The 57,671-nt window shown below is 43.4% G+C and carries 35 protein-coding genes (1 of these 35 running past the window's edge); 10 read left to right on the plus strand and 25 right to left on the minus strand.

Going from position 1 to position 57,671, the window contains the following annotated elements; translation table 11 throughout:
• Window positions 1-7 precede the first annotated feature (7 nt).
• From HMPREF9010_RS00765 to HMPREF9010_RS00740, 6 genes are all read right to left on the minus strand, one after another.
• Window positions 8-844: a FecR family protein gene (locus HMPREF9010_RS00765; RefSeq protein ID WP_008651840.1), complete on the minus strand. Its 837-nt coding sequence runs from the start codon at window positions 842-844 to the stop codon at window positions 8-10.
• An 8-nt stretch (window positions 845-852) separates the two neighbouring features.
• Window positions 853-1,443: an RNA polymerase sigma factor gene (locus HMPREF9010_RS00760; protein ID WP_008651842.1), complete on the minus strand. Its 591-nt coding sequence runs from the start codon at window positions 1,441-1,443 to the stop codon at window positions 853-855.
• Between the two features lie 77 nt (window positions 1,444-1,520).
• Window positions 1,521-3,095, minus strand: coding sequence for a peptide chain release factor 3 (locus HMPREF9010_RS00755; protein ID WP_008651843.1), 1,575 nt, complete (start codon window positions 3,093-3,095; stop codon window positions 1,521-1,523).
• A 70-nt stretch (window positions 3,096-3,165) separates the two neighbouring features.
• Window positions 3,166-4,026 (minus strand): dTDP-4-dehydrorhamnose reductase, encoded by an 861-nt coding sequence (gene rfbD / locus HMPREF9010_RS00750; RefSeq protein ID WP_008651844.1) that lies wholly within the window; start codon window positions 4,024-4,026, stop codon window positions 3,166-3,168.
• Window positions 4,027-4,572 carry a DUF4924 family protein gene (locus HMPREF9010_RS00745; RefSeq protein WP_008651846.1) on the minus strand — a complete coding sequence of 182 codons (546 nt, stop codon included), beginning with the start codon at window positions 4,570-4,572 and terminating at the stop codon, window positions 4,027-4,029.
• An 11-nt stretch (window positions 4,573-4,583) separates the two neighbouring features.
• Window positions 4,584-5,237 carry a LysE family translocator gene (locus tag HMPREF9010_RS00740; protein ID WP_004314184.1) on the minus strand — a complete coding sequence of 218 codons (654 nt, stop codon included), beginning with the start codon at window positions 5,235-5,237 and terminating at the stop codon, window positions 4,584-4,586.
• Between the two features lie 257 nt (window positions 5,238-5,494).
• On the opposite strand from HMPREF9010_RS00740, the gene purL reads away from it, so the two are divergent.
• From purL to HMPREF9010_RS00715, 4 genes are all read left to right on the plus strand, one after another.
• A complete protein-coding gene (gene purL, locus HMPREF9010_RS00730; RefSeq protein ID WP_008651848.1) occupies window positions 5,495-9,199 on the plus strand; it encodes a phosphoribosylformylglycinamidine synthase in 3,705 nt (1,234 codons plus the stop codon).
• A 268-nt stretch (window positions 9,200-9,467) separates the two neighbouring features.
• Window positions 9,468-13,478, plus strand: coding sequence for a two-component regulator propeller domain-containing protein (locus tag HMPREF9010_RS00725; RefSeq protein WP_008651854.1), 4,011 nt, complete (start codon window positions 9,468-9,470; stop codon window positions 13,476-13,478).
• Window positions 13,475-14,017: a chromate transporter gene (locus tag HMPREF9010_RS00720; RefSeq protein WP_004300957.1), complete on the plus strand. Its 543-nt coding sequence runs from the start codon at window positions 13,475-13,477 to the stop codon at window positions 14,015-14,017. Before HMPREF9010_RS00725 ends, HMPREF9010_RS00720 begins: the two co-directional genes overlap by 4 nt.
• A gap of 132 nt (window positions 14,018-14,149) precedes the next feature.
• Window positions 14,150-14,698, plus strand: a complete 549-nt coding sequence (locus tag HMPREF9010_RS00715) for a chromate transporter (RefSeq protein WP_004300958.1) — start codon at window positions 14,150-14,152, stop codon at window positions 14,696-14,698.
• Window positions 14,699-14,810: 112 nt separating this feature from the next.
• Here HMPREF9010_RS00715 and HMPREF9010_RS00710 read toward each other — a convergent pair whose 3' ends face one another.
• A complete protein-coding gene (locus HMPREF9010_RS00710) occupies window positions 14,811-16,397 on the minus strand; it encodes a glycoside hydrolase family 10 protein (RefSeq protein ID WP_004314180.1) in 1,587 nt (528 codons plus the stop codon).
• 16 nt (window positions 16,398-16,413) lie between these two features.
• Between HMPREF9010_RS00710 and uvrA the strand changes: the two genes are divergently transcribed.
• The gene (uvrA, locus tag HMPREF9010_RS00705) at window positions 16,414-19,185 is read left to right on the plus strand and encodes an excinuclease ABC subunit UvrA (protein WP_008651857.1); all 2,772 of its coding nucleotides are present in this window, start codon (window positions 16,414-16,416) and stop codon (window positions 19,183-19,185) included.
• A 199-nt stretch (window positions 19,186-19,384) separates the two neighbouring features.
• Here the strand turns inward: uvrA and HMPREF9010_RS00700 are convergent, their stop codons facing one another.
• The 3 genes from HMPREF9010_RS00700 to HMPREF9010_RS00690 are packed head-to-tail and all read right to left on the minus strand — an operon-like array spanning window position 19,385 to window position 21,532.
• Window positions 19,385-19,870, minus strand: coding sequence for an outer membrane beta-barrel protein (locus HMPREF9010_RS00700; protein ID WP_004327036.1), 486 nt, complete (start codon window positions 19,868-19,870; stop codon window positions 19,385-19,387).
• A gap of 4 nt (window positions 19,871-19,874) precedes the next feature.
• The gene (locus HMPREF9010_RS00695; RefSeq protein WP_004327038.1) at window positions 19,875-20,105 is read right to left on the minus strand and encodes a hypothetical protein; all 231 of its coding nucleotides are present in this window, start codon (window positions 20,103-20,105) and stop codon (window positions 19,875-19,877) included.
• Window positions 20,102-21,532, minus strand: a complete 1,431-nt coding sequence (locus HMPREF9010_RS00690) for a carbon starvation protein A (protein ID WP_008651860.1) — start codon at window positions 21,530-21,532, stop codon at window positions 20,102-20,104. The genes HMPREF9010_RS00695 and HMPREF9010_RS00690 overlap by 4 nt, the downstream gene beginning before the upstream one ends.
• Before the next feature lie 107 nt (window positions 21,533-21,639).
• On the opposite strand from HMPREF9010_RS00690, the gene HMPREF9010_RS00685 reads away from it, so the two are divergent.
• Window positions 21,640-23,091, plus strand: a complete 1,452-nt coding sequence (locus HMPREF9010_RS00685; RefSeq protein ID WP_004304437.1) for a glycoside hydrolase family 10 protein — start codon at window positions 21,640-21,642, stop codon at window positions 23,089-23,091.
• 232 nt (window positions 23,092-23,323) lie between these two features.
• Here HMPREF9010_RS00685 and HMPREF9010_RS00680 read toward each other — a convergent pair whose 3' ends face one another.
• On the minus strand, window positions 23,324-24,523 hold the full coding sequence (locus HMPREF9010_RS00680; RefSeq protein ID WP_008651862.1) for a hypothetical protein: 1,200 nt from the start codon (window positions 24,521-24,523) through the stop codon (window positions 23,324-23,326).
• Window positions 24,524-24,685: 162 nt separating this feature from the next.
• Between HMPREF9010_RS00680 and HMPREF9010_RS00675 the strand changes: the two genes are divergently transcribed.
• Both HMPREF9010_RS00675 and nifJ read left to right on the plus strand, forming a co-directional pair.
• Window positions 24,686-25,864, plus strand: a complete 1,179-nt coding sequence (locus tag HMPREF9010_RS00675) for an ATP-binding protein (RefSeq protein WP_008651863.1) — start codon at window positions 24,686-24,688, stop codon at window positions 25,862-25,864.
• A gap of 32 nt (window positions 25,865-25,896) precedes the next feature.
• Complete coding sequence (gene nifJ, locus HMPREF9010_RS00670) at window positions 25,897-29,445, plus strand: pyruvate:ferredoxin (flavodoxin) oxidoreductase (protein ID WP_008651866.1); 3,549 nt, start codon at window positions 25,897-25,899, stop codon at window positions 29,443-29,445.
• Window positions 29,446-29,610: 165 nt separating this feature from the next.
• Here nifJ and HMPREF9010_RS00665 read toward each other — a convergent pair whose 3' ends face one another.
• From HMPREF9010_RS00665 to HMPREF9010_RS00650, 4 genes are all read right to left on the minus strand, one after another.
• Window positions 29,611-30,474 carry a glycine betaine ABC transporter substrate-binding protein gene (locus tag HMPREF9010_RS00665; protein WP_008651869.1) on the minus strand — a complete coding sequence of 288 codons (864 nt, stop codon included), beginning with the start codon at window positions 30,472-30,474 and terminating at the stop codon, window positions 29,611-29,613.
• Between the two features lie 48 nt (window positions 30,475-30,522).
• Window positions 30,523-31,350 (minus strand): ABC transporter permease, encoded by an 828-nt coding sequence (locus HMPREF9010_RS00660; RefSeq protein WP_008651872.1) that lies wholly within the window; start codon window positions 31,348-31,350, stop codon window positions 30,523-30,525.
• Entirely contained in the window at window positions 31,347-32,573 is a 1,227-nt protein-coding gene (locus HMPREF9010_RS00655; RefSeq protein WP_008651874.1) for a glycine betaine/L-proline ABC transporter ATP-binding protein, read from the minus strand. The genes HMPREF9010_RS00660 and HMPREF9010_RS00655 overlap by 4 nt, the downstream gene beginning before the upstream one ends.
• A 297-nt stretch (window positions 32,574-32,870) precedes the next feature.
• Window positions 32,871-33,209 carry an MGMT family protein gene (locus HMPREF9010_RS00650; protein WP_008651876.1) on the minus strand — a complete coding sequence of 113 codons (339 nt, stop codon included), beginning with the start codon at window positions 33,207-33,209 and terminating at the stop codon, window positions 32,871-32,873.
• A gap of 170 nt (window positions 33,210-33,379) precedes the next feature.
• Between HMPREF9010_RS00650 and HMPREF9010_RS00645 the strand changes: the two genes are divergently transcribed.
• Entirely contained in the window at window positions 33,380-34,672 is a 1,293-nt protein-coding gene (locus HMPREF9010_RS00645; RefSeq protein ID WP_008651877.1) for an LruC domain-containing protein, read from the plus strand.
• A 78-nt stretch (window positions 34,673-34,750) separates the two neighbouring features.
• Here the strand turns inward: HMPREF9010_RS00645 and HMPREF9010_RS00640 are convergent, their stop codons facing one another.
• From HMPREF9010_RS00640 to HMPREF9010_RS00600, 9 genes are all read right to left on the minus strand, one after another.
• Window positions 34,751-37,621: a substrate-binding domain-containing protein gene (locus HMPREF9010_RS00640; RefSeq protein WP_008651878.1), complete on the minus strand. Its 2,871-nt coding sequence runs from the start codon at window positions 37,619-37,621 to the stop codon at window positions 34,751-34,753.
• Between the two features lie 4 nt (window positions 37,622-37,625).
• Window positions 37,626-43,208 carry a carboxypeptidase-like regulatory domain-containing protein gene (locus HMPREF9010_RS00635; protein ID WP_008651879.1) on the minus strand — a complete coding sequence of 1,861 codons (5,583 nt, stop codon included), beginning with the start codon at window positions 43,206-43,208 and terminating at the stop codon, window positions 37,626-37,628.
• Between the two features lie 390 nt (window positions 43,209-43,598).
• A complete protein-coding gene (locus HMPREF9010_RS00630; RefSeq protein ID WP_004307082.1) occupies window positions 43,599-44,486 on the minus strand; it encodes a carbohydrate kinase family protein in 888 nt (295 codons plus the stop codon).
• 35 nt (window positions 44,487-44,521) lie between these two features.
• Window positions 44,522-45,691, minus strand: a complete 1,170-nt coding sequence (locus tag HMPREF9010_RS00625) for an MFS transporter (RefSeq protein ID WP_008651882.1) — start codon at window positions 45,689-45,691, stop codon at window positions 44,522-44,524.
• Between the two features lie 296 nt (window positions 45,692-45,987).
• The gene (locus HMPREF9010_RS00620; protein ID WP_008651883.1) at window positions 45,988-47,823 is read right to left on the minus strand and encodes a DUF4980 domain-containing protein; all 1,836 of its coding nucleotides are present in this window, start codon (window positions 47,821-47,823) and stop codon (window positions 45,988-45,990) included.
• 100 nt (window positions 47,824-47,923) lie between these two features.
• Window positions 47,924-49,492, minus strand: coding sequence for a glycoside hydrolase domain-containing protein (locus HMPREF9010_RS00615; protein ID WP_008651885.1), 1,569 nt, complete (start codon window positions 49,490-49,492; stop codon window positions 47,924-47,926).
• A 17-nt stretch (window positions 49,493-49,509) separates the two neighbouring features.
• Window positions 49,510-50,895 carry a DUF4960 domain-containing protein gene (locus HMPREF9010_RS00610; RefSeq protein WP_008651887.1) on the minus strand — a complete coding sequence of 462 codons (1,386 nt, stop codon included), beginning with the start codon at window positions 50,893-50,895 and terminating at the stop codon, window positions 49,510-49,512.
• A 26-nt stretch (window positions 50,896-50,921) separates the two neighbouring features.
• A complete protein-coding gene (locus HMPREF9010_RS00605; protein WP_008651889.1) occupies window positions 50,922-52,634 on the minus strand; it encodes a RagB/SusD family nutrient uptake outer membrane protein in 1,713 nt (570 codons plus the stop codon).
• Between the two features lie 27 nt (window positions 52,635-52,661).
• The gene (locus tag HMPREF9010_RS00600; RefSeq protein ID WP_032853002.1) at window positions 52,662-55,775 is read right to left on the minus strand and encodes a SusC/RagA family TonB-linked outer membrane protein; all 3,114 of its coding nucleotides are present in this window, start codon (window positions 55,773-55,775) and stop codon (window positions 52,662-52,664) included.
• A 318-nt stretch (window positions 55,776-56,093) separates the two neighbouring features.
• Here HMPREF9010_RS00600 and HMPREF9010_RS00595 point away from each other — a divergent pair, with 318 nt between their 5' ends.
• Complete coding sequence (locus HMPREF9010_RS00595; RefSeq protein WP_008651893.1) at window positions 56,094-56,966, plus strand: aldose 1-epimerase family protein; 873 nt, start codon at window positions 56,094-56,096, stop codon at window positions 56,964-56,966.
• Between the two features lie 72 nt (window positions 56,967-57,038).
• On the opposite strand, the gene HMPREF9010_RS00590 is transcribed toward HMPREF9010_RS00595, so the two are convergent.
• Window positions 57,039-57,671, minus strand: the final stretch of a protein-coding gene (locus tag HMPREF9010_RS00590; RefSeq protein ID WP_008651896.1) for a DUF4980 domain-containing protein. 1,248 nt of this gene lie beyond the right edge of the window; 633 of the gene's 1,881 nt are visible here — the last part of the coding sequence; its start codon lies off the right edge, out of view; the stop codon is at window positions 57,039-57,041.

A 57,671-nucleotide genomic window follows, 5' to 3' on the forward strand; every position in this document is an offset into this window, starting at 1 on the left:
TTTTTATTTAAATAATTTCTTTCCCTCGAATTTGATAACTGATTCCACACGACCCGAAGACTTTTTCCAGTGTGGCGTTCAGGTCTTTTGTTAAGACCGTCCCGTTATAGGTCAGCCCCTCGCATTTCTCATGCCCGACGACTGTTACCTCAAATATATGCTCAATATCTGCCACTACATTTATCAGCGGATCGTCTTCATACCCTAGCACTTCAGGGAATTCCGATTCTTCCGCCTTTTTTTCTACTGGCACAATCTTGGTTTCATCGCAACGCACACTTTCACCGGCAAGCAATGTACGCTTACCTACGGCAGTCTCGACTTTCACGCTTCCTTCCTCACAGTTTACGAACATCTTCTTTCCCTGCTGATCGACCAAGAATTTAGTACCGAGTACCGTCACGTCGCCGGCTTCAGTGCTAACGGTGAATGTCTTGCCTTTGGTTACATTGAAAGAGGCTTTGCCCAACAATTGCAACTTACGCTCCCAAAGCCATGTTATATGATTGTAAGTCAGACGTGAGTTTTCCATCACCTGCACACTACTGCCATCGGGCAATTCATAATTCATTGCAGTGTTATCCGTCACTACCTTTTCCTCTGCCAGAAAGTAACTGCCTACTCCCAAAAGAAGAACGACCGCAGCTGCCACTCCCCAAGAGAAGGAGAAGCTTCTTCTTCCGACACTTTGTTTTCTTTTCCGGCTTAAGATAATCTTATGGCTTTCTTCGCGCTGCAACTTTAATTTATCACCTATTTCTTTCTTACGGGAAAATATTTCGCCCACTAGAGGAAGCTTACCTTCCTCCAGGTATTGTTCTAAAGATTCTGTCCACTTTTCCATATCTCACCTCAATTAAAAATCCACAAATTAGCTGCCACCAGTAGCAAGAAAGATTTGCTCATACGCTCCCGTAGACTGGATATAGCCATATGAGTCGTATTATAAACTGTACGCGAAGTGAGCCCCATCACCTGGGCTATTTCTTCCGGACTCATCTTCTTATAGTACTTAAGATACAATACCTCCCGCTGTTGCTTTGTCAAATTGTTCAGCTCTTTCTGCAAAACTTCCAGCTGTTCTTTTTCCAACTCTGAATGGATAATAGCAGTTTCAATATCGATCTCCAGATCAAACTGATATTCGTTTGTGCCTACTTCATCCAGTGATTTGAATGATCCACTATTCTCTTTTTTCAGCTCGTTCACTATCATGTGTCTCAACGAAACACATAAGTAAGCGGGTATGGATTGAGGGGCCGCGCAAGTTTCTCTTTTCTCAAAGATGTAAACAAACAACGACTGTATCGCCTCGGTTACCAAAGTCTCATCACCGGCTATCTTCATGCCATATCCATACAGTAAATCTGCATATTGCTCATAAAGCTGCCGGAATGCCTCTTCATCCCCTTGCTGAATTTTATCCCAGGATAGTGTCTTCATTTCTCTTCACTCATTTATATGAGATATGTTTTTCCTTTTTTTACCTGATTTTTTAGTTAAAATCGTACGAATATGTTCTAAAACTCACTTGTAAAGTGGAATTTGATGTGTTTAAAGTCTATTTGAGCCATCTGAAGTACATAACTGGAGTCCGCCAAAAACACATCGCGTCCTTCTCTATCCTTTGCCATGTACTGGTATTTACGTTTCTTGAAGGCTTCCAGCTCCGCCGGATCATCGCTTTCTACCCAGCAGGCCTTATAAAGGCTTACCGGTTCCCAGCGACAGGATGCATTGTATTCATTCAACAAACGATACTGAATGACCTCAAATTGCAACTGTCCTACCGTACCAATAATCTTACGGCCATTGAATTGATTGACAAACAGCTGTGCCACACCTTCATCCATCAACTGGTCAATACCTTTTGCCAATTGTTTCTGTTTCATCGGATCGGCATTCTCGATATACTTGAACATCTCCGGCGAGAAGCTCGGCAATCCGCGGAAATGAAGCAGTTCACCCTCTGTCAATGTATCGCCAATCTTAAAGGTACCATTATCCGGCAGACCGATAATATCTCCTGCATAGGCTTCGTCAATCGTCGTTTTGCGCTGTGCCATAAACTGGGTAGGCGATGAAAAACGCACTGTTTTTCCATGACGGACGTGTGTATATGGAGCATTGCGGACAAACTTACCGGAGCAAATCTTACAGAATGCCACACAAGAACGATGGTTGGGATCAATGTTGGCGGTTATCTTAAAGATGAATCCGGAAAATTTCGGTTCGTCAGGTTTCACTTCACGCTCTTCTGCCTGTACAGGACGAGGGCTGGGAGCTATCTCTACGAAACAGTTCAGCAACTCTTGCACACCGAAGTTGTTCAGCGCTGATCCAAAGAATACAGGCGCACAGTCTCCTGCCAAATAGGATTCAGAATCAAATTCCGGATAAACACCCTCAATCAGTTCCAAATCGCCACGCAGTTTGTCTGCCAACGACTTGCCAATCTGCTGATCCAGTTCTTCCGAATGAATATCGACTGCCACTTTCTCTGTTACCATCTGTTTGGATGGCTGATACAAGTCCAGTTTCTGTTCATAGATATTGTATACCCCTTTAAAACGTGCTCCCTGCTCTATCGGCCAGGACAAGGGACGAACCTGAATCATCAGTTCTTCTTCAAGTTCATCAAGCAAATCGAACGGATCTTTTCCTTCACGGTCCATTTTGTTGACGAAGATTATTACCGGAGTCTTTCTCATACGGCACACCTCCATCAGTTTACGTGTCTGCGTTTCCACACCTTTCGCACCGTCTACAACGATGATAACACTGTCTACAGCTGTCAGTGTGCGGTATGTATCTTCGGCAAAGTCCTGGTGACCGGGAGTATCGAGAATGTTAATCTTATAGTCCCGATAGTCGAATTCCATCACGGAAGTCGTTACCGAAATACCACGTTGTTTCTCGATTTCCATCCAGTCGGACGTAGCCGTCTTTTTAATCTTATTACTCTTTACTGCGCCAGCTACCTGTATCTGACCTCCGAAAAGCAATAACTTTTCCGTCAAAGATGTCTTACCAGCATCCGGATGTGCAATAATGGCGAACGTCCGCCGTCTCAAAATTTCTGTATTATCTGCCATAGTTTTTTAGTTAGAATTATGAATTATAAAATATGAATAAGCTATGCTGGAATAACATAGCCTAGATTCATTATTCATCTTTCATAATTTTATCAATGCATTGTTTGAGGCTCTCCTCCCAATGAGGAATCTCTATATCGAACGTTGTTTTTATTTTTGTTTTATCAAGCACGGAATATGCCGGGCGGTTTGCTTTCGCGGGATATTCGGCTGTATGCAAAGGTTTCACTTTGCAGGTGGTTATTCCTGCCAGACGATGAATAGCTACCGTGAAATCATACCAGGAACAAACTCCCTCATTGCTGAAATGGTAGATACCGCGAACAATACCTTTATTAATAATAGCATAGATGGCCCGTGCCAGGTCATTGGCATACGTCGGAGTCCCGATCTGGTCGAAAACAACTCCCAGGCTGTCACGCTCTTTTCCAAGACGAAGCATCGTCTTTACGAAATTATTGCCAAAAATAGAATAGAGCCATGCGGTACGGATAACGACTGCTTGCTCGCAGTGATTCATTACCTCCTTTTCTCCTTCCAGTTTAGTGGTGCCGTATACAGAATCCGGGCAAGGATTGCAGTCTTCCGTGTATGGAGTATGCGCAGTACCGTCAAATACATAGTCAGTAGATACTTGTATCATGGCAGCACCATTGGCTTGTGCTGCACTTGCCAGTTGTTTCGGTGCTTCACAATTCAATTTGTATGCTAATTCTTGATTATCTTCAGCTTTATCTACAGCTGTATAAGCAGCACAATTAACAACAAGCTCAATCTGCTTCTCTGCCATATAAGTCCACACAGCTTGCTTGTCACAGATATCGAGTTCCTGCACATCTGTGAAATAATACGTATGTTGCGGGTTCTCTTTCGCAAGCACCTGCATCTCATTGCCAAGTTGACCGTTGGCACCCGTTACTAAAATTCTCATTTATTCATCCAGTTTTAATTCACCTTTACGGTCTTTATCATAATAATTTGCCAACATAGAAAGGAAACTAGTGATAGCTTCCACTGCCTTGGCAGTTCCTTCGCTGATAGACTTCTTTTGAAGACGAAGCAGGAGTACTCCATACAACGCTTCAAAACAGGTTTCCAGTTCGGGTTCATCTTTCTTGCCGTTTTTATTCCGTAATTCTACGATAAACGGTAATGCCTTGAAATAAGCAGCACTGTAAAAAGGAAATTTAGGAGAAGAGGACAATGCGTTGTGCAACTCTGTCAGATTGATAATCACGTTTTTATTAATCTGCAGATGCCCCTTTTCCCGTACTCCTTCCTCGCCCATCATCGTAATCAGGTTGGTATACCATTCTCGCATGGCAGGCCGCTGTTCTTCCGGATAGCGGGCAATTACATTTGCCTCCATCTCTTCCGGTTCACAATGATTGGCACGGATCAAGTCTTCCTCTTGCCACATATATATAAGGTATTCGGCAATATTCTTCTCTTTCAGTTGTTGTGCTATCTGATTCATTATGTTATCTCTTAATAAAGTGACTCTCCCAACAAAGTATAAATCAATCCGGCAACAGATACCAGCATTACGATACTTCCTACAACACGATTCAGTATCCAGATACCACGTAAATTGAATTTAGTGCGCACCTTATTCACAAAATAAGTGATACCCAACCACCAAGTCAATGCTCCTATAGCAATTGCAAGATATCCCGTGATCTCTTCAAACACCAGGACTCCCGGCTGCACAAAGGCAAAGCGGGCAAAAAGTCCGATAAACAGGAAGATTATCAAGGGGTTGGATAGAGTGACGAAAAAGGCGGTAATAAAATTATGGAAATAAGAACCTTTGCTGGATGAAGCCGGACGAATGGATTGCACCGGATTGCTACGAAAGGTATATATACCAAAAAGGAGTAGCATGACACTCCCCAATAACTGCAGATAGAAAATATTCTTATTGATATAATCGAACACAAAACTCATCCCATAACCGGTGAGCAAAGCGTATGCTATATCGCTCAACGAGGCTCCCAGCCCCGTTACGAATCCGTACCAACGCCCTTTATTCAGAGTCCTCTGGATGCATAATACGCCCACCGGACCGAGGGGTGCGGACACAACAACGCCAATAATAAAGCCTTTCACTAATATATCGAATATGGTCTCTATCTGAATCATGTCGCAAATATCGCACTTTTTTGTGATATGGGGATAGTATATTAACGTTTTTTCCACACAAGAATCACTATATATAGCGATAATAAGTAAAACGTACATCAAAAATAAACATATTAATAAGGTATAGGAATTTATTCTCTATTTTTTTCCTACCACCAACGAAATTGATTATCTTTGCGCCACAGAAAAAGAGAAGAGTTTCTCCTGCAGGAACTTCAATCGTAAAATCGTAAATCGTAAAATCGTAAATATACAACATGATTCTTTTTTTCAGAACCCCTTCCAAGAGCGTGATTGCCGTAGAGAGCAACCATCAGCTCACCCCTGACGAAAGTAATAAACTCTGCTGGCTTTTTGGCGAAGCCGTGATGGAAAGTGAAGAAAACCTGAAAGGCTGTTTCGTTGGCCCACGCCGCGAAATGATCACTCCCTGGAGTACAAACGCAGTAGAAATCACCCAAAACATGGGGCTCGAAGGCATCAGCCGCATCGAGGAGTACTTCCCTGTTAAGGACGAAAACGCAGACTACGACCCGATGCTCCAACGCATGTACAAAGGACTCGACCAAAACGTATTCACAACAAACCGTCAACCGGAGCCGATCATCTATATCGAAGATCTCGAAGTGTACAACGAAAAAGAAGGTTTGGCTCTTTCTAAAGAAGAAATGGACTACCTGAAGAAAGTAGAAAAGGACCTCGGACGGAAGTTGACAGACTCTGAAGTATTTGGTTTCGCACAAATCAACTCCGAACACTGCCGCCACAAAATTTTCGGCGGAACGTTTATTATCGACGGCGTAGAACAGGAATCTTCTCTGTTCCAAATGATTAAAAAGACGACACAGGAAAATCCGAATAAAATAATCTCTGCTTATAAAGATAACGTAGCCTTCGCTGAAGGTCCGGTTGTGGAACAGTTTGCTCCGGCAGATCATTCAAAACCTGATTTCTTCCAGGTAAAGGACATCAAGAGTGTTATCTCACTGAAAGCGGAAACTCATAACTTCCCTACTACTGTAGAACCATTCAACGGTGCTTCTACCGGTACGGGTGGTGAAATCCGCGACCGTATGGGTGGTGGTAAAGGTTCATGGCCGATTGCAGGTACTGCTGTTTACATGACTTCTTACCCGCGCACAGAAGAAGGACGCGAGTGGGAAGAGATTCTTCCGGTACGTAAATGGTTGTACCAAACTCCGGAACAAATTCTTATCAAAGCATCCAATGGTGCTTCCGACTTCGGTAACAAGTTCGGTCAGCCGCTGATCTGCGGTTCAGTACTGACTTTCGAACATACAGAAAACAAAGAAGTTTATGGTTACGACAAAGTCATCATGCTCGCCGGTGGTGTTGGTTACGGTACACAACGTGACTGCCTCAAAGGTACACCGGAAGCAGGAAATAAAGTGGTAGTAATCGGTGGTGACAACTATCGTATCGGACTGGGTGGCGGTTCCGTATCTTCTGTTGACACCGGCCGTTACAGCAGCGGTATCGAGTTGAACGCTGTGCAACGTGCCAACGCAGAAATGCAGAAACGTGCCAACAACGTAGTACGCGCTCTTTGCGAAGAAGAGGTGAATCCGGTGGTTTCTATTCATGACCATGGTTCTGCCGGACACGTAAACTGTCTGTCCGAGCTCGTGGAAGAATGTGGTGGTTTGATCGATATGAGCAAATTGCCTATCGGCGATAAGACTTTGTCGGCAAAAGAAATCATCGCCAACGAAAGCCAGGAACGTATGGGGCTATTGATTAAAGAAGAAGCCATCGAACATGTACGTAAGATTGCCGAACGCGAACGCGCTCCAATGTATGTAGTCGGTGAAACAACCGGCGATCATCGTTTCGCCTTCCAACAGGCTGACGGTGTACGTCCGTTTGATCTTGCTGTAGAGCAGATGTTCGGTTCTTCTCCCAAGACATATATGGTAGACAAAACCGTGGAACGTCATTACGAAATGCCGAAATACGAATTGTCTAAATTACATGAATATCTGACAAATGTATTGCAGCTTGAAGCTGTTGCCTGCAAAGACTGGTTGACAAATAAGGTAGACCGCTCGGTAACAGGTAAAGTGGCACGCCAGCAATGTCAGGGCGAACTTCAGTTGCCGTTGAGTGATTGCGGTGTCGTTGCACTTGACTACCGTGGCGAAAAAGGAATCGCTACTTCTATCGGACATGCTCCGCAAGCAGCATTGGCTGATCCGGCTGCCGGTTCTATCCTTTCCGTATCTGAAGCACTGACCAATCTTGTTTGGGCTCCGATGGCGGAAGGTATGGACAGCATTTCTCTGTCTGCCAACTGGATGTGGCCTTGCCGTTCTCAAGAAGGTGAAGATGCCCGTCTGTACACGGCTGTAAAAGCATTGAGCGACTTCTGCTGCGCATTGCAAATCAATGTTCCTACCGGAAAAGACTCTTTGTCTATGACACAGAAGTATCCGAACGGTGAGAAAGTGATTTCTCCGGGAACTGTGATTGTTTCTGCCGGCGGTGAAGTTTCCGACGTGAAGAAAGTAGTATCTCCAGTATTGGTTAACAATGAAAAGACTACGCTTTATCATATTGACTTCAGCTTCGACGAACTGAAATTAGGTGGTTCGGCTTTCGCACAATCTCTGGGTAAAGTGGGCGACGAAGTACCTTGCGTACAGGATGCCGAATATTTCCGTGACGCTTTCCTTGCCGTACAAGAACTTGTAAACAAAGGATTGATCCTTGCAGGACACGATATATCTGCCGGTGGTTTAATCACTACATTGCTCGAAATGTGCTTCTCTAATGTAGAAGGCGGTTTGGAAATCAGCCTCGACAAGATGAAGGAAGAAGATATCGTCAAGATTCTGTTCGCGGAAAACCCGGGTATTGTTATCCAGATCAGCGACAAGCATAAGGATGAAGTGAAGAAGATTCTGGAAGATGCAGGCGTAGGCTATATAAAGCTGGGTAAACCGACTGACGAACGCCACATTTTGGTATCTAAAGATGGTGCTACTTACCAGTTTGGTATCGATTATATGCGTGACGTATGGTATTCTTCTTCTTACCTGCTCGACCGCAAACAATCTATGAACGGTTGCGCAAAAGCACGTTTTGAAAACTATAAGATGCAACCTGTTGAATTCGCTTTCATGCCGGAATTCAAAGGTAAGCTTTCTCAATACGGTATCACTCCGGATCGTCGTACCCCAAGCGGTATCCGTGCGGCTATCATCCGTGAGAAGGGTACAAACGGTGAGCGCGAAATGGCTTACTCACTCTATTTGGCAGGTTTCGACGTAAAAGACGTTACAATGACCGACCTCATCAGCGGACGCGAAACACTGGAAGACGTAAACATGATCGTTTACTGCGGTGGTTTCTCTAACTCCGATGTACTGGGTTCTGCTAAAGGATGGGCAGGCGCATTCCTGTTCAACCCGAAAGCTAAAGAAGCATTGGATAAATTTTATGCACGCGAAGATACATTGTCATTGGGTGTCTGCAACGGTTGCCAGCTGATGATGGAACTCAATCTTATCAACCCGGAACTGAAGAAGAAAGGAAAAATGCTACATAACAATTCACACAAATTCGAATCACGCTTCCTTGGTCTTACTATCCCGACTAACCGCAGTGTGATGTTCGGCTCTTTAAGTGGAAGCAAACTGGGTATCTGGGTAGCTCACGGAGAAGGAAAATTCTCTTTGCCATATGACGAAGATAAATATAATGTAGTAGCGAAGTATAGCTATGATGAATATCCGGGCAATCCGAACGGTTCCGATTATTCTATCGCAGCACTGGCCAGCGCAGACGGACGCCACTTGGCTATCATGCCTCACTTGGAACGTTCCATCTTCCCATGGCAGAACGGTTGCTATCCGGCCGACCGCAAGAACAGCGATCAGGTTACTCCATGGATAGAAGCGTTTGTCAATGCCCGCAAGTGGGTGGAAGCGAAAATGAAATAAATCATTTCCATATTTTACAGAGGCTGGTACTTTAAATAGTGCCAGCCTCTTATTTTACGGAACTTTCCATTCTACCGGAAGACTTCTGATAGATACCAAAATACCGAAAACAAACAGTATATACAAATAGTTATAAAATAGTCTATTTTCTTCATTTTTGGAGCGCTGTTATCTTTCATCAAAATTTTGTAATATCAAAAAATCTTCTTAATTTTGTCAAACTTTCCCCCTCATAAAAGATTCAATAACCCTTAAAAGTCCTATTTGTATGAAAAAATGGCTTTTTCTAATCTTATTGTTTCCTCTAATTTGTGTCGCGCAGACGTATCGATATCTCGGAGTGGAGGATGGGTTAAGTAACCGGCGGGTTTACTGCATTCAAAAAGATAAAACCGGATACATGTGGTTCCTCACGCACGAAGGTATTGATCGATACAATGGAAAAGAGTTTAAACGATATAAGTTAATGGATGGTGACGCAGAAGTGAACTCTCTGTTAAATCTAAACTGGCTTTATATTGATCAGGAAGGAGTCTTATGGGAAATCGGGAAAAAAGGAAAAGTATTCCGGTATGACCAGATTCACGACTGCTTCAGTCTTGTATATAAATTACCGATGGAAAGTTTCAGCGAACAGCCGGACCCGGTCACTTATGCCTGGCTCGACCAGAACAAACACATCTGGCTATGCAATAAAGATACTATCTTTCTCTATAATACGGACACCAAACAAGTCACCCATATAAAGAATGATATAAGTGAAGAAATCACTGATATTGAACAAATAGACGAATCGCATTTCTTCATCGGTACGGAAATGGGGATTCATTATGCCCAATTAGAAAACAACGCATTGAAACTTATCAATTGCGATAAGTTGGAGAGCGTGAAAGCCCAAGTAAGCGATTTACACTTCGACAAAAAGATTCGGAAACTATTCATCGGCACTTTCTTGCGGGGAATTATGGTTTATGATATGAATACCAAATCCGTCATACGACCGGATTATAACCTGAAAGATATCAGTATCACACGGTTCAAGCCGCTAAATGACAAAGAGTTATTAATAGCTACCGATGGCGGAGGAGTACACAAAATAAATATGGATACTTATCAAATAGTACCCGAAATTGTGGCTGATTATAACAGTAATTGTGGCATGAACGGTAACAGTATCAATGACATTTTTGTGGATGATGAAGAACGGATATGGCTGGCTAATTATCCCATCGGAATCACGATACAAAACAACCGTTATACGAGCTACAAATGGATTAAGCACTCCATCGGTAACAAACAGTCTTTAATCAACGATCAAGTAAATGCCATTATTGAAGACAGAGAGGGAGATTTATGGTTTGCAACGAACAATGGCATCAGTTTTTTTAATTCAAAGACCGGACAATGGCGATCGGTGCTTAGTGCTTTTGAAGAGTCGCAAGGTAATAAAAGCCATATCTTTCTTACTATATGCGAAGTGGCTCCCGGAATTATCTGGGCAGGCGGGTACTCTTCCGGTGCTTACCAGATAGATAAGAAAACGTTCAGTGTCAGCTATTTCATGCCGCCTTTGTACACTCATACAAACAAGCGACCGGATAAATATATACGTGATATTCGTACAGATATGCAGGGTTATATCTGGTCGGGAGGATTCTACAACCTCAAGCGTATTAATCTGAAGACGCAGGAAGTACGGTTTTATGATGGATTAAATTCCATTACCGCCATCGTTGAGAAAGATGAAAAAAGTATGTGGATCGGTAGTGCCACCGGCCTATGTCTTTTAGATAAAGAATCCGGAAAATTCGAGCGCATAAAACTTCCGGTAGAGTCGAACTATATCTATTCCCTGTACCAAGCAAAAAACGGTTCATTGTATATAGGTACCAGCGGGTCGGGACTATTGATTTACGATATTAATAAAAAACTGTTCACTCATTACCACACGGAAAACTGTGCTTTGATATCCAATAATATCTATACCATATTATCGGATGCGGACAAAGATATAATCATGAGTACAGAAAGCGGATTGACAAGTTTTTATCCCAATGAGAAAAAATTCTATAACTGGACCAAAGATATGGGATTGATGACCACCCATTTCAATGCGCTATCAGGTACGTTACGGAAAAACAATAAATTCATTTTAGGCAGTTCTGACGGAGCAGTGGAATTTGACAAGGATATGAAATTGCCCAGAAGTTATTCTTCTAAAATGATTTTCAGCGATTTCAAGCTTTTTTATCAAACAATCTATCCGGGTGATGAGGATTCTCCGTTGAAAGCAAGCATCAATGATACAAAGGTACTAAAGTTAAAATACAATCAAAACAGATTCTCTTTGCAGGTTTCTTCCATCAACTATGACTATCCTTCCAATATTCTTTACTCTTGGAGGCTAGAAGGTTTCTATGATAAATGGAGCAAACCCGGAACAGAGAACACGATTCGTTACACCAATCTTGCCCCGGGCAAATATACGCTAAGGGTACGTGCCATCTCCAATGAAGACAAACGCATCATGCTTGAAGAAAGAAGTATGGATATTATCATAGCCCAACCTTTCTGGCTGACATTCTGGGCCATGCTGGTTTATACAGCTATCCTTTGTCTCATTGCCATCATTCTATTACGTATCTTGATTTTAAGAAAGCAGCGTAAAGTCTCCGATGAGAAAATACACTTCTTTATCAATACGGCACATGATATCCGTACCCCATTGACGCTTATCAAAGCACCTTTGGAAGAACTACGCGAGAAAGAGGAGTTGAGTAAAGAAGGTATTTCGAACATGAATACGGCATTACGAAACGTAAATGCCCTATTACGTCTTACCACCAATCTTATCAACTTTGAAAGAGCGGACGTATATTCTTCCGAATTATATATTTCAGAGCATGAGCTAAACACGTTTATGAATGAAATATTCAACGCGTTCCAGCAGTACGCCAACATCAAACATATCAACTTCACTTATGAAAGTAATTTCAGGTATATGAACGTATGGTTTGATAAAGAAAAGATGGAATCTATCTTTAAGAACATCATTTCGAACGCACTGAAATATACTCCGGAAAATGGAAATGTACAGGTTTTCGTTTCAGAAACATCTGACTCATGGAGCGTGGAAGTCAGAGACACAGGAATCGGCATCCCGGCCAATGAACAAAAGAAATTGTTCAAACTTCATTTCCGTGGCAGCAATGCTATTAATTCCAAAGTAACAGGAAGTGGTATCGGACTGATGCTTGTATGGAAGCTAGTCCGCCTGCATAAAGGAAAGATTAATCTGTCAAGCATCGAAAACCAGGGATCGGTTATCAAAATAACATTCCCTAAAGACAGCAAGCGCTTCCGGAAAGCACATCTGGCAACTCCGAGCAAACAGCGTATAGAAAATACGATTGATAACGTTCCGCCTCCATCACCTGAAATCTACGAAAATGCACAAAAGAAAGAGAACATTAATCATCGTCGCATCTTGATTGTGGAAGATAATGATGAGTTGCGCAACTATCTGTCGCAAACGTTATCCGAGGAGTATTTCGTACAGGTTTGCTCCAATGGAAAAAAAGCATTGACGATTATTCCCGAGTACAAACCAGAGCTGGTTATTTCAGACATTATGATGCCTGAAATGCGGGGGGATGAATTATGCCAAGCTATCAAGAATAATATCGAAACCTCCCACATTCCTGTTATCCTGCTGACTGCTTTGAATAATGAGAAAGATATTCTCTCGGGACTTCAGATTGGTGCGGATGAATACGTTGTGAAGCCATTCAATATTGGTATATTGAAAGCTAATGTTGCCAATCTGCTGGCTAACCGTGCACTATTGCGCAGCAAATTCGCAAATTTAGATCTGAATGATGAGGAAAATGATGAAGACTGCATCAACTGTTCGCAAGACATTGACTGGAAATTCATAGCAAACGTCAAAAAGAACGTGGAAGATAACATTGACAATCCTGCTCTCACGGTAGATGTATTATGCAGCCTGATGGGAATGAGTCGCACAAGTTTTTACAATAAATTAAGGGCATTAACCGATCAGGCACCGGGAGATTATATCCGGCTGATTCGTCTGAAACGTGCCGTACAATTACTAAAAGAAGACACACATAGCATAACAGAAATTGCAGAAATGACGGGATTCAGTGACGCCAAGTACTTCCGCGAAGTATTTAAGAAGCATTATAATGTAAGTCCCCGTCAATATGGCAAAGAGAAAAAAGCAGTTAGTAAGGAAGGAGGAGAAAAGAAAGAATGAACATTTATCTCGAAGCATTTGGAATCTTTTTTAAAATAGGCGCCTTTACTATTGGAGGAGGATATGCAATGGTGCCACTGATTGAAAATGAAATTGTCACCAAACGGAAATGGATTGCGCAGGAAGATTTTATCGATCTGCTGGCTATCTCCCAATCCGCACCGGGAATTTTGGCAGTCAATATTTCTATCTTTATAGGATATAAGCTGCGTGGAATCCGGGGAAGTATTATCACAGCATTGGGAACAATTTTGCCGTCTTTCATTATTATATTGGCTATCGCCCTGTTCTTTCATAGTTTCAAAGACAATCCGATAGTGGAACGTATTTTTAAAGGAATTCGCCCGGCAGTGGTGGCACTCATCGCGGCGCCGACCTTTACCATGGGACGATCCGCAAAAATCAACCGCTACAATCTGTGGATTCCTGTTGTCTCGGCAATATTAATCTGGCTGTTGGGCTTCTCCCCTATCTGGATTATTATTGCGGCCGGTGTAGGAGGTTTCCTGTGGGGGAAATTTAGAAAAGTTGAGAGTTGAGAATGGAGAATGGAGAATGGAGAGTTGAGAAGGCGCGGATTAACGCTGTTGTTTTACAGATTCATAATTCTAAAAGCCGGGAAATCCGTGTAATCCATGCCTAAAATTATTATATAATAAATTATTAATCACATGATTTACCTACAGTTATTCTATACATTTTTCAAGATCGGGCTCTTTGGCTTCGGTGGCGGTTATGCCATGCTTTCCATGATTCAAGGCGAAGTGGTAACCCGCTATGGATGGGTGAGTTCGCAGGAGTTCACGGATATTGTCGCAATCAGCCAAATGACTCCAGGACCTATTGGTATCAACGCAGCTACTTATGTAGGGTTTACTTCTACGGGTAGCGTATGGGGTTCCATCATTGCTACCTTTGCCGTAGTCCTTCCCTCTTTCATCTTGATGTTGACCATCAGTAAATTCTTCCTAAAATACCAGAAACATCCGATAGTAGAATCTATTTTTAATGGATTACGCCCGGCAGTAGTCGGATTACTCGCCTCCGCTGCGTTGGTATTAATGAACGCAGAAAACTTCGGTTCGCCTACGGAAGATACTTATTCATTCGTTATCAGTATCATTATCTTTCTGATTGCATTCATCGGAACAAGAAAATATAAAGCCAATCCGATATTAATGATTATCGCCTGTGGTATTGCAGGTTTGCTGCTCTATTAATAACGAGCGGCTGAACAGTAAACAAAAAAAACAGTAAACAAAAAAACGGTGAATAAACTGCGTTATCATTCAGCAGAGTGTTCACCGTTTTATCGTTGTTTATTCTATACCTTTACAGTTTTAACTTCTTACTTACGGATTTCGATTCATTATGTAAACGATCTAAAGCAGTCACTACATAACGGTATTTTGTCTTTCCTGTTTCATAAGGAAGTTTGTAGAACGGATTGCGGGTGATAGCTACAATATGTGAAGGATCGTCCAAATTCACCTTCTCTTTGCTGCCAAAGCGATAGACTACATATCTAACAGCCTTATCCATCTCCGTATCGGCTTTCGGAGCAGTCCAGAAAAGAATATAGCCGTCTTCCGTCCATACCTTTTTCATTTTACGCACCTTGTCCGGAGCTTTATCATCCATAAAATCAAAGACTGGGACCAAAGCCGGATACTTATGATATTCACTGATTAAAGCATCGCGATATCTACCCTGATTCTCAACAACAGCTGCCGCATACCATTGACAACTGCCTCCAATTGTTTGGTAAGCACGTTGCAAAGCCATCTTACGGGGAAGCTGATTGATAGAAGGATTCTGCGGATCGGCAAACTGAACAGTCTTTGGCACCGACTGGCCAATGAACAACGGCCGGTTTTCCGAATGAGTAGCCCACCATTTCACCAATGTCTCATAGTCAGCCGCTTTATGGCCGATTTCCCAGTAAATCTGCGGAATATTATAATCAATCCATCCTTCACGTGCCCAAAGCAGTACATCGGCATAAAGATCATCATAGTTTTGCAAGCCATTGGTATTACTTCCCAACGGGTCACTCTTCTGGTTACGATAGATACCAAACGGACTGACACCAAACTTCACCCAAGGCTTGATGCCACGAATCGTTTCGTGAAGCTTCTTTATCAACACATTCACATTACTACGACGCCAATCTGCCTTATTGGTGAAACCTCCACCATAACGGGCGAAACTTGCATCATCCGGAAAATCCAATCCATTAACCGGATAAGGATAGAAATAATCATCCATGTGAATAGCATCTACATCATAACGAGACACAATATCGGTCACAATTTTACAGATATGCTCCCGGCTTTCGGGAAGTGCCGGATCGAAATATAGCTGATCGCCATAAGTAACAAACCATTCCGGATGCTGGTGATAAATATGCTCCGGCGCCAACTTATTTTTTAATGAGGTCTTCACACGGTAAGGATTGATCCAGGCATGAAACTCCATATTCCGTTTCTGACATTCTTCAATCATAAACTGCATCGGATCCCACATAGGAGAAGGCATCTGACCTTGCGTTCCTGTCAGAAAACGACTCCACGGTTCATGCTGGGAAGCATATAATGCATCCGCTTCAGGGCGTACCTGAAAGATGATTGCGTTAATACCAGCTTCCTGAAGAGAGTTCAACTGACTAATCAATATTTGTTTCAGCCTCTCTGTGGGAATGCCACGAAACTGACCGTTAACAGCTTGTATCCACGCTCCACGGAATTCACGTTTAGGATATTTATTGCCTGATGGCACCTGTGCCCTCACTCCTACCACCAGAAGAAGAGCTAAAAGTAAAAGATAGTTTTTCAGCTTCATAATATTCTTAAATCGTAATAATGTGACGCAAAGATAATACAAACTCCCGATAAATTCGCTAACTTTGCCGACTACCATAAAAAAGGAGTATTTTATGTCAGAAAACAACTATATTTCGATCAAAGGCGCACGCGTCAACAACCTAAAAAACATCGATGTAGATATTCCCCGCAACAAGCTTGTTGTCATCACCGGATTATCGGGTTCGGGAAAATCATCTCTTGCTTTTGATACGCTCTACGCAGAAGGACAACGCCGCTACGTGGAAAGTTTAAGCAGCTATGCGCGCCAGTTCCTGGGGCGAATGAGCAAACCGGAATGTGACTTTATCAAAGGGATTCCTCCCGCCATTGCTATCGAACAAAAAGTGAACAGCCGCAATCCCCGTTCTACTGTGGGCACCTCGACTGAAATTTACGAATATCTACGCCTGTTATATTCACGGGTAGGGAAAACGTATAGCCCCATCAGCGGACAAGAAGTAAAGAAGCACTCTACAGAAGACATTGTCAACTGCATGCTCTCATACCCGGAAGGTACAAGATATACGGTACTGACACCCATCCGCCTGCGTGAAGACCGCACCTTGCAACAGCAACTGGAGATAGACCTGAAACAAGGGTTCAACCGTATCGAAGTGAACGGTGAGATGAAGCGTATTGATGAATATACGCCTGTGGCAGGTGATGAAGTATATCTACTGGTGGACCGTATGGCTGTTGCCAACAGCAAAGACGCCATCAGCCGACTGACTGATTCTGCCGAAACAGCCATGTATGAAGGCGACGGAACCTGTATGCTGCGTTTTTTTCTATCGGATGGAACTACGAAACTTCATACTTTCAGCACTAAATTCGAAGCGGACGGCATCATCTTTGAAGAACCGAACGACCAGATGTTTTCATTCAACTCGCCTATCGGCGCTTGTCCGGCGTGCGAAGGATTCGGCAAAGTAATCGGCATCGACGAGCACTTAGTCGTTCCGGATCGTTCATTATCGGTGTATGAAGGAGCTATCGTATGCTGGCGTGGCGAAAAGATGGGTGAATGGAAAGAAGAATTAATTCATAATGCGGAGAAATTCGACTTCCCCATTTTCACTCCTTATTATGAGTTGACAGACGCGCAACGCAGGTTACTTTGGGAGGGCAACCAATATTTCCACGGCATCAATGATTTTTTCAAGATGCTGGAAGAGAATCAATATAAGATACAATACCGGGTGATGCTGGCGCGTTACCGGGGAAAGACGCTTTGCCCGAAATGCCACGGCACCCGCCTGAAACCGGAAGCCGGATATGTACGAGTGGGTGGAAAAAACATTTCCGAACTGGTAGATTTGCCTATCACAGAGCTGAAGGAATTCTTCGATCATTTGGAACTGGACGAACACGACAACAACGTATCCCGACGTATCCTGGTTGAAATAAATAGCCGGATTCGTTTTCTAATTGATGTAGGTTTGGGCTATCTGACTTTGAACCGGCTTAGTAATTCCTTATCGGGTGGAGAGAGCCAGCGTATCAATCTGGCAACCTCGCTGGGAAGTAGCCTTGTAGGTAGTCTTTATATTCTCGATGAACCAAGTATCGGACTGCATAGCCGTGACACAGACCGTCTGCTCCATGTGTTGCGTCAACTGCAACAATTAGGAAATACGGTAGTGGTGGTAGAGCACGATGAAGAAATTATCCGTGCAGCCGATTACATTATCGACATAGGTCCCAATGCCGGACGCCTAGGTGGAGAAGTTGTCTACCAGGGAGATATGAAGGATTTAAAGAAGGGAAGCAACAGTTATACGGTACGTTATCTTTTAGGAGAAGATGAAATACCCGTTCCGAAGCATCGCCGGCCATGGAATAACTATATAGAATTGAAAGGCGCACGTGAGAATAATCTGAAAGGAGTAAACGTACGTATCCCTCTCAATGTAATGACAGTTGTTACGGGTGTTTCCGGTTCCGGGAAAAGTACATTGGTGAGAGATATTTTCTTCCGGGCATTGAAACGTGAATTAGACGAATGTAGTGACCGACCGGGAGAATTCTCTTCAATCGGAGGAAGTTTGCGTGACCTGCGGAATGTAGAATTTGTAGACCAGAACCCGATTGGCAAATCATCGCGCTCAAATCCGGTGACTTACATCAAGGCTTACGACGAAATCCGCAAACTATGGTCCGAACAGCCTTTGGCGAAACAAATGGGATATACCCCCGGATTCTTCAGTTTCAACAGTGAAGGCGGACGTTGCGAAGAATGTAAGGGGGAAGGAACCATCACCGTAGAAATGCAATTTATGGCAGACTTAGTGTTGGAGTGTGAATCTTGTCACGGAAAACGGTTCAAGTCTGATACGCTGGAAGTGAAATTCAACGATAAAAGCATCTACGATGTGTTGGAGATGACCGTCAATCAGGCGGTTGAGTTCTTTAACGAACATGGACAAAAGAAAATTGTGAAGAAGTTACTTCCTTTGCAGGATGTAGGACTGGGATATATTAAATTAGGACAGTCGTCTTCCACTCTTTCCGGTGGTGAAAACCAACGTGTCAAACTAGCATTCTATTTGAGCCAGGAGAAAGCCGACCCGACGATGTTTATCTTTGACGAGCCGACTACCGGACTTCATTTCCATGATATTCGCAAACTTCTGGATGCTTTCGACGCACTGATTCGCCGGGGACACAGTATCGTTATCATTGAACATAATATGGATGTCATCAAATGTGCCGATTATGTAATCGATCTCGGACCGGAAGGTGGAGATAAGGGTGGAAACATTGTAGCAGTGGGCACTCCGGAAGAAGTTGCCGCCTGCGGAGCAAGTTATACAGGACAATTCTTAAAAGAAAAACTCCGCTAATAAATGATAATTTTAGGGTTCACCACAGAGGCCACGGAGAACACAGAGTTCTTCTCTCTTTTTTCCGTAAGTAAAACAGAGCGATAAATACGATGATAAATACGTGAGACTCTGTGTTATTCTATAGTGAATAAAAATAGTAAACCTCTGTGTCCTCCGTGTCCTCTGTGGTGAAATATAAATTCCTATTTACAGCTAATTAAAAGTAGAATCCGAATCCTATCTTCACACCGAAACGTGAATTATCAGAATCATCAAAACGCCATTTATAATAAACTGCCGGTTCGATCGTTACAGTTTTGGAGAGAAAGTACGCATATCCGGCTTCAATGCCCAATCCCCAATCGTTGTTATGGCTACCACCCTTGTAACGGACCCGTTCCCAGTCAAAACCACCCCCAAGATAAATCCCCGTTGTATTGAAATAACAACGCATTCCTGTACCTAGTGTATATGTATCCTTCGGTTGCGACCAGTCTGCTCCAATATTTACCATCAAAGCAAAACCATCTGCCAAAAATGTACCGGCTTGCGCACCAATACCAAACTTGGCATCATCATTTTTACTGTAAGAAAAATCCAGTCCTGTCACAGAAGGGTTGAGAATCATCGTTCCTTTCTCAAATTGTGCCTGCGCAGTAAAAGAGACTGCTAATAAGCAAAGAACCAAAGCTAATTTCTTCATAAACTTATTTTTTTAAGTGAATAGATTGTTCGTCTTTTTTGCGGCGTTCACGCATTTGTTCCTTTTTTCGAAGCACCAGCCAAAGAAGGAGGACGATGACATAAGAAACCACCACCGTAATTATTTTTTCTGTCAGGCTGACTTCCGTATTACGAGGCAACAAATAAGCCGCTGTTACGGATACATAAATAAGGAATGCAAGCGCAACTCCTGTCGATTTTCTTATTTTCTTCATTCTGATAATTTTCTTGTTTTTTGCTTGCTTATCCAGATATAGAACCAAACTGCCGCAACTACTACACACGCTATACCAACGCCATAGGAAACTGCATGCGAAAGCCCCAATCCTTCAGGAGCAATACATATATAAGTAGAACATACACATGTCATAAACAGTGCCGGTATCAAAGTGATGATATAAGTTTTCTTAGATACCGCCAGAAAAACCGTTATAGCCCACAAGGTAAACACAGCCAGCGTCTGATTCGCCCAGGCAAAATAACGCCATATCATATTAAATCCGTTTGCGTCACGCAAGCTATACAAAAGCAGACCGATAGCAAGGACAAACATCGGAATGCAAATATATAAACGACAGCGCATACTTTTTTGTTCCATACCCAGGAAGTCTGCCACAATCAGACGTGCCGAACGAAAAGCCGTATCACCCGAAGTAATCGGAGCGGCAATCACTCCCAAAATGGCAAGTACGCCTCCGACAGCTCCCAGCCACTCCTTCGTTATAGAATCTACAATAACGGAAGCATTGCTTTCTTCCATTCCGTTTTCATGGAAAAAGTAAGTAGCGGCAGCAGCCCAAATAAGAGCAACAATGCCCTCGGTAATCATTGCACCGTAAAACACCGGACGTCCATGCCGTTCCGAGGTCATACAACGTGCCATCAACGGGCTTTGCGTAGCATGAAAACCCGAAATGGCACCACATGCAATACTCACAAACATAATCGGAAAAATAGGAAGCTCACTTGCTTCGGGATTTGTATTTTGCAAACCATCCCAAAGTTCAGGCAAAGCCGGATGGTTAACGTAGAGCATCACCAAAATGCCTACTGCCATAAACAACAAGGCAACCGCAAATATAGGATATATTTTACCTATTATTTTATCAACAGGAAGTAGGGTCGCCAAAATATAATAGAGGAATACAACCACAATCCAAAACGTAGCATCCAAACTTTCCGGAGTGAGTTTTGCCAACAGTCCGGCAGGCCCCGCAACGAAAACCGACCCCACCAGAATCATTAAAATGACAGTGAATCCTCTCATCACCTGCTTGGTAGTCAGTCCCAAATAACGTCCTATTATTTCCGGCAGACTTTCACCTCCATTACGCAAAGAAAGCATTCCGGCAAAATAATCATGCACTGCACCCGCAAAAATACTTCCCAACACAATCCACAAGTATGAAGAGCTACCAAATTTCGCTCCCATGATTGCTCCGAAAATAGGACCTAATCCGGCAATATTAAGAAATTGAATCATGAAAATCTTCCAAGTGGGCAATGGAATATAGTCCACTCCATCAGCCTTTGTAAGAGCCGGTGTTTTACGGTCATCAGGACCAAAGACGCGTTCCATCAGGCGTCCGTACGTAAAATAGCCTACTACCAGTGCCAGCAGGCATAGAGTAAATGTAATCATAGCGTGTCGTTTTTTAGCTTGGCAAATGTAACATAATCTCACGAAACAGCCCAACAATACCGACACTTTTACTAACTTTGCAGGGATTTAAAACAAAAATAAAGAATATGCGTCGATATATTTTCATTCTTTCACTTTTGTTTCCTTTCCTCTCAATGGTTGCGCAACCCAAACATGAAGTTCGTGCCGCATGGGTCACAGCGGTGTACGGACTGGATTGGCCTCGTACACGTGCAACAACTCCCCAAACAATTCGCAAACAGAAAGAAGAGTTAATAGATATTCTTGATAAGTTGAAGGCTGCCAACTTCAACACTGTCCTATTTCAAACCCGTACACGTGGAGATGTATTATATCCTTCAGCAATCGAACCATTCAATTCAATCTTAACTGGAAAGACAGGAGGAAACCCCGGCTATGATCCACTGGCTTTCGCCGTTGAGGAATGTCATAAACGGGGAATGGAATGTCACGCCTGGATGGTAACTATTCCGCTGGGGAATAAGAAACATGTTGCTTCGCTCGGAAGTCAGTCCGTCACCAAGCGGATGAAAGATATCTGTGTCCCTTACAAAAGTGAATATTTCCTCAACCCAGGGCATCCGGCTACGAAAGAGTATTTGATGAAACTGGTACGGGAAGTCGTAAGCGGTTATGATGTGGACGGAGTACATTTTGACTATCTGCGTTATCCGGAGAATGCTCCCCTTTTCCCCGATAAATATGATTTCCGCCGATATAATAAAGGACGTACGCTGGATCAGTGGCGCCGGGATAATATCTCCGAGATTGTACGTTATATATATAAAGGTGTAAAAGCGATGAAGCCTTGGGTAAAGGTAAGTACCTGTCCGGTAGGAAAATACCGGGATACATCACGTTATCCTTCCCGTGGATGGAATGCTTTCTTTACCGTTTATCAGGACCCACAAGGCTGGATGGGAGAAGGGATTATGGACCAGATTTATCCGATGATGTATTTCCAAGGAAACAATTTCTATCCTTTTGCTCTCGACTGGCAGGAACAAAGTAACGGACGACAGGTGGTTCCGGGACTTGGCATTTATTTTCTTCATCCTGATGAGGGTAAATGGACACGTGACGAAATTGATCGTCAGATGAACTTCATCCGCAGTCAGAAAATGGCAGGTGAAGGACATTACCGGGTGAAATATCTTATGGAAAATACACAAGGTATCTACGATGAATTGGCTGAGAATTTCTATGCATATCCAGCTTTACAGCCTCCTATGCCTTGGCTGGACAATGTTCCGCCTACGGCTCCGTCCGAACTAAAGGTTACTGATATCAACAATGGATATACGGAATTAAAGTGGCAGGCTGCTACCGACAATGATTCGCGTAATAATCCGATGTATGTCATTTATGCATCAAATGAATTTCCAGTAGATACTAATCGCCCGGAGAACATTGTTGCACAAGGCGTTCGGGAGACAAGTTATATCTATGCTCCTATCCTACCCTGGAATGCTAAGAAACATTTCGCAGTTACGGCTATTGACCGTTGCGGAAACGAAAGTGCGGCGGTACAGAAGTAAAATAAACATGCCTATACTGGTATGAACTTCCCAGCAAAATAATCTAGTTCTACTTCATTCCAGTTTTCCGGAATGGAATGATTAACAATAACAAGTAAGGCGAACGATAGTCACATGGCATGTGATTACTTGTTTCATGCAATGAAACTTTTTGTTTCTCGGTGTGGAACCAATGGTTTCACTGCATGAAACTATCAGTTTCACACCGAGAAACCATAACTTCGATATAATATCACAAAAACACGCTTTTTGAGATAAACACCCACGCCCGATAACTACTCTTTTTATGAGCCGGCACCAATGACAAATAGCCTGATTTTATTCTTCCTTGTTCTATTTCCAAAGGATAAGCCTCCTCCATTTCTTTGTGTGCTCTCCAGGCTGTTCCTTCCGTAGGGTAATAGCTTATTTGAAAAGCTCCTGTTGAAGTAGGATAGATATAATGGTCATAAATATGACGCGCCACCACTCCCATATTCATCCGCAAGTTGATTTCCACGCAGGGATGAATACGATAAACAGGGGAATCCGGGAAACGGCAGATCATCATATCCACTCCCAAATAACCATTATAAATAGTTCCGAACCGAAGAAGCAACTCTTGTTCAAGACGGTTACGCAGCTTATAAATTTCTTCAACAGGGATATATTCCGAAAGGTTCCGTTCGATGGCAGCATCCGAAATCAGCAAATTACCCTCATATGCCCCACTCCCACCCGTACGGAATTGAGAATATCCGGCAAAGTCAAATCTACCGTTACCCGAAGAACGAAATTCCATAGCGAAATCTTCCATCTTATTATATAAAGGTTCACCAATAACACCTCCTTGCTGATTGCCAATGCGTGAGCACCAACCGGAAATGGAAGGAGTATATACACCTTTGCACCAGTTCAATCCTTTTCCACTACCGGATAAAGGAGCTTTCAGTAAACAAGTATCATGTGATTCTACAAATGACTTCCATTCTTCGGGAAACGTCAGGTAAAAAGACTCTCCACAAAAACAGGCTCCCAGTTGTAGCTGTGGTAATAATCCCACAGCGCAGGAACGATGGGAACAGAAACGCAGTTTATCCAATTGCTCAATAGAAGGAAGCTCGCTTTCTTCCACTCCCAAATCCAACAGTCGTTTTCTTATTGCTATATCCCAGCCCCAAGGACGAATATCCAAATTCCGCTCCGAAGCAAGTTCAGGTTCTGTCATCAAATCAACCGAAAGTCCTAATAATTCCTGTATCTTCTTCACATAGTCGAGATTATAAGCGGAAGGAGCCAATACAACACTTCCCTCTTCCGCATACCACATCGGCAACAAAGCCAATTCGGATGCCATTTGCCGGGCGGAAGCCGGTGCCATATAGTTTGTTTCACCGCTGGCTAACGCCAAATCATGTTCCGGATTGAATATATAAAGAGCCTTTTTTGTCATTTTAAACGAATTCAAAACTTTATTCTGCAAATATATACAGGAAATAGTCAGGAATGGCTACAATAAACAGAAAGTTGGAATTAAAAGCACAATTTTGCCATCTCTACTTTGCAAATCCTAAAAAAAGCAGTATATTTGCCACCCGAAAAACAAAGAACTGAAATGGAATCATTCTATCGCACACACGCCTACCTCGTTGAGCACACCAATGCCCCCGTTCGCCGCGATCTTATGGACGAGATCGACTGGAGCGACCGCCTGATTGGTATCAAAGGGACACGTGGCGTAGGAAAAACCACTTTCCTTCTCCAATACGCCAAAGAAAAATTCGGGAACGACCGCTCCTGCCTGTTCATCAACATGAACAACTTCTACTTCTCTGGCCACAGCATTGTAGATTTTGCTAACGAATTCCAGAAACGTGGTGGAAAAGTATTGTTGATCGACCAAGTGTTCAAACACCCGGAATGGAGCAGAGAGTTGCGCATGTGTTACGACCGTTTTCCTAATTTGAAGATTGTCTTTACCGGCTCATCCGTAATGCGACTGAAAGAGGAAAATCTTGAACTGCGTGATATTGCAAAGAGCTATAACCTGCGCGGATTCTCTTTCCGTGAATTCCTGAACTTGCAGACAGGCATGAAATTCAGGGCATACAGCCTCGAAGAAATTCTTAGCACTCACGAACAGATTGCCAAAGGAGTACTCTCCAAAGTTCGTCCGCTGGATTACTTCCAGGATTACCTGCATCATGGATTCTATCCATTCTTCCTCGAGAAGCGTAACTTTTCGGAGAATCTGCTGAAAACAATGAACATGATGGTAGAAGTAGATATCCTGCTCATCAAACAAATTGAACTGAAATATCTTTCAAAGATAAAAAAATTGCTATATTTGCTCGCTGTCGACGGACCGAAGGCTCCGAATGTGAGCCAACTGGCAAGCGACATACAGACATCTCGCGCCACGGTGATGAACTATATCAAGTATCTGGCAGATGCGCGACTCATTAATCTGGTTTATCCGAAAGGGGAAGAATTCCCTAAAAAACCGTCGAAGATAATGATGCACAACTCCAACCTGATGTACTCCATCTATCCGGTGAAAGTGGAGGAGCAGGATGTGCTCGACACATTCTTTGCAAATTCTTTATGGAAAGACCATAAGGTACATAAAGGAGATAAAAACGTCTCTTTTATGGTGGACGAAGTAATGCCGTTCAAAATTTGCCAGGAAGGCGCAAAGATCAAGAACAATCCGAATGTGACGTACGCGTTGCATAAGGCTGAAATAGGTCGGGGCAACCAGATACCTCTCTGGATGTTCGGCTTTTTATATTAAAAGATTTATTTACTTAAATATTTAATTTAGTTATGACTAAACAGAAGAAATTCATCACTTGTGATGGTAACCAGGCTGCAGCACATATCTCGTATATGTTCTCTGAAGTAGCGGCTATCTACCCCATCACTCCTTCTTCGACTATGGCTGAGTACGTAGACGAATGGGCTGCCGCAGGACGTAAGAACATCTTCGGCGAAACAGTATTGGTACAGGAAATGCAATCTGAAGGTGGTGCTGCCGGTGCAGTTCACGGTTCTCTTCAGGCTGGTGCGTTGACTACTACTTACACTGCTTCTCAGGGTCTTCTCCTGATGATCCCTAACATGTACAAAATTGCCGGTGAGTTCTTGCCTTGCGTATTCCATGTATCTGCTCGTACATTGGCTTCTCACGCATTGTGTATCTTCGGTGACCACCAAGACGTAATGTCAGCTCGTCAGACTGGCTTTGCGATGTTGGCTGAAGGCTCTGTACAGGAAGTTATGGATTTGGCTGGTGTTGCTCACTTGGCTACCATCAAATCCCGCGTTCCATTTATGAACTTCTTCGATGGTTTCCGTACATCTCACGAAATCCAAAAGATTGAAATGTTGGAAAATGATGATCTTGCTCCGCTGATCGACCAGGAAGCTTTGGCAGAATTCCGTGCCCGCGCACTGAATCCGATGAAACCGGTAGCTCGTGGTATGGCTGAAAATCCTGACCATTTCTTCCAACATCGTGAATCATGCAACAACTACTATGAAGCAGTTCCTGCTATCGTAGAAGAATACATGAATGAAATTTCTAAGATTACAGGTCGTAAATACGGTTTGTTCGATTACTATGGTGCAGAAGATGCAGAACGCGTAATTATCGCTATGGGTTCTGTAACAGAAGCTGCCCGCGAAGCTATCGACCACTTGGTAGCAAACGGCGAAAAAGTGGGTATGGTTGCCGTACACTTGTATCGTCCGTTCTCTGCTAAGCACTTCCTGGCCGCTGTACCTAAGACTGCCAAAACTATCGCAGTTCTTGACCGTACTAAAGAACCGGGTGCTAACGGTGAGCCTCTTTATCTTGACGTTAAAGACTGCTTCTACGGTGCAGAAAATGCTCCGGTTATCGTTGGCGGTCGCTACGGTTTGGGTTCAAAAGATACTACTCCTGCTCAAATCCTTTCAGTATTCGAAAACTTGGCTATGCCAATGCCAAAGAACCACTTCACTATCGGTATCGTAGACGACGTTACTTTCACTTCTCTTCCTCAAAAAGAAGAAATCGCTTTAGGCGGCGAAGGTATGTTCGAAGCTAAATTCTACGGTTTGGGTGCTGACGGTACAGTAGGTGCTAACAAGAACTCTGTGAAGATTATCGGTGACAACACCGACAAACACTGCCAGGCTTACTTCTCTTACGACTCTAAGAAATCTGGTGGTTTCACTTGTTCTCACCTGCGTTTCGGTGACACTCCGATCCGTTCCACTTATTTGGTTAATACTCCAAACTTCGTAGCTTGCCACGTTCAGGCTTACCTGCACATGTACGATGTAACTCGTGGTTTGCGTAAGAACGGTTCTTTCTTGCTGAACACAATCTGGGAAGGTGAAGAACTGGCTAAGAACCTGCCTAACAAGGTTAAGAAATATTTCGCACAGAACAACATTTCTGTATACTATATCAACGCAACACAGATTGCACTGGAAATTGGTTTGGGTAACCGTACCAATACTATCCTTCAATCTGCCTTCTTCCGTATCACAGGCGTTATTCCTGTAGAACAAGCTGTTGAGCAGATGAAGAAATTCATCGTTAAGTCTTACGGTAAGAAGGGTGAAGACGTTGTCAACAAGAACTATGCTGCCGTTGACCGTGGTGGTGAATACAAGACTTTGGCTGTTGATCCTGCTTGGGCTAACCTGCCGGATGACGCTAAAGCTGAAAACAATGATCCTGCATTCATCAACGAAGTAGTTCGTCCGATCAATGCACAAGACGGTGACTTGTTGCCAGTATCTGCATTCAAGGGTATCGAAGACGGTACTTGGTATCAAGGTACTTCTAAATACGAAAAACGTGGTGTAGCCGCATTCGTTCCCGAATGGAATCCTGAAAACTGTATCCAATGTAACAAGTGTGCATACGTTTGTCCTCACGCTTCTATCCGTCCGTTCGTACTCGATGCTGAAGAGCAGAAGGGTGCTAAGTTCGAACAACTGAAAGCGGTAGGTAAAGTATTCGATGGTATGACATTCCGTATTCAGGTTGACGTTCTCGACTGTCTGGGTTGTGGTAACTGTGCTGACATCTGTCCGGGTAATCCGAAGAAAGGTGGCAAAGCATTGACAATGAAACACCTCGAAAGCCAATTGGCTGAAGCTGACAACTGGACTTACTGTGCTGAAAACGTGAAGACTAAACAACATCTTGTTGATATCAAGTCTAACGTGAAGAACTCACAGTTCGCTACTCCGTTGTTCGAGTTCTCTGGTGCTTGCTCTGGTTGTGGTGAAACTCCGTACGTGAAATTGATTTCTCAATTGTTCGGTGACCGTGAAATGGTTGCTAACGCTACCGGATGTTCTTCTATCTACTCTGGTTCAGTTCCTTCTACTCCGTATACTACAAACGAAAACGGACACGGTCCTGCTTGGGCTAACTCACTGTTCGAAGACTTCTGTGAATTCGGTCTGGGTATGGAATTGGCTAACGAAAAGATGCGTGCCCGTATCGTGAAAGTGATGAACGAAGCTATTGCTGCTGACTGTACTCCTGCTGAAGTGAAAGAACTATTCGCTGAATGGATCAACAATATGCTGGATGCAGACAAGACTAAGGAATTGGCTGCTAAGATCATTCCTATTGTTGAAGCTAACAAAGATAAATGCAACCACTGCAAACAAATCGCTGAACTGCAACAATATCTTGTTAAACGCAGCCAGTGGATCATTGGTGGTGACGGTGCTTCTTATGATATCGGCTACGGTGGTCTTGACCATGTAATCGCTTCCGGTAAGGACGTTAACATCCTCGTTCTGGATACTGAAGTTTACTCTAACACAGGTGGTCAGTCTTCTAAGGCTACTCCGGTAGGTGCTATCGCTAAGTTCGCTGCTGCTGGTAAGCGCGTACGTAAGAAAGACCTCGGTCTGATGGCTACTACTTATGGTTATGTATATGTTGCACAGATCGCTATGGGTGCTGACCAAGCTCAAACTCTGAAAGCTATCCGTGAAGCTGAAGCATATCCTGGACCATCTTTGATTATCGCTTACGCTCCGTGTATCAACCACGGTCTGAAAGCAGGTATGGGTAAGAGTCAGGAAGAAGAAGAAAAGGCCGTTAAGTGCGGTTACTGGCACTTGTGGCGTTACAACCCTGCTTTGGAAGAAGAAGGCAAGAACCCATTCCAGTTGGATAGCAAAGAACCGAACTGGGAAGAATTCCAAGGTTTCTTGAAGGGTGAAGTTCGTTACGCTTCTGTAATGAAACAATATCCTACTGAAGCTGAAGAACTGTTCAAGGCTGCTGAAGAAAACGCAAAATGGCGTTATAACAGTTACAAACGTTTGGCTAGAGAAAACTGGGGTGCTGAATAATTAATCACACTCAGATAAATATAAAAAGGGAGTCATGCATTGAGCAGACTCCCTTTTTTATGTCTAAGCCAATTTCATATCTAGGCCGGTTTTGAATCAATTTTAGACCGTTTTTACTCTTATTCAACTACAGATTCGCATTATTTAATCAGTCTATTCATCTATTTATTCCTTTGATTTCGGTATCCAGCTATCAACCAGTTCCCGGTGTTCATCCCTCCATTTACGGGCTATTTCTTCTTCATCCATCCGGGCATCCTTCATAGCTGTCATAAAAGAGCTAAGTTCTTCTGTCGTTAATTTGATATTACCGAAAAATTCAGCGGCAAACGGGTCTTTTTCGCTGAAACCTTTCCAGGCAATGGCATGTATTTCTTCCAAATCTCCATATACTTTCTTCGGATCATCCAGGAATTTCAAGTCAAACTGATCGAACATCCAATGTGGTGTCCAACCTGTAATGACAATCCATTCTCCCTTATCCATCGCTTTTTTCAAAGATGCCAACATGGTTGAACTACTTGAAGTCATAAGAGCATATCCGTCAAGTCCATAAGCAGCAATGGCCTTATCCGTAGTCTTCATAATTCCTGCCCCGGCATCAATTCCCACTATTTCAGAAGAGAAACGGTCTTTATAATCTGCCAGTTCACTAATAGATTGAATCGTGACATATTCAGGTACGACCAGCCCGATGCGAGCTTCTTCATATACCTCACCCAAGAATTCGATGCTATCACCATATTGGTCCATATAATCTTTCATCGTTATCGGTAGCCAGGCATCCAGAAAGACATCTGACTTTTTCCGAGACATGGATACAAAAACAGGGGCAAGATCCGCATTTTGCAGTTCAACCTCATATCCATGTTCCTCCAATACCACCTTAGCCAAATGACTCATGGCAATGCCTTCCAGCCAATTGGCATAAGCTATTTTTACTTTTTTCTTATTTGGGTCGGAATTCGTGCAGGAAGCTAGCAAAAGCAGCGCGGACAGTACTATTCCTACTAATTTATATATTCTCATTTTTCTTCCTTTCTATTTTTAGTCCTTTTGGGTTTAGTTCTTTCCATTTTAATCCTGTTTATTTTTTCTTCCTGCCATTCCTTGTGTGATACGGTCCAGAATGATAGCCAAAATAACAACTGCTATACCACCTTCAAACCCAAGTCCGATTTTCATTTGGGTAATACCTTTCAATACGATTTCTCCTAAACCACCGGCAGCAATCATTGCAGCGATTACGACCATAGAAAGTGACATCATTATTGTCTGGTTTACACCAGTCAGGATGGTGGGCAGCGCCAAAGGAAGCTGTACTTTATATAACAGCTGCCAACGGGTAGCTCCGAACGAACGGGAAGCTTCCACTACATTTTTAGGAACCTGCCGGATTCCCAACCCGGTAAGACGGACCACAGGAGGCATGGCAAATATGATTGTCGCAAAAACTCCGGGCACTGTTCCCAATCCGAAGAACAAAACAGCAGGAATCAGATAGACAAAGGCAGGCATTGTCTGCATCAAATCGAGAATAGGGCGAAGTATTTTATCCGCACGCGGACTGTTGGCTGTCCATATTCCTAAAGGTACTCCAAAAATCAGAGCCAGGCAGGTAGATGATAAAACGAGAGCCAGAGTTTGCATGGTTGCCTCCCAAAACCCCATTCCATAAATCAATAATAATCCTAATACGGTAAAAATGGAAATACCCCGTCCTGCCTTTACCCATGCAATTGCGGCAAGTACCAAAATCGTCAGATAAAATGGAATTCCGAAAAGAATGTGTTGGAAACCTGTAATGAAACTACCGATGCCTGTATTCACGGCATCAAAGAATGTGGAAAAATGTACCATCATCCAATTGATGGCAATTTCTATATATTGTCCTATATTTATCATAAGTCTATTGCGTTTTGAATTATTTCATTTATTTCTTCTTTATCTTTCCCGGTCACTTCTATGATTAAGGATGAAAGTGGGATTGTTCCCAAGAACTCGTGTGTTTCATCTATCACCCATACCGGTGAATTGCTCTTTGTCATTAGAGGAAGTATATCCTCGAGCACTGTATCACACAACACTGAATGTACTTCTTTACGCACAACCGCTTCAATGGATTTTTCCTGTTTGCTACGCAGCTTAAGCAAATCGTTCAAATGTACTTCTCCGACCAGTTTATCGTCGGCATCTATTACTGGTAATACAGTTATATTCTTCGCACGCATCTTACGAATCAAAACTTCGGGACCTTCTTTCTTCAGACGGGCTACCAACGGTTTGTCAATCATTAAAGAAGAGGCGGTAATAATTTTGCTCCTGTCCACGTTTTCAACAAAACGGGCTACATAATCGTTAGCCGGTTCAGTCAGGATTTCCTCCGAAGTACCTACCTGCACCACTTCTCCGTCTTTCATAATTGCAATACGGTCACCTAGTTTAATCGCTTCACTCAAGTCGTGGGTAATAAAGACAATCGTCTTTTTCATCTTTGATTGCAAGGCCAGTAGTTCATCCTGCATCTGCACGCGAATCAGAGGATCGAGTGCAGAGAAAGCCTCATCCATTAAAAGTACTTCGGGATTATTGGCCAGGGCACGTGCCAGTCCGACACGCTGTTGCATACCACCGGAAAGTTCACCTACCATCTGATTCTCATATCCTTTCAGCCCGACTAGCTTCATACTTTCCATGGCTTTCTTTTCACGCTCTTCTTTCTTCACTCCCTGAAGTTCAAGGCCGAACGCAATATTACTCAATACAGAACGGTGAGGCAACAAACCGAAATTCTGAAAAACCATCGCCAGCTCTTTCCGGCGAACCTGCAACAATTCCTTTTCGGATATTTTAGATATATCTACTCCATTTACAAGCACTTGTCCGGCTGTAGGACGTATCAGACGATTGATACAACGCAGTAATGTCGATTTTCCACTTCCCGAGAGCCCCATTATCACAAAAAACTCTCCTTCATTTATTGAAAGATTGGCGTCTTTCACTCCTACCGTACAACCGGTATCTTTCAGTATTTCCGCCTTACTCTTATCTTTTTTCAGCATCTTGAGTGCTTTCTGCTTCTCGTGACCAAAGATAAGGTACAAATCCTTTATTTCTATTTTACTCATATAATATATTGGTTTAGATTATAATATTTGTTTTGTTCTCAACTGCTGCGTCCATTATTCTCACTTACGATAAACAAGTTGAATATCCGCATGGTTCAATCCTGTCACATGGCAACATGACAATCCGATGAGTTTCTTAATGATAAAAAAACAGACTGAGTAGTTTAAAAGGAATAGAATTTGATAAGATTATCCTCTCAATGAACAGTAAAAAACAGTATTTTCATAAATAAATAACAGTCTGTTCTTGCATATTGTTGGCACAAAGGTAAGGAAAATAGATTAAACATGCAAATTTTATTCAGAAGTGGAGTAATTCCAAAGATGCTTTTTCAGGTCTACACATCCATTTTGCTTGAAAGAAATCCCCTCTTCCAGCAAAAGCCGCTTTTGCTCTGTCCAACCGGGTACAAGGCGTCCCGACACATTGACAACCCGGTGACAGGGTGCAGATAAATCATCCGGAATCTGCTTCAAAGCACGCCCCACCATACGGGAACATTGAGGCATTCCCAATAATGCTGCGATTCCTCCATAGGTAGAAACCTTACCTACCGGAATTTCCCGGACAACCTGATACACCTCTCGACAAAAGGATGCGGAAAGGCTCGCCTTGTCTACTTTATAATCTTTCATCACCCAGATTTCACTTATTTCATTCCCAAAGCTAAATAAAAAGAAGAGAATCTGCAAATAATAAGATCGCATCAAATAAAATATGCAACTTTACTTGTTTCTTATACAAATAATACCGACCTTTGTAACCATAAAACAACCCGATTATTAACAAGACAAACACTACCGTCATGAAAAGAAAAAACATTCTATTCACTTCTTGTTTGTTAGGAGCACTTGCTTTCAGCTCCTGTGAGAAGAACCTCTACGATGAAAGTAAACAACCTGAAAAAGAAATTCAAGTAAAAGACTTGGATATACCCGCAGACTTTGAGTGGAAATTAACTCAAGTAGCAGGAGGAACAGTAACAGCTACCATTCCCACTATGGTTTCTTTCTTCCTAGATGAAGCATGCAGTAATGAAGAGAAAGTAGCAACCATTCCTGTAGATACAGAAATCTCAAGTCTCCCTTTAAGTATTCCGACCTGCGTAAATACATTGTATGCCCAATACGAAACCAACGCTAACGGAACAAGAAAAGTGTCCATACCTGTCAATGCAGATGGAAGTTTCTCATTAAATATCACCGATGATGTTAAAGCTAACACTACTCGGGCAATCACTCGTGGACACGATATAGAAGATGATATAGCACACAAAGGAGGAGTTATCTATCACCCTAAAGACGGTTGGGGAACAATCATGTTCGAAGACCAATTCCCATCATTGGGCGATTATGACTTTAATGATTTTGTAGTTAATTATAAGGTACAGTTCCAAGGTATTAAGAAGATTGATCATGAATATACCGCACAGTTTATACAAATAGGATTACGTCTAAAGGCTATTGGAGGGATATTTCCTTATTCTCCGTATTTAAGGCTAAAAGAAATAAATTCTGACGAAGTGGAAAATATAGAGGTTTATGAAACTAAAAATATGAACCCTATACCTGATAAAGTAGCACTTATCCCTGACAAACATCTTATTATTGATTATAGTCCTTTAATAAAGAATCTGGCTAAACCTGCAGGCAGTCAATATTATAATACAGAGAAGAATGCTTTGGTTACTACAAATGATTTACCGGAGATTCATATTCTGATCGAATTAAAGAAAAGAAAAGAAGTAAAGGAAATATTAGAAGACGATGAGCTCGACTTATATTTAAAACGGAATGATAATGGAATAGAAATCCATATGAATGGTATCGAACCGATAATTTACCAATATCCATTCAATAACAAAAATCTGTTGCCGATATATACAAACGGAGACGAAGAAGATGACAACTATTATTTTAGCGCAGAACGCCTAATTTGGGGATTAAGAGTACCAGGTAATGCAGCGCATGCTATTGAGAAAGCGGATTTCTTAAAGGCCTATAAAGGATTCGCAAAATGGGCGCAAAGCAGCGGCAAAAACGAACAGAACTGGTATAATCAAGGAAATGCAGATAAAAGTTTATTGATTTACAATTAACCCATATAAATAAATCCCGGTAAGTATTGAAAACTCAAATTACTGGGATTTATTATATCTTGGCGCAAATAGCTAATGCTATCCTTTCCGCTTCAACAGATCCGTCGGGCTTTCTCCAAACTGTTCCCGATAACATTTGGTAAAATAAGAGGGAGAACTGAAACCAACCTCATAACCAATCTCCGCCACTGTCATATCCGAGGAAGCAAGCAAAGAAGCTGCTTTTTTCAAACGGGCGATGCGAAGCAATTCATTCGGAGAATAATTAGTCAGGGATTTGATTTTACGATAGAGTTGCACACGGCTTAATCCCATATCTTTGCCCAAGTCTTCCACATTCAGATTAGAGTCTCCCATCTTAGCCTCAATCAAAGCCTTGAATTTCTCCACAAAGTCTTTGTCCATATCGCAGACATCTTCTTTGGCCAATGTCTGCCCGTCACCAAAGAATTGTTTCAGACGACGATGTGAGTCTATCAGGTTGCGGACACGTGCCACCAGTAATTGCGAACTGAAAGGTTTGGATATATAGGAGTCTGCTCCGCCATCATATCCTTGAATCCGTTGTTCGTCCAGAGAACAGGCTGTCAACAGAATGACAGGGATATGACACGTTTGCAATTCGCTTTTCAAGCGACGACAACATTCAATTCCATCTATTCCGGGCATCATTACGTCGGAGATAATCAAATCCGGGACATATTTCATAGCTTTACGAATACCTTCCGAGCCGTCTGCAGCTTCTATAACAGTATAATCAGTATGAAGCAATCCATGCACATATAAGCGAATATCAGCGTTATCATCAATAATCAGAACGCAAGGTTTGGAAGAGTCGTAACTTTTTTCCAAATCCTCTTCTTCGTAAGTTAAAGCATCATTCAAGCTCGAAGAACCGGAATAACCGGAAGTTGCAGGAGTTGCCGGAATCCCAGCAACGGCAGAGGTTGCAGCATCGGTGGAGGTTACAGAAGTAGCAGGCACAGAGAATGCCGGAGAGTTTTCTGAAACAACAGTCTCGCAAGTCTGTACAGGCAAATCAACGGTAAAAATAGTACCTTGCTTTTCATCACTTTCCACCGTGATGGTACCTTTATGCAATTCCACAAAAGCCTTTACCAATGCCAGTCCAATACCCGAACCGGCATGGTGCATATCTATCTTATAAAAACGGTCGAAAATATTCCGGATATGCTCCGCAGAAATCATTGAACCGGTATTGGCAACGGTAAAGCGAATCCAGCAATGATCGTCTTTAGTCAGGGAAGATAAGCGTACAGTTACTTTTCCGTTTTCCGGAGTAAATTTGAAAGCGTTGGAAAGGAGGTTGAAATAGATGCGTTCCAATTTCTCTGCATCTGCCAACGTGCGGTAATCCGTATCCGGCATATAATCGAATGAGAAATGAATATGTTTCTTCCGGGCTGCAGCCATGAAAGATTCGTTCCATCCCTCAAAAGAAGAAAGAATGTCTAACGAAATAGGAGTATATTCCATTTTTCCATTCTCATACTTACGAAAATCCAGAATCTGATTGACAAGACGCAAGAGGATATTCACGTTTCGCTGAACTAACAATAACATTCGTCGCTGGTCTTCATTCAAAGACGAATCAGCCAGTAAATGCTCTACCGGGTCGGCAACTAATGTCAGTGGAGTACGAAAATCGTGAGATATATTTGTGAAGAAAACCAGCTTGGCATGAGTCGCTTCTTCCAGTTGGTGAGAAAGCTGGATAAGCTGATCCCGCTGTTCCTCAAGTTTGTCCCGCTGTTCTTCAAGAATATCCCGCTGCTCTTCGAGTTTATCGCGTTGTTGCTCTACTTGTTTCTTCTGTTCGGACAACTCTTTATTCAGGCGATTCTTGGAACGGAGGGATTTATAAACTACCAATAACAATCCCGCTACTAATAAAAGAATAACCAAGCCGCCATACATCACGACCTGCTGCGTAGCTACACGCGACAGATACCCACCGATACGTCCGTTCAATGTTTCAATCTTCTGATCCAGTTCCGAGATATGGGTAGTCTGAAGTTGCATAACGTGCGCGTTCGTGCGGTCTACAACGGCAGTATTCATGACCGTTTCGCGAGGATAAGGCTTCTTCTCAAGAATATTCATAGCCAGTTGCATCACTTTGTCCCCATTAGTCGGATAAATAAAAGTTGCATCCAGCACATTGTCAAGCACCAATTCAAGCCCATTTCCTTTGCCGGGCAGTGCATCAATGCCAACAAAAATCATTTCTTTTTCACGTCCGGCTTTCTTCGCAGCCTGATAAGCTCCCGGAGCGATACGGTCGTTATGTGCATACACCGCATCAATCTTCGGATGACGGCGAAGCATACTATCCATTTCCACTTCTGCCGGTTCACGTTCCCAAGCAGCATCCGCTTTATCAATCAGTTTGATATCCGGATAATTGCTGATAGCGGCCATAAATCCCTGATGGCGTTCCATGGCAGGGGTGGAACCACCCAGTCCGGTAAGCTCCACTACATTCCCTTTCCCTTTCAGACTTGATGCGATATAATTTCCTACCGCACGACCTATTTCATAATTATCGGCACCGATATAGGCAGTATATTTATCAGAAAGTATCTTCCGGTCTACAAGAATGACGGGTATTCCTTTCTGATAGGCCTCCTCCACAATTGGAGTCATGGGAGCCGCTTCATTGGCGGAAATTATCAGTAAATCAACTCCTTTATCTATAAAATAATGAACATCTTCCGCCTGCTTACGGTTATCATCCGCCGCCGAGCGGATTTCAACCGATACTCCATCATAAAACATCGCTTCACGAAGAATCTCATCATTCATCTTGTGCCGCCAAGAGTCATCGCTGCATTGGGCCACCCCAATACGGAAACGAGGCGCATCCTGCCGACAGGCCGCCAAGCCCAAAAGACAAAACAAGACTGTTATCCACTTCGTATATTTCATCGCTTCAATCATTCCCTTTCTTTCGTATATCTTTTGTATTTCTTTCTGTAATCCAAATTTCTCTCCCCGCATTATTTGCATTCACCACCGGGAAATACATCAGTTCCACTTTCACAGGGTTCAGTGTGTATTTTCCAGTAAAACGTGGAAGCAAAGGAACCGTAAACTGATAAGTACCTACCGGTAATTTTTCGCTAAAGATAACAGTTTTCTCTTTAAAATACTCACGATACACTTCAGAACGGGAGAAATTAACAGGTTTTGAGGCATAACTACAACCTGCCGGAACAGGAACTTCAAGCATCACGTATTGCGCACCCTCCTGTTTCACCTGCAAGGTAACTGTCAATGTAACAGGTACACCCGCCACCAAAGAATCTTCGTCCAAAGTCGCCTCCACCTTGAAAGCATCACTCTGACGAGCATCCATCACACGCTTCATTGAATAGACACTATACAATAAAGGCTCTTTTCCCGTTTTTGAAATAAGCAGACTGTCGCCTGCTGTCAGCCGGGTATGGTAAGGAAAATCCGTAATCCGTTGGTGATCCTTACCGCTCACAGATACCGATATTCCTGACATCCCTCCGGAATCTGCCAGCAAATCGGTCAGAACAGTTGCCACAGCCGAAGAAGCCTGGTACGTATTCCATCCGCGCTCCTTAGTCCGCAGAATATACAACTGCATATTTTCTTTCAACTTCCACAGAGAAGAGTCATTTTTAATAATCCGGTAGGCTATCAATGTATTTATCAGCTGATTTCCCTCCCAATAATAAGTACGCCGTCCGTCGTCACAGTAAACACCTCCGAGCAGATCCTTTTTCAGATAAGGACGTACACTATCACCCACATTCACCGAATCCACCTGTTGCTTGATTTCCCAGAGAAGCAGTTTCTCTTTCAGGTAGGAAAGAGGACGATAATACTTGTTTCTGCCAGCCAATGAGTCTTCTTTCTGTTCCAGTTGCCGGACGAAAGGTTCCAATAATCTGACTGCCGAAGAATAATCCGCCTCCACTTTCCACTCATGAAGAGCATGAAGTATTTCTATATCTTCCAGTTTCATTCCTCGATAAGGACGCGTATGAGCATACTCCACTTTCAAACCATTCAGATTCAACTCCACAGGATAACCTGCATCTTGCGCCATCTTCAAAGCCCGCAGAATATGTGCAGACATCCAGAAAGAAGTATTTTCAGAGTTCCCCCACCACGACCATAACTGATGTTTGTTCTGATGATTCGTCAGTCGATGGATAATAGATCGGATCGCTTTGTCTACTTTCACCTTTTCCCCCTTACTCTGCATATACTGTTGGTAAGCCAGCAGACCGATCAACTTGGATGCCAGCTGCTCATTGCACAAATATTTGTATCCTGTCAGATAATTCACCGATTCTTTATAGATATCCAACTGATTATCGGTGATACTCACTATCACTTCTTCATCCTCGCCGGATTGCACTTTGACCGTCTTTGCATCGGACAGAATCCCCAATGTACCCTGTGCCAATTCAGTTCCCTGTGGTAGTATCGGAATCGTATATTCCTCTCCATCCTGATAGCCATCGTCGCGAGTGAAAAGATAGCTGATGGTCACGCTATCGGCATGAGCTGCCTGCATCGGCACTGTTTCATGAAATCCCTCCGTGAAACTCACTTCCTGCCGTTTCAATGTATCCGTTCCGACGCAGAACTGTGTTTTTCCGGCTATGTGCTGCCCATCCAGATAATTGCGGATAGTCCCGACCACCGTACTCTGATCCCCCTCCACCAAGAAGCGGGGAGTTTTCAACTCCGCCATCAACGGTTTGTAAGAGCGGACGGAACGTCGGAAAGTACCCGTCTGCAAACGACGGTTCATACCATAAACGACAGTCTCCCATTTCGTTACGTTATCAGGGAAAGTTGTTTCAAACTGTACCGTTCCGGTTTTATCCGTAAACAAACGAGGTTGCCAGAAAGCCACATCCGAAAAATTCCGACGCAAGCCGTTCAATTGCATAAGTTCATTATACAACTGTTCGTTATCCGCTTCTTCTTTCGCTTCCCGATCCTGCTCCTCCAATTTCTCCAAAGGTGCGGTTGCAGCAGCAGAAGAAGAACCAGTCATTAGTCCGGCAACGGATCCCGTCAACGAATATCTTGAACGCGTGCCGTATCCTACAACGACCACTTCCTCCAGCGTCTGACTATTTTCTTCCAAAGTAACCAACAGATTGGCTCCGGGAGTTGCTCTCATCTCCTGCTGTTTAAAGCCGACATAGCTAAACAAGAGCTGCTCCCCTCCCCTGTCACAATCCATTTCAAAATATCCGTCCATGTCGGTGATCGTTCCCTCCGTCGTTCCTTTCACCACCACGCTACACCCGATTAAAGGCTCTCCGGTAGCATCCGTCACATAACCGGAGACTTTACCGCCATAATTGCGTACATACTGCCTGATCCTCATTTCCCTGTGACCAAGAAAGTTTGTACCGATCCTGCCAATTCCTCTTCCCAGCAAGAGCCACCCAGATGACAACGAATCACGTTCATGTAGAGGCAGAGACTCCATATCTACATCCAGATAGGTATATGATTGTATCTTCAGAGCATCCTGTTTCAGATACTTTCCATTGTTATAAAGTAAAATCGCATCATACGTTCCGGCAGGAAATTTGGAGTATATCCTGTTCATCTGCACCAAGGTATCCGGATAAACCAGTTCTCCGGTAGTGCAGTCTTTAAAGAGCAAATTAGCCACTCCGGTAGAATCTTTTTCTTCCGGAAGCCGGAAATTCAGCGTCTTATCCGGTAGGGAGAAATAAATCCGGGTAGGATGCCAACTCTTCCCCTTGCGAAGTTCTGCCACCAGACTACGGAATCTTTCCGGTGATAAGTGGTAATCATTCAAAGTCGGAATCTTTGCCACAGACGAAAAATTCAAATAAGCCGGACACAGTTCCTCATCCTTATATTTATAAACCACATTGCCCTCGAATTCATAAGAGAAACCTCCCTCATGCCGATACAACACACCATTCATATATTTCCAAGGTCCCGGCTCCACAGGACCTGCCAATATCTTTTTCTTGTAGCGCGACAGCTCCATGAGTGAAACCGGAAACTGCTTTCCATTATGTTCGAGCGAAGTATATACCGCCCCATCCATCACCGGAAGACGGCAAAGATACCGTTCATAACGCTTCTTCTCTTCCGAAGTAAATTTATACTCATCATATTTCCCTTTCTTCTGCCGCAACCAGACTACTTCCACTCCTTGCGGCAACTGATTCATATCGAAACTCAAAATCGTTTTCTTGCCCCGGTCGAAAGCCAGAGAATCAATGATGAAAGCCCTGTCGTGCATTCGCAACGTTATCTTCTGCTTTCCCGAAGGATGCAATACAGGAAAAGAATACTGCTTGGGCTGTTCCGTCCACGAAAAATAGCAGGGAACATCGTTCTGCTCAATCACATAGATATTCACCGCCCGTCCGTTCAGCATCACATAAGGAGCAAACTGGGTGGTTCCATCCGGTGTGTCAACCGTCTGACGGAACAGCTTTCCCGCAGGATAAGCAAACTGATAATAAGGCAACTTATCCAAATGAAGCAACTGGTTCCAATGCTGATAATCCAATGTGGCCGTATGCAGATACTCTTTTTGCTTCATTGAGTAGGAAGCACGTTGCTCGCGCGGACGGGGTGCACTCCCGTAATAGGGTAAATCGGGTACGTGATAATCCAGCTGGCTGTTGACCGCAAAAGCTGTCAGATCGACATTGGATACCGGACGCCCTTGTATATTGGTCACGTTCAGTTTTGTTTTCACTTTCTGACCGGGATACACTCGTTCCGGCAAATCAGATTCAATCACCAGCCGTTCGGAGGGTGAAGTGTACGAGCGTTTCAACATACATTCCTTATTCCCCATGAAATAAAATACTTCTACGTAATAGACGGAAGAGGGATCGATCTCTCCGGATTTGTGTTCCATCTCTTTTCCCGAACCTTTCTGCAACAGGCGGTTGCCTTGATACACATACCAGGAAAGCTCCAGCTGCAAAGGATTGGAAAGGGAGACACAGAACGAATCTTTTTCTATGCCGCCATTCAGTTCCAGTTTGGAGTCAAGTGCGGCGGAAGCAATCGTCGTTTCATATCCTGTTTCCGGTATTTTGAAACGATAGTCCGTCACTGCCTGATTGAACGGTTCGCGATAGGGCAAACGCACTTTCTTCACTTCTTTCTTTTCACCATAGGTCAGTTCGGCTGCCACAGGACGTTCCACTCCCAGATCGAAGAATGAAAAGCAAATGGTATCCGCCTGCGTGGTGCACTGCATATCATAGCACGAATAGTAGAAAGTCGCTTTGCTCTGCTGCTCCAAACGGTTATTGTCTGCCGTAAGCAAAACTACATTCACTGCATAGAAGCAATCGGAAGCTCCGAATATCCGAGCAGGAATATCTACCGAGGCTTTCCCGGAAGCATCCAGTTCCGCCTGCACGGACATCAGTGTATCGGGCAAAGAAAGTATCTGCGCATACGACTTCAGTACCTGCTGTCTGCCCACAGTCACTTCTACATTCACCTCCCGCAAAGGAAGTCCGTTGGCATCCGTTGCACTGATATCCATGCGGTTACTCTGCGGTGTATATTGCACATTCGAAGCCAGCTTCACCAACAACTTGTTTCCGTTCAGTTCGTAGTCTTCATATTTGAAATTGGTGGAGGCTACGATGCGTCCCCGCTTATCGCGAAGCTGTACAGTATATCTCTGATCGAGCTTCAGATTCAATGAATCCGCCAACAGGAATTCTCCGGCGAAGCCTCCCGGATGGTAAGGGACGACGGACATTATCTTCTTATAGTCACGCCAGGAAGAACCGACACGCATCCACAATGAAAGTTCCTGTTTCAAAGGGCGTTTATGTTCGGAGAGAGCATAAGACTTGAAACGGACAGTTTCGCCCGGTCTGTATTTATTCTTGTCAGTAATCAGGTAACTATAAAACTCCGGTGCATCTTGCCGGTCATAATCATTTTTATACCAGGGTGGTACAAGGTGTTTCCTCAAATCGAATACCGCACGAAACTTATCCACTTCAACCGTCAAAATGTGCTGTTCTTTCTGGGACCAGTTATCGTCAGTATATGTCTGACTGTCTTCATCGTAATAAACAACCTTGCTGCCTACCCGCACTTTGGCATCTTTCCTGATTGTTCCCCCGGCATCAACCACCTGCAAGGTAAGTACACCATACTCCTTGAAAAGGAAAACATGAAAAGGAATCACCGGAGCATAACGGTAATGAACTTCGTTCCGCTCTACATCAGCCAGCAGAAAATGCCCTTTGACCGGAGGGTTGTTCCAAGTTTCCGTGAAACGGGCAAAAGGAGTCTGCTGTATTTTTTTCCACTGTTTCTGTCGGAGTTTGCCTTTGAGAAGTTTCAAGGCCTCTTTGTTGGTCAGTTCGAAAACGATCGTTTCGGAAGAGGCATCGTCCCAGAGCATCGGTTGTCCGAATGCTCCATTGGCAAAAAGCAGGACTCCCAATAACAACAGGCTCTTTAGCTGGCATAGCATTGTGTTCATAGTATTCGATAAATAAATAGATTGAGAACAAAAATAGAAAATAAAACTGTGAGTATGCTATAAATCACCCGATTATTCGCAATCTTATCCTCTGAAAAAAAGTAAAAATAGTCCCCATACTTACCCAGGAAACCATTAACAAACGTATAAAGCGTGATACAAACACTTAATTGATGTTATAAAACATCTCTTTTTATTTGGATTATTTGCAAAGTTGACAGAATTCCGTATCTTTGCAATGTGTTTTTCATAGTATTAGATTTAAGGTTAACAAAGGTTGGAGCAAGGCGTTGCTCCTTTTTTTATGCCTGTACGTTTCGTACGTACAAAAAACAAGAGGTACACCCCACGAAATGAAATATACCTCTATGCTTACTATCAATAAAAGAATTACATCAGTCTATCTTTCAAAACCTGCGGAAGTTCGGGCATCGCACCTCTCTGTGTGCAGACATAAGCAGAAACCTCAACAGCCAGCTTATGCGCTTCGGGCACCGGTTTTCCATTGAGAATGGAGGCACAGAAAGCAGCTGTAAAAGAATCGCCTGCGCCCACTGTGTCGGCAACCGGTACTTTGGGCGTCTCCTGGAAAGAGACAACGCCCGGTGTGAACACATAGCTGCCATTGATGCCGCAAGTGAGAATCAACATCTTCAGGTTGTATTTTGCCAACAGAATCCAGCATTTATCCTGCAAATCAATGCCGGGATAACCAAACATACGGCTGATAGTCACCAGCTCTTCGTCGTTTATCTTCAGGACGTTGCAACGGTGGAACGATTCGCGCAGTACCTCTTTAGAGTAGAAATCCTGGCGGAGATTGATATCAAATATCTTGAGCTGTCCGTCTATATCGGGCATCGTATCCAGAAAGCGATTGATAGTGGCACGGCTCACTTCATTACGTTGAGCCAGCGAACCGAAGCAAACAGCACGTGTGCTCAAGGCCAGACGTTTCAGCTCATCCGTAAAGGGAATGTTGTCCCACGCCACGCCCTCTTTGATTTCGTAACAAGGCACGCCCTCGTCATCGAGCGTCACCTGCACCGTACCGGTAGGATAATCGACCTGTTCAATCTGCATCTTCAACTTCTTCTCGTTGAATACTTTCAGAATTTCTTCTCCCAGTTCATCCCTACCTACGGCACTCACTACACGACTGTCAAAACCAAACTGTGATACATGATAGGCAAAGTTTGCCGGAGCACCACCGATTTTCTTTCCTTCGGGCAACACATCCCAAAGTGCTTCGCCCATTCCTACAATTATATTATTCATGATATACTGGTTTTATTGTTTCCAAAGTTATAAAATTATTTTCTGATACGGAACGTATAATACAAGAGATAAAGCACGCCCACCGTCATTACGGTGATAGCACCATTCTGTCCCATGGAAGTATCCGAAGCCACTCCCATTGCCAACGGAAACACCGTCCCACCGAAAAGTCCCATAATCATCAAGCCGGAAACTTCGTTTTTCTTACCCGGCAGATAAAGCAATGCCTGCGAGAAGATAACGGAAAATACATTAGAGTTGCCGAAACCAATCAAAGCGATGCAAGCATAGATAATTGCCTTTTCATGGAAGATAAACAAACCGATCATGGCAATCAACATCATCACCACACTAATGCCGAAGAAAGATTTCGGAGACATCTTACGCAAGATGAAAGAACCCAGAAAGCAACCTGCCGTACGGAAAATAAAATAAAGACTGGTTGCAAAAGCAGCATCATCCAATCCCATGCCGATGCGCTCCATCAAAATCTTCGGGGCGGTAGTATTCGTACCTACGTCAATGCCGACATGACACATGATGCCAATGAAACAAAGCAGAATAAACGGTTTGCCAAGCAGGGCGATACATTGTCCGAAAGTAGACGGTTTGCCCTCTTCTTTTTCCTCTTCAATCTGTGTGACATTGAGCAGAAGAATAGCAATGACAGCTACAATCATATAAATAGGGAACAGGATGCGCCAGCCTAGATCGAAAGTCGGAATGGCCTGTGTCGCTCCCCACATGGCGATGTAAGGTGCCAGAAAAGAAGCTATGGCTTTCACAAACTGACCGAAAGTCAGACTACTTGCCAGGCGGTCGCCACGCACGATATTGGAAAGTAACGGATTCAAAGAAGTCTGCATCAACGCATTTCCGATGCCCAGGAGGGAGAAAGAAATCAGCATCAGCATATAGCTGTCGCCGAAAACGGGTAGCAACAGAGAAGCGAAAGTCACAATCAAACTAAGCAATACTGTTTTCTTCTGACCAATGCGGCTCATCAGCATGCCGGTGGGTACGGAGAAAATCAGGAACCAGAAGAATACCAGTGATGGAAAGATATTCGCCTGTGAGTCCGACAGACCAAGATCTGCCTTTACGTAATTGGAGGCAATGCCTACCAGGTCAACGAATCCCATGGCGAAGAAGCAAAGCATCACCGGGATTAGTTTGGAGAGGGAAGAGTTTTTACTGTTTTCCATTATTTTATCTTTTATATGATGAATTCTGTTTCCATAGGGCGGAGCACATAACCCTATGGCAATGTATGCATCAGTCCTTTATATAGTTGATGTATCTCCCGTTCCTTGTTACTTTAAAGCTACGGTCTTGTTGGGTTACCACGGCCGTGACGAACTAACAGAACCGTGGCTTTGAAGAAAGTGTCTCCGCACTTTAGTAGAACTCTTCCACTAGGACAGACGTACTCTTCCATAAGGAAAGAAGTATTCTACTCTAAAGAAACGAGAAAAGAGCGCATAGAGTAAGAAGAATGAGCTTATTTCTTCAACTTATAGATCACAAACGATTCTACTTTATACGCTCCTCCTTTACTGTAAAAGTCGATATGAGTGTAAGGTTCCGACGGGAATACCTGATTAGTCATCACAAAACGTCCGCCATCACCAAAGGCTTCCACACTGGATTTATCGACAAAGAGACGGAGTTTCAATTCGTCTTTTCCACTTTCAATGGTCGTCCAGGTCAACATTGGGAAGTTCTCATTGAAACCTACATCTCCGCTCTTGCGGCGGTCCATCGAGAATTTCTTTTCTTTCATGTCATATTGCATATCCACTTCTTCGCCTTTGTCATTGTAGAGACGGAAGCCGATTACATCCGCATGTTGATTTTCGATAGTCAGTTCTATTTCGTATGCACCCTCATTGCCGGCAATCATGTCTTTGATGGTACGTGTTCCGTTCACTTTGAACGAGCGTTTCTTGGAGATGTCACGCAGTTTCAGCAGTTCGGGAGAGGGAGCCGACTGAAGATAAGTTTCGCCATCTACGGTGAATAGGCTCAAATCGCGAGGAACAGAGTTCGGACTACGGTATTGAGAGGTAGGAACATCGTTTGCATATTGCCAATTGCTCATCCATGCGATAGCGATGCGACGGTTGTCGGGAGCATCGCTCCAAGTCACGGTAGCATAATGGTCTTTCCCCCAGTCCATCCATTTGGTTTTAGAGGGTGATTCGTTTACAAATTCTTTTCCGTTGAATGTTCCGACAAAGTATTGAGTGGCCGAGTCACCGAAAGGACCGTCGCCCAAGCTGCAAAGTAATACCCATTTCTTTTCATTCGTTCCCTCTACCGGAAGTTCGAACAAGTCGGGACACTCCCAAACGTTTCCGTGAGCACCCTGTCCTTTGCCGAAGCTACTTTCGAATGTCCAGTCTTTCAGGTTGGGAGAAGAGAAGAATTGCATCTCCTGCCCTACTGCCAATGTCATAATCCAGCGTTGAGTGCCTTCATACCAGAAGACTTTCGGGTCGCGGAAGTCGCGTGCTTCGGATACTAGTACGGGATTGTTTTCATATTTAGTAAAAGAGCGTCCGTTGTCGGTGCTGTAAGCGATACTCTGCACTTGGCGGTCGCCATTTTGGGTATAAATAGCGATGATGGCGCCAGCACCGAAGCCAGCAGTGTTTTTGGAATCCACCACAGCCGAACCACTGAAGATGGTTCCGAATGCATCCGGCGCAATGGCTACGGGACGATGTTCCCAGTTGATGAGGTCTTTGCTGATGGCATGTCCCCAGTTCATATTGCCCCATTTGGAACCGTATGGGTTGTATTGATAGAACAGGTGGTATTCTCCGTCTTTATATACCATTCCGTTGGGGTCGTTCATCCATCCGTAGAGAGGTGAGAAGTGGTAGGTGGGACGGAACTTTTCTCGATTACTGGTGTCGAACGTGTCGGACAACTTCATTTCCTTGCAACAAGCCGTGTTATCCGGTGAAAGGTTGACACGAATCGGGTCGTTCGAATTCATTTTAAACTTGAAAGAGATTTGTTTGCCGGAATAAGCCGAAAGGTCTACCGGGACAAAGTAATCGACTTTATGGATGGCCAGGCGGACATCGAAGTTATCCACTTCCTTATTATCGACAATCATGCGGATACGCACGTCGGGAGATGCATCTTCTACGGGCAACAACAGATATTTCTGATTAGTGTTGACACGTACAAGGCAATGTCCTTCTCCTAAATCTTTTATTAATAGAGGAGAGTTATCCGCGCGAGCGGATAGGGAGATATTCATCACAATCATGCAAAGTAAAACCGCGAAGGTTTGAATTTGTTTGGAAGAGAGTTTTAAATTCATGCTTTATGGTATTAAGGTTGTTACAGTGCAAAGATAGGCGCTCCGGAATGAAGCGCCTGTCACTTTTGTTTCAAACACTGTAAAAGATGTTACTTTTCTATTAATATGTGCTCACCTGAATGTTTGATACGGTGATTTCACCTTTATAACAGCAGAGTGACCATGGATTCTTCTGCATCTGGTAGATACGGTTTGTGAAAGATAACTGGTCGTTGATGTAAGTCACACAAACCGACTGGTCACTGTAAATTGTCACACGGTATTCGTTATCGGCTGGGATGTTGAATTTGTTATCAAACAGATATTTGGCATCATCGCCGTCTTTCTCGAAGTTAGCTTTGCCTTCATCAGCGTTGACATGGATACTGTACCATGATTTGGAGTCCGTCCCACGAACGAAAGAGATTCCAAAACGATCTGTATTCGAGGATGCCTTTACGGTAAAGGAAATCTTGTTATGTACTTTCAGTCGGTTGAAAATGACAGAAGCACCTTCGGCCAACGTATATGTCTTACCGCTTTCTGTTACATTTCCTTCTTTAGCCATTACTTTCACTTCTTGGGCAGAAGTGTATTTACGGTCGATTGCATCGGGAACTCCGAGCGTCAACGTACCGTCTTCGTGCTGAATCAAGCGTTGTGCCACCAGATTGCCTGCCCATTCGGGTTCTACCTCACCTACGTTTCCGTTATCATTGCCGGCACGTGTGGGACACCAGCCCCAGATGTAACGGTTCGTTCCGTCGGAAGCAGTCTTGCCTGCGTAGAATGCACGACTGTCCAGCATACCTTCGCGACTGTCCGGCCATATTCCGGCGTCATTGGCAGTAGTTGCCTTTAAATCTTCCAGCGTTCTGCCTTTGAAGTATTGCACTTTGCGCATAAAAGAAGCCTGTTCGGAGTAAATTAAATACCACCAGTCTCCCATCTTGAATACGTCCGGACATTCGTAGAAACGATCCCACATCATGGTCATAAATGTTCCGGCAGATTCCCACTCTTTCAAGTCGGTAGAGGTAAATTCGGCAATGTGCCCTTTTCCGTTTTTACGAGTAGCGATCAACATGTGATAAACACCGTCTTCGGTCTGAAACAGGAACGGGTCGCGGAAGTCATTCTTATCATAGCCGTAAGTATCTCCTTTCAGGTAAAAAGTACGGTTTTTAGTCCATGTTTTGAAGTCAGGTGAAGTAGCTACCATCACGACTTGTGCATTCTGGTCGGAAGAGGGTTTGAACTTATTACCGGTATAGAATGTGTAATAGAGTTTATCAGCCGGATTGTAGATTGTACCTCCTGTACCGATTGCCGCATCCTGTTCATCGCGGGCTCCGCAGGGAATCAGTTCGCCAAGGGATTCATAAGTGGCACCGTCTTTGGTTGCCACCCCGAAAATGGGGTGGTAAGTAGCTTCGGGGTTCGGACGGTAATCTTGCAGATACATCACTTTAAAATCCTTGGCAACCGGATCATAAAATGGCATCGGGTCACCGATAAAGCCTACCTGCGGTTTGTAATACATGGAGAAGCCGTGTTCGTCGGTCGATTGGAAATAAGTGGCTGTACCATCCCAGTCTTTCTGGGTCAATACGGGGTCCATCTCATCACTGCAAGCGGTCATTGAGGCCAACAGCGTGGTTAATGCTATATGTAAGATCATATTTTTCATAATTATCGCTTATTCTTTTATTTACATAAGTAGTTGATTGCATTCAGAGTCATTTGCTCTACGTTGTAGTGGTAGTAGTCGGCAGAAGCGTCTACTCCTTTACCATACCAGTCGTAACAACCGGAACCGATGCAGATCGTACGTCCACTATTGGAGCGCGGCTCGAATTCGGCAATGACTACCGCACCATCACCTCCACGTGCCAGATCGATTCCTCCTGTCAGGTTGCGCCATTCGTTCAAGTCGGCATAACCTCCCCAGTCTGTTCCGATATGCCATTGTGCTGTACTATTAGTCATCGCATAACCAGCCTCACAGGTATATACTGTTGATTTGTCTCCATCTTTCCATCTTAAATCCTGGAACAACGGATGCGATTCATTGCCGGTAATCGGGAAGCTCCAGGGATTAGACACTATTTCGGGTGAGTCTTCATTTCCTCCCCAACTATTGTTCGGCACACGTTCATCTTTTGCAATGCTAAGGTCCTTAATATAGAAAGTTGCGTAGCGGGTCAACAGAAGGTTACCACCATTCTGATAATAGACTTTAAACTTCTCTACGGCTGCTTTTGCATCGTCCGGCAAAGGAGGATTGTCGCCATTATCTGCGTGGAAGTGCCACCAGATTGCGGTATATTTACCTAAATCAACTTTTCCATCTACTATATCTTTGAACGAGATATATTCGGACATTGATATATTATCCATCATCCATTGGGCAGCGGCTTTTTCTTCAGGACTTGTCAGCTGGCTCACAGAAGAAGCTGTACCGACAAAGGCAGTCGGAATCACATTTCCTTGAGTGACTGTCACTACATAAGGAGTAACTGCCGAACGGTAAGTTGCCGTATAGGTAACAGGATTTGTAAAGTCCTGGATACTTCCGGATGCCGGAGTCACAGTGGCTCCATCTGATACGGCAAATGTACCTTTCAACTGGGTGATGTCCACCGTCAGCGGCACAACCACGGATATCGTTTTGGATAACTGATCTACTTTACCCACATAAGTATCATTCAGCTTGAAGGTCAGAATCTTCGCTTCATCTCTCTTCACGGTAATCGTGTAGCTCATTTGTACATCACCATTCTTCACTGTCAAAGATACGGGAAGAGAAAAGTCGATGGTCTCACCGATAGCGATGCTAGCCGTAGCTCCTTCGGAAAGATTCATTTCTGTGACTGCCATCCGGGTTACGTCATAATCGTAAGGAACTCCTACTACGATTGTTTTATTCTGATAATCGATCGTTCCCGCGTATGCATCCAGCTTGATAGCGTTCACCCATACATCTCCGTCCAGACGAAGATTGGATTTGAAGTCATCACTACATCCCGTGGCTGTCAGACATGCTACAGTCACCAACAGGATTATATAAAGTTGTTTTATGATTGATTTCATGTTATTCTTTGTTTTAAGATTGATGGTTACCAACCGAAATTCTGTGTATAATTTCCGTTACTAGCACTGATCTGTTCGAATGGAACAGGGAGGTATTCGTTCTTATTTTCTGTGAAACCTGCATTCTTGTAGACAGAGCAACGGGATGCTTCGGTTACATAATAAGCATTGATGACGTCTTTGGCTTCTCCCCATCTTACGAGGTCGAAGAAACGTGAGCTTTCCATTCCAAACTCTACACGACGTTCCCATTTCAGCATTTTCATTGCTTCGTCCTGTGCATAGGCTTTCAGTTCATAAGGGGTTACTTTGAAGTTTACTCCGTACTCTTCTTTGTAATTGAAAATCAGCATGGTACTTCCGGCTGCACGGCTGCGTACATCATTGATAAGTGAGATAGCGTCAGCGATACGTCCATCGTTCAACTGTATCAAGGCTTCGGCACGCATCAGCAATACGTCTGCATAACGGATGACAATATGGTTCAGAGAACTTGCCCAATAAGAACCTTTCTTCAAACAGTCACAATCCGGGTCTACATTCTCTTTGAGAGAAACATAATATCCGTAAAGTCCCTTGCTACGGCTCCAGTCATCATTCTTCTGAATCATGTAGCCTTCGTTGTATTTATAAGGGAAGCCCGGCATACCTACCGTGTGGAATAAACGGGGGTCTACATTGTCTGACGTAACCTCGTAGTTCTCATTATCATAAGTGCTGAACAGCGGTTTTCCCTGCGAATCAGTTTTGAAAGCATTCACCAGATTCTGGCTCGGCTTGTGGAAATCACAGCAACCGAGTATCTGCGGAGTTGTCAATCCCATTCCCCAGTTCAGGTTACCGTTGTAGGTTCCGTCGTTGATAGAATACTGAATGGCCCATACAGATTCTGAACCATTTTCGTATTGCGGCAGGAAGTTCATGCTATAATCAGTTTCCAGTCCGTAACCGGCTTTGGCCATGATAAGGGGATCGGTATATTTCACCACCTGTTTCAAGTCTTCTTCGTTGATGCCGGTAAGGTTGTTGTTCACTCCGTCTTGACGGTAAGCCTTATACAGGTAGGTCTTTGCCAGATAAGCGGCAGCGGCAGCCTGGGTAGGACGTCCTTTTTCCATTTGTATCTCCGGCAGATTATCGTAAGCAAACTGGAAGTCGTCTGCTATCTTTTGCCATTGTTCATTATTGGTATAAGTGGTATTCGAAAGCTCGTTGTAAGCATCCGGGTCCATGTTTTCATCGTTCACGATAACAATCTTCTTGAACAGTTGCTTCAACATAAAGTGAGCATGACCGCGCAAGAATCTCATTTCAGCAATGCGCTGGTTCTTCAGCGGATAAGTTTTTTCATCCATCAGGTCGAGTGACTGTAAGGCTGTGTTGGCACGAGTGATACATTGATACAGTCTTTTCCATATATCGTTGATGTTCCAGTCTGTAGTGTTGATACCTTTGGAAATCTCCAGTGCGTTGAACACACCACCGTCTTCTGTTCCGGAACCACCTTTATAACAATCGTCGGAACGTACATCATAATTCCAAAGAGAGAAAGAAGAGTTGATATCGTCACCTGTCGCCCAAATGGCGTAGGCTGAAATCACGAGGTTGTCCACGTATTCGGGAGAAGCGATCTGATCTCCGGTCACAATGCCCTGCGGAACCTGACGATCCAAGAAATCGTCACAACTGCTTGTCAGCAAGGTAAATCCGATGGTTGCTATATATAATATCTTTTTCATAATCGTTCGTTTTATAAATGAGGTGAATTAAAATCCGATGTTAAGTCCGAATGTGATATTCACAGGGATCGGATAAGAGAAGTTCGGATTCTCCGGATCTTCTCCTGTAAAGTCCTTACTTTTGATAGTCAGCAGGTTTTGTGCACTGCAATAGAAACGCAAGCGTTCCATTCTCAACTTCTTGGAGATGACTGCCGGAACTGTATATCCTAATTGGATATTGCGCAGTTTCAGGAAAGAACCGTTTTCTACAAAATAAGTGGAGACGCGCTGTTCATTGTTTGTATCGCTACGAGTCAATGCCGGGATATTGGAATTCGGATTGGTAGGCGACCAGGCATTAAGCAAACGGGTTCCTTTGTTCAGGAAGCCGACATTGGCTGCACTCCAGAAATCGCTTTTCTTCTTCACGTCACTAATAATATCCACTCCCTGCACGCCTTGCCAGAACATAGTCAGATCGAAGTTCTTATATTCCAGATAGATATTCAAGCCGTAGCTGAAAGAAGGAGTAGGATCGTAAATCCATTCCTGGTCTTTTTCATCAATCACACCGTTGTGGTCGATGTCACGATAGCGAATACGGCCGACAGCTGCTCCTTCCTGGGTAGCATGATTGTCAACTTCTTCCTGTGATTTGAAAATACCATCGGCAATGTAACCCACTTGTGCATTGTAAGTATGTCCGACTACACTCTTTACTCCATTACCACCAAACTTTCCATTAGCAGCCACCGTCTCCGGTAATTCAAGAATTTCATTCCGGTAGGTGGAGATGTTTCCGTTCAGGTCGTAAGTCAGTCCGAAAGCAGTCTTGTTACGATAACCCAGATTGAATTCAAAGCCTTGGTTTTTCATCGCACCCGAATTAATCCAACGGCTGCCACCTTCTCCCAATACTCCTACACCGGCCATTTCGGTCAGGATGTCGGTTGTTTTCTTATAATAGTATTCCAATGAACCATAGAGGGATTGTTTGAACAGGCTGAAGTCGATACCGACATTGGTCTGTGTGGTTGTCTCCCACTTGATATTATCATTTCCGATCTGGTTACGTTTGAATCCGGAAGGTAGAGTGCTGCCTCCATTGGAACCGGTAATATCGTATGCCGTACCGTAGCTCTGACCTCCGAAGGAATCTGTTGTACCATAGTTAGGCGCGTAAATCGTGTAACGGGCAAGGTTGGAGATTTCCTGATTACCGGTCTGTCCCCATGAAGCACGCAGTTTCAAATCGTCCAGCCAAGTCAACTCTTTCATAAAGTTTTCCTGCGTGATGCGCCATCCCAAAGATACGGAAGGGAAAGTAGCGTAACGATGATTTTTACCGAAGCGGGAAGAACCGTCACGACGAATAGTCAATGAAAGCAGATATCTGTCAGCATAAGAATAGTTCATTTTACCGAAGAAAGAGACAAGTGAATAACCTTCACCGGCACCGTAAGCCTGTGCCGCACCACTACCTGCATCGGGCCACATATAATCCGGGGTAAGGATAGAGAAGTCTTCTTTATATCCGGAGAAATGGCTGTCATCTTCACGGTTCAACTCCATACCTGCCATCACGTCTCCACGATGTTTGCCTATCTCCAACTGATAAGTGGCAATGGCATTCCACATCCATTTGGTCCAGTGTTCCTGTTTGGCTTCTACTGCGCTCTTGCCGTTGTTGGTCTGTGTCCCTTCCTGATAAGGATAAGTGAAGTAACGGGCTTGTTTGTTAGCATAGTCCAGACCGAAAGTAGACCGTACATTCAATCCTTTGAAAAGGCTTAAATTCACATAAGCATCACCGAACATACGCCAGTACGTGTATCGATTGTCTTTATTGTATTCGAGTACGGCACGAGGATTACGACGGTCCGGCCATCCTCCTACCGGTCCTCCCCATGAACCATCCGAAGCATAAACGGGAATGGCGGAAGGAATATCCAAAGCAGTTTCGATAATTCCGCCGGGAGCTTGCACTTCCGAAGTACGGTTTAATGTGAAATGCTGACCGATAGTCAATATATCATCAATTAATTTATAATCGCTGTTCATACGGGCCGAGAAACGGTCAAAGTCCGTATCTTTAATAACGCCCAGGTTTTTATAGTAGCCCAATGAGAAGAAGGAAGAACCTTTTTCCGAACCGTTACTGACAGACAGATTGTATTGCTGGATAACACCTGTACGGGTGATTTCATCAAACCAGTCGGTATCTGCCACAGGCATTGTATTCTTCGAATCCAGATATTTGGAAAGACTCATACCATATAATACCGGATTTCCATCGGCATTGTATCCCCAGTTGTAGTTATATCCCAAAGCATTACCATTCGGATTCTCGCCATCATTTACATAGGCCTGCCACATGGCACGTCCGTACTGTTCCGTATTGAGCACATCCATCTTGCTTTGGTACATGGAGGCAGAAACCGAAGCGTCAAAGTTTACTTTGATTTGTCCTTTTTTGCCTTGTTTGGTAGTAATGATGATAACGCCATTTGCGGCACGCGAGCCATAGATAGAAGCCGAAGCTGCATCTTTCAGCACTTGAATGGATTCAATGTCATTGCCATTCAATTCGTGCATACCAGCTTTGGTAGGAACACCGTCGATGATATAAAGCGGGTCGTTGTTGTTCAACGTACCGATACCACGAATACGCACGGTAGCCGATCCGCTCGGATTACCATCGGCAGTAATGTTCATGCCGGGAACACGTCCTTGAAGGGCTTTCACCGGATTGTTCTCACCTTGTTTCTGAATTTCATCTACTTTTACTACGGAAACAGCACCGGTCAAGTCAGCTTTTCGCTGGGTAGTATAGCCTGTTACAACAACTTCATCTACCATTTGAGTGTCTTCTTCCAATAGTACATTAACGATTGTAGCCGATTTTACGGTCACCGGTTTATAACCAATATACGTAATCTTTAAAGTAGAGTTAGCCGGAACCGAAAGGGTGAAATTACCATCTAAATCAGTAATTGTTCCATTAGTAGTAGCTGAAGCTTCAACAACAGAGGCACCGATAACCGGCTGTCCATCCGTTTTAGAAGTAACGTTTCCCTTCACCGTTATGTTTTGTCCCCAAAGGACTGACATGAAAGTAAACAGGAAACAAACGCTGCAAAGAAGTTTTTTGTTCTTCATAATACTAAGCATTAGTTTGATGTTATTAAATTAAAAGTACGAATTTTATCTTTATCGATGATGCAAATTACGGTTGATTTATATCAATCGACTGAAAGAAATGTTTCAAAGGCTGTAACATTTGTTGCATAGAACGCTATTTTATAGGGTTTTATACATTATTTTTCTCATCACAAGAATTATGAAGAAGATATTCTCTAGTCAGTGCGGAAAATATTACCTTTGCGTAGTAATATAAGCTTTTAAAAAGTAGTTATTATTAAAACGATTAATAAAAAAAGTCAGTTACCGATTGTAACCAACTGAAAATTGAACGATATGAAAACAATCTCCAACGAACAACTTACCATTCAAGTATCTCCTCATGGAGCTGAACTTTGCAGTATCTTTGCCAATGGAAAAGAATATCTGTGGCAAGCGGATCCTGCTTTTTGGAAACGTCACTCTCCTATCCTATTCCCTATTGTCGGAAGTGTATGGGAAAATGAATATCGCAATGAAGGGATTCCTTATACGCTTACCCAACATGGATTTGCCCGTGACATGGAATTTACGCTTGTTGCTGAAAAAGAGGATGAAGTGCGCTACCGTCTTGTCAGTAATGAAGAGACTTTGCAGAAATATCCGTTTCCATTCTGTCTGGAAATAGGTTATCGTATTCAGGGAAAACAAATTGAGGTTATGTGGGAAGTGACAAATACCGGTGATAAAGAAATGTATTTTCAAATTGGAGCACATCCCGCTTTCTACTGGCCGGAGTTTGATGCAAACAGTTTAGAAAGAGGGTTCTTCGGATTCGACAGGAAAGACGGTTTGAAGTATATTCTTATTTCTGAAAAGGGATGCGCTGATCCTTCTGTTGAGTATTCCTTAGAGATGACAGACGGATTGTTACCATTGGATACTCATACTTTTGATAAAGATGCTTTGATCCTGGAAAATGAACAGGTTCGCAAAGTTACCTTATATAATAAGGAGAAACGGGCTTATTTAAGTTTACACTTTAATGCTCCGGTAGTCGGCCTTTGGTCGCCACCTGCAAAGAATGCTCCTTTTGTCTGCATCGAGCCTTGGTATGGACGTTGCGACCGTGCACACTATACTGGTGAATATAAAGATAAGGACTGGATGCAATATTTGCAACCAAGTGAGATATTCCAAGGAGGATACACGATTGAAATTAATGAGTAATCAATAAAAGTAGCTGCCAGATTTCACATCTGACAGCTACCAACACCTAATTCTAATCTACAAAAACCTAACTTATAAACCTAACCGATACACATTGAATGAATTGACATTAAACGTACCTCCCTTGCTATAAAACCACATACGGTTGTATGGTTCCGACGGAAAAATGAGATTGGTCATTGCTATCTTTCCTCCGTTCAGGAATATTTCTACAGAACATTTATCAACAAAAATATCCAAAGCATATTTATTTTCTTTCTTTATCGGTGCCCAGGTAGCTAATGCGAAATCATCGATATAATTGATGGAAGTCGTCTTTCTGCGGTCATGTGCTTCTATTTCATGAGGTACGCTGTTCTTTCCGAAGTCTACGATACCGCTTTTCGTTCGGTCCATTACCAGTTTCTTTTCCGGAAGATTGAAATAGATGTCCACCTTTTCACCTTTATCATTAAAGAGACTGAATCCCATAATTTCTGCTTCGCCGGTAGTAATCTCCAATGCTAATTCATAAGCTCCGTCATTATCAGCCAATAAAGAATCAATATGATAATCATTCACAACCGTAAATGCAGCAATCTCTTTACTTTCTTTTCGTAAAGCTTTTATCTCTGTTACCGGAGCTGCCGAAAGATAAACTTCACCGTCTTGTGTATAAAGCCCCAATTCACGTGGCAATGCATTGGCACTACGGAACTGTTTTGT

The organism is Bacteroides sp. 3_1_23, from assembly GCF_000162555.1.
GTDB lineage: Bacteria > Bacteroidota > Bacteroidia > Bacteroidales > Bacteroidaceae > Bacteroides > Bacteroides ovatus.

What these genes read in the sequence shown, in the direction of transcription:
- HMPREF9010_RS00760 (WP_008651842.1), bottom strand. Translation starts at nt 1,443, where the DNA reads ATGAAGACACTATCCTGGGATAAAATTCAGCAAGGGGATGAAGAGGCA.
- HMPREF9010_RS00695 (WP_004327038.1), bottom strand. Translation starts at nt 20,105, where the DNA reads ATGAAGAAAATAAGAAAATCGACAGGAGTTGCGCTTGCATTCCTTATT.
- HMPREF9010_RS00620 (WP_008651883.1), bottom strand. Translation starts at nt 47,823, where the DNA reads ATGAATTTAAAACTCTCTTCCAAACAAATTCAAACCTTCGCGGTTTTA.
- nifJ (WP_008651866.1), top strand. Translation starts at nt 25,897, where the DNA reads ATGACTAAACAGAAGAAATTCATCACTTGTGATGGTAACCAGGCTGCA.
- HMPREF9010_RS00605 (WP_008651889.1), bottom strand. Translation starts at nt 52,634, where the DNA reads ATGAAAAAGATATTATATATAGCAACCATCGGATTTACCTTGCTGACA.
- HMPREF9010_RS00680 (WP_008651862.1), bottom strand. Translation starts at nt 24,523, where the DNA reads ATGACAAAAAAGGCTCTTTATATATTCAATCCGGAACATGATTTGGCG.
- HMPREF9010_RS00635 (WP_008651879.1), bottom strand. Translation starts at nt 43,208, where the DNA reads ATGAACACAATGCTATGCCAGCTAAAGAGCCTGTTGTTATTGGGAGTC.
- HMPREF9010_RS00690 (WP_008651860.1), bottom strand. Translation starts at nt 21,532, where the DNA reads ATGATTACATTTACTCTATGCCTGCTGGCACTGGTAGTAGGCTATTTT.
- purL (WP_008651848.1), top strand. Translation starts at nt 5,495, where the DNA reads ATGATTCTTTTTTTCAGAACCCCTTCCAAGAGCGTGATTGCCGTAGAG.
- HMPREF9010_RS00650 (WP_008651876.1), bottom strand. Translation starts at nt 33,209, where the DNA reads ATGAAAGATTATAAAGTAGACAAGGCGAGCCTTTCCGCATCCTTTTGT.
- HMPREF9010_RS00655 (WP_008651874.1), bottom strand. Translation starts at nt 32,573, where the DNA reads ATGAGTAAAATAGAAATAAAGGATTTGTACCTTATCTTTGGTCACGAG.
- HMPREF9010_RS00595 (WP_008651893.1), top strand. Translation starts at nt 56,094, where the DNA reads ATGAAAACAATCTCCAACGAACAACTTACCATTCAAGTATCTCCTCAT.
- HMPREF9010_RS00755 (WP_008651843.1), bottom strand. Translation starts at nt 3,095, where the DNA reads ATGGCAGATAATACAGAAATTTTGAGACGGCGGACGTTCGCCATTATT.
- HMPREF9010_RS00715 (WP_004300958.1), top strand. Translation starts at nt 14,150, where the DNA reads ATGATTTACCTACAGTTATTCTATACATTTTTCAAGATCGGGCTCTTT.
- HMPREF9010_RS00700 (WP_004327036.1), bottom strand. Translation starts at nt 19,870, where the DNA reads ATGAAGAAATTAGCTTTGGTTCTTTGCTTATTAGCAGTCTCTTTTACT.
- HMPREF9010_RS00645 (WP_008651877.1), top strand. Translation starts at nt 33,380, where the DNA reads ATGAAAAGAAAAAACATTCTATTCACTTCTTGTTTGTTAGGAGCACTT.
- HMPREF9010_RS00740 (WP_004314184.1), bottom strand. Translation starts at nt 5,237, where the DNA reads ATGATTCAGATAGAGACCATATTCGATATATTAGTGAAAGGCTTTATT.
- HMPREF9010_RS00615 (WP_008651885.1), bottom strand. Translation starts at nt 49,492, where the DNA reads ATGAAAAATATGATCTTACATATAGCATTAACCACGCTGTTGGCCTCA.
- HMPREF9010_RS00610 (WP_008651887.1), bottom strand. Translation starts at nt 50,895, where the DNA reads ATGAAATCAATCATAAAACAACTTTATATAATCCTGTTGGTGACTGTA.
- HMPREF9010_RS00665 (WP_008651869.1), bottom strand. Translation starts at nt 30,474, where the DNA reads ATGAGAATATATAAATTAGTAGGAATAGTACTGTCCGCGCTGCTTTTG.
- HMPREF9010_RS00745 (WP_008651846.1), bottom strand. Translation starts at nt 4,572, where the DNA reads ATGAATCAGATAGCACAACAACTGAAAGAGAAGAATATTGCCGAATAC.
- rfbD (WP_008651844.1), bottom strand. Translation starts at nt 4,026, where the DNA reads ATGAGAATTTTAGTAACGGGTGCCAACGGTCAACTTGGCAATGAGATG.
- HMPREF9010_RS00600 (WP_032853002.1), bottom strand. Translation starts at nt 55,775, where the DNA reads ATGAAGAACAAAAAACTTCTTTGCAGCGTTTGTTTCCTGTTTACTTTC.
- HMPREF9010_RS00660 (WP_008651872.1), bottom strand. Translation starts at nt 31,350, where the DNA reads ATGATAAATATAGGACAATATATAGAAATTGCCATCAATTGGATGATG.
- HMPREF9010_RS00640 (WP_008651878.1), bottom strand. Translation starts at nt 37,621, where the DNA reads ATGAAATATACGAAGTGGATAACAGTCTTGTTTTGTCTTTTGGGCTTG.
- HMPREF9010_RS00720 (WP_004300957.1), top strand. Translation starts at nt 13,475, where the DNA reads ATGAACATTTATCTCGAAGCATTTGGAATCTTTTTTAAAATAGGCGCC.
- HMPREF9010_RS00630 (WP_004307082.1), bottom strand. Translation starts at nt 44,486, where the DNA reads ATGAATAATATAATTGTAGGAATGGGCGAAGCACTTTGGGATGTGTTG.
- HMPREF9010_RS00725 (WP_008651854.1), top strand. Translation starts at nt 9,468, where the DNA reads ATGAAAAAATGGCTTTTTCTAATCTTATTGTTTCCTCTAATTTGTGTC.
- uvrA (WP_008651857.1), top strand. Translation starts at nt 16,414, where the DNA reads ATGTCAGAAAACAACTATATTTCGATCAAAGGCGCACGCGTCAACAAC.
- HMPREF9010_RS00765 (WP_008651840.1), bottom strand. Translation starts at nt 844, where the DNA reads ATGGAAAAGTGGACAGAATCTTTAGAACAATACCTGGAGGAAGGTAAG.
- HMPREF9010_RS00675 (WP_008651863.1), top strand. Translation starts at nt 24,686, where the DNA reads ATGGAATCATTCTATCGCACACACGCCTACCTCGTTGAGCACACCAAT.
- HMPREF9010_RS00625 (WP_008651882.1), bottom strand. Translation starts at nt 45,691, where the DNA reads ATGGAAAACAGTAAAAACTCTTCCCTCTCCAAACTAATCCCGGTGATG.
- HMPREF9010_RS00685 (WP_004304437.1), top strand. Translation starts at nt 21,640, where the DNA reads ATGCGTCGATATATTTTCATTCTTTCACTTTTGTTTCCTTTCCTCTCA.
- HMPREF9010_RS00710 (WP_004314180.1), bottom strand. Translation starts at nt 16,397, where the DNA reads ATGGTAGTCGGCAAAGTTAGCGAATTTATCGGGAGTTTGTATTATCTT.